Here is a 57671-nt window from a genome sequence, read left to right as displayed (position 1 = left end):
TCTCTAAAACTATTCATATCCGATTTGTCACCAGAAGTCCACCCGCCACCATGAATTAAAATCATAACTTTGGTTTCTTCGGTTCTATTTGCTGGAAGGTATAAGTCGAATACTTGATCGCTATGGCTTCCGTAGGAAATATTTAATTCTTGGTAAAATTCTAAAGAAGTTGAGGTTGAATTGTTGGAATCATCACTATTTATGCAGGAAACAGAAATAATGGACATTAAAATAAGGAATATTTTCTGGTATATGTTCTGCATTTTGAATTATTTAACTAATTTGTAAACGCTTAAAAAATGAATTTATTATGGCTGAGTTTATAAAAATTTACGAGGAAAATCCTAACAGTAAGGAAATTAAGAAAGTTGTTGAGGTTTTAAAAAAAGGCGGATTAATTATTTATCCTACAGATACGGTATATGGTTTGGGCTGTGATATCACTAATACCAAAGCTTTAGAGCGTATTGCTAGAATAAAAGGAGTGAAGTTAGAAAAAGCTAATTTCTCTTTTATTTGTCATGATTTAAGTAATTTAAGTGACTATGTAAAGCAAATTGATACCACTACTTTTAAGGTGTTGAAACGTGCTTTACCAGGCCCTTATACCTTTATTCTTCCTGGAGCAAAGAGTTTACCAGTTGCTTTTAAAAAGAAAAAAACAGTTGGTATTCGTGTGCCAGAGAATAATATTGCATTAGAAATTGTAAAGGCACTTGGTAACCCAATTGTATCAACTTCTATTTATGATGAAGATGCCATATTAGAATATACTACAGATCCGGAATTAATTCTTGAGAAATGGGGTAATATAGTGGACCTTGTTATTGATGGAGGTTACGGGGATAACGAAGCATCTACTGTAATTGATTTTTCTGAAGGTGAAGCTGTAATAGTTAGAGAAGGGAAAGGAAGTTTAGATATATTTTAGAATTAGCTAGAATCCGAAATATTGTAAAGTTAAAATATGAGCAATAAAAAAGCCCAACCATCCGGTTGGGCTTTATATTTTTTATATAATCTAAAGTTTATTCTTTAGAAAGAGATTTCATTTCCGATTCAATCATTTCATAGAATTGATCGATTTTTGGAAGGATGTAAATCTTTGTTCTTCTGTTGATAGCTCTGTTTTCTGCAGTATCATTAGGTACTAATGGTAAGTGATCTCCACGTCCAGCAGCGATTAATTGTTCTGGCTTAACTCCTAAGTCTTGTAAAGCTCTTACAATAGAAGTACTACGTTTTACACTTAAATCCCAGTTGTCTAATAAAACACCACCTCTGTTGTATGGTACGTTGTCTGTATGACCTTCAACCATTGCTTCAAAGTTTGGTTTACTATTAATAACAGTAGCTACTTTTCCTAAAATTTCATTTGCTCTAGGTGAAATGTTATAGCTTCCTGTTTTAAATAATAACTTATCAGATAAGGAGATAAACACCACGCTCTTTTCTACGTTGATTTGGATGTCTTCATCATCTAAACCAATTTCTTTCTTTAAACTACTTACTAAAGCTAGTGTTACACTATCTTTTTTAGTTAAAGCATCTTGTAATCTCGTAATTCTTAAATCTTTTTCCTTTAAGCTTTCTAAAGATTTCTCTACGTTTTTAGCTCCTTGAGCAGTTAACATAGTCATGTCTTTAGTACTTTCAATTAAAGCAAGGTTATTTGCTCTCATGTCTGCTAAACGAGCTTGCATTTCTTTAAGTCTTGCTGCAGAAGCTGCTTCGTCTGCTAAACAACGGTTTAGTTTAACGGTTGCAGTATTTAATAAATCTTGTGTTTCTTTTTGTTTGGCCTCTAATGCGGTATATTCCTTTTTAGATACGCATGAACTTAAAACCAGTAGTGCCGCAGCACCAAATAATACAATTTTCTTCATAATAAATTGAATGGATTAAATATTGTTAATTTAACATAACGAATTTATGCAAAAGAATTGTAATTAATTCCATTGTTAACAGAAACTTTAACATAAATGAAAGCCCTTAGAAAGTCTTCTTACCTTCAATGAAATAAGACCAAACAATAGATTTGGTATGATAGTAATCTTGTTTTTTAGGTAAGTTTTTTCGCTTTTTTAAAAGTTCTGGTAGATGCGTGTAAAAACTAAAATGTGCCTTTAGTATGGCGAAGATATGATGGACTTTAAACTGAAACAAAAACTTCATTGCAGCAAGTCCGTCTAGAAGTAACCTAGAAAATATTAAAAAGAAGACTTTTCCGGGAGCATTTTTAGTCAGCGTAAATAAGCTATTCCTAAAGTTTAAGAAGGTTTTTTTAGGGTTTGTGTTTTGTAAGGTTGCTCCGCCAACATGATAAACTATAGCATTGTTTATGTATTTTGCTTTATAGCCAAGGTTGAAAGCTCTCCAGCAAAGATCAATTTCTTCCATATGAGCAAAGAAGCTTTCATCAAAACCATTTAAAGTTTCAAAAGTTTCTTTTCTTATAAATAAACAAGCTCCAGATGCCCAAAATATTGGGGCGTCTTGGTATTGGTTTGTGTCTTTTTCAATCGTATTAAAAATTCTTCCTCTGCAAAAAGGGTAAGCATACTTATCTATAAAACCACCTGCAGCACCAGCATATTCAAAGAATTCTTTGTTTTTATAATCTAATATTTTTGGCTGAATAATAGCTGTTTCAGTATTAGTTTCAAATTCTGAAAGAATAGGATTAATCCAGTTTTTAGTTACTTCAATATCGCTATTTAACAGGCAGAAAATAGGTTCTTTAACTTGTTGTAGCGCTTGATTATATCCTTTGGCATAACCTCCGTTTTCCGTATTCTGAATGATTTTAATTTCCGGATAGGTTTCTTTTACAAATGAAACAGAGTCATCGGTTGAAGCGTTATCGGCTACATATATCTGTGCTTCTTTAGAATATTCTATAACAGATGGTAAGAATTTTTTTAGAAGTTCTTTACCATTCCAATTCAATATAACTACTGCTATTTTCAAGTTTAATTTCTTTTAAAAGTTTTATTCGGAAGCTTTTTAATTGGAGACTAATTTTAAACCAACAATAGAAGCAATAAGTGTCGAGATAAAGAACAGTCTCCAAAAGGTTGCTGGTTCTTTAAATACAAGTATTCCCAAAACTACGGTTCCTATAGCTCCGATGCCTGTCCATACCGCATAAGCAGTACCAATAGGGAGCTCTTTGGTTGCTTTTACCAATAAAATCATGCTAATGGCTAAACTTACCAAAAAACCTATATACCAATAGGTAGATTCGCTTCCAGAAGTTTCCTTTGCTTTTCCTAAACAGGTTGCAAAAGCTACTTCAAAAAGTCCGGCAATGATTAATATTATCCAATTCATTTATTTCGCTAAGCTATTTTACTTATTATAATCAGGTATATCTCTTAGAAATTGGTAGCGTTCTGCTTCAAAATCCATTTCACAATAATAATGATTAATTCCGTTTGTGAGCATTAAATAACTTGCATTTAACGCTAAATTATATCTAGCAATTTGATCAAAGGTAGTTTGATCTATAGTAATTTTTGGTGCTTTACATTCTACAATTATATGAATGCTTCCGTCTGGGTTATAAACAACAATATCGTAGCGTTTACGTAAGTTGTTCACCTTTAATTCTTTTTCCACATTGATTAAAGATTTCGGAAAACCTTTCACCTGCATTAAATATTGTACGCAATGTTGTCTAACCCATTCTTCCGGTTGCAAAACCATAAATTTTTTGCGTATTTCATCATATATAAGCGTTTTATTTTCGCTATTTTTGAAACGAAACGAAAACTTGGGAAAATTAAGTTCTTGCATGTAATAGAATTCGGTTATTCAAAGTTAGTTTTCAAAAAACAAATAGCAAATTTCAAGTACTTTATTTGAGATTAGAATTTTTCAAAATTTGTATTTATATATTTTGGACGAAGTTAAACAACTAGTAGCAGACATAAAAAAAGGAAAACTGAAACCTATTTATTTTTTAATGGGCGAGGAGGCCTATTATATTGATAAAATCTCTGATTTTATTGAAGATAATGTACTTTCGGAAGAGGAGAAGGGTTTTAATCAAATGGTATTGTATGGTCGCGATGTAAGCATTGATGATATTGTTAGTAATGCCAAGCGTTTTCCTATGATGGCAGAACGACAAGTTGTTATTGTTAAAGAAGCTCAAGACTTGTCTAGAAGTATTGAAAGTCTTGCGTCCTATGCTGCAAATCCACAGCCAACAACGGTTTTGGTTTTCAATTATAAGTACAAGAAGTTAGATAAGCGTAAAACGCTTTATAAAGCTATTAAGAAATCTGGAGTTATTTTCGAAAGCAAAAAACTGTATGAAAACCAGGTAGCAGATTGGATTAGAAGAATACTTGCAGGACAAAACTATACTATCACACCAAAAGCATCGCAGATGTTGGTGGAGTTTTTAGGTACCGATCTAAGTAAAATAAGCAATGAATTAGATAAACTAAAAATTGTTTTACCAGACGGTGTGCAAATTACTCCTGAGCATATTGAGGAGAATATTGGTATAAGTAAAGACTATAATAATTTTGAGTTACGAAAAGCTATTGGTGAACGCAATGTTTTAAAAGCGTATCAAATAGTTAAATATTTTGGCGAAAATCCAAAGGATAATCCTATGGTTGTAACGGTTTCTTTATTATTTAATTTCTTTTCTCAGCTATTGCATTTACACGGAATGGACGATAAGAATCCTAGAACTGTAGCTGCTGCTTTAAAGGTGAATCCGTATTTTGTAAATGAATATATTACTGCGGCTAGAAACTACCCAATGCGTAAAGTAAGTGCTGTTATTGCTACTTTACGGGAATTTGATGTTAAAGGAAAAGGTGTTGGTTCTAATTCGGTTCCTGAAGGTGATTTATTAAAAGAGCTTTTGGTGAAAATTATGAGCTAGTTTTAAGCATCTAATGCTTCTAAAGTCACAGTATAATCGTATTGCAAATCTTCATGTAATCCTGAAATTATTTTTTTAATAGATGCAATCTGTCTATCGAAGATATTTGTTAGTGTTATGTTGTTTTTTATAGAAGGTCTAAAGTTTTTCAATTTCTCACAGAAATAAAGTAAAAGCTCAACTTCGGTTTCTTTTTTCAACGAATACCTGCTGTACTTTTTTATTAGTCTTAATATTTTACGAACACTCTTTTTAATATAGAAATAACTGTCTGTATTAATACTTTCAAACTGCAAATCTATTTCTTGTTTTACATTTTCAATATAGCTAGCTTCATCATGAGCTTCAAAAAGTAGATAGGTGAGTAGTTCTTTATTTTCTTTTTTAAAGCGTGATAGACGAAGGCATAGGCTCATTAATTCTTCTTGAGAATTATGTTTTAGTTCGTCTTTAATTTGTTTTACCGTGGCTGTCTTCATCTACACTTTATAATATTGTTTAATTTTTTTCTTTACATAAACTAAGCGAATAATTCCAATGACTAAAATAATTGGAGAAATTGTGATTAAGATAATTCCGAAAGTTTTTATTTCATGTAAAATGTCTAACTTTAAGATAGCTATTCCAGTTCCTAGAATTACTACAAAAGTTCTAAAGTAAGCTAAGAATGTACGCTCGTTGGCAAGTCTTGTTCTTTCTATAGCTAGCCAATCTCTTGTTGTTAAGTCTTTTTTTTCTATCATTTAAATTTCTATCCTTTTAATAAATTTACACTAACCGTTGCTAAGTCGCTATTTGGAAATCTAGAGAAATATTTTGGGTCTGGTTTTAATCCAGCCTTTGCAGCTATTCTGTTAAATACATCTACTTCAATAATATATTGATTGCTATAACCATGTGTAGCATCATAGGCTGTAGCTGCTGTTTTACCAATATTTTCAGCAGTTAGTTTTGGGTTTAAAGTGTGTAATTCTATAATTAGTAAACCGAATTGCTCTACATAGGGTTTCCATTTTTGTAAATGTTCTAATAAAGAATCTTCCACGATATTATTACACAAACGTTTACCATTATTAGCATAAGCCCCGGTAGAAGTACTAATATTTTCACTTGTTTGTTTAGGAGCTTCCCAAACCCTATTGTGATCTAGAAAAGTCCTTACGTTAAGTAAATCCTTTAATTCAATATTATAATCTTCTTTTAGGTCTTTTGCTAAAAGATCTGGTCTACCAATATCTCCCCAAATTACTTTCGCCCAAATATCTGCTTTAATTAGGTTTGCCCTAGTTACTTTAAGTGCTGCCTGATTGAAATCTGCACCAACTAATAATAAAGGGTGTTCTTCTAGCATTTTTCCTCTTAAAGTTTGGTGTTCTATCACTTCAAAAATATGCTGAATAAAAGCTCCGTTACCACAGCCCATATCTAAGATTCCTTTTGGTTGCTCGTCTATAGGTTTGTTGAATAAAGTAATAATTACCTGATCTATCACCTTAAAATAGGTAGCATGAGCACCGCCGCTTCCCCAAACATTCATTTCTCTGTGAACGTGTTTTTCTGTTTGTTTTGGAGAGTCTGTTTTTAAAATGCGTGGGTTACCAAAAAGTAATTCGTCTAGTTGAAGAAAAGTAGGTAAGTAGGAAACCGTTACCCCGTATGCAGAAGCTCGTTTTGCAAAAAATAAGCCTTTATCTGTAAACTGATAGGTGTTTTTCTTTTTTTGAAACCATCCTAAATAGGAAAAGAAATCAAGTACCTTCTTAAAACTCTCCGGGTCTTTATGGTATTCTTCTGCCGTAAATGAAGCTTCCATAAAGTATTTATGAAATAAGCCATTTACACCCAATAAAACAATAATTGGTCCGACAATACAGCCTTCTATATGTTTTAAGATTTGCTTTTCAATTGTATCATCTCCTTTTAAGCTGTATTTATTTTCGTAGTTTTTAAAGATTCGTTCTAATGCAAGAAAGGCGTCTGCTCCGATGCGTTCTTCTGGAAACTTTACAGAATAGGAGAGTAGTTTTATGGCTTCTTCATATACAGGTACTAGTTGAAAAGCTTTCTTACTTATATTATTTATTTCATAAGAAACAGCATTTGTTTTATTGTCAATATGTTGCACCAACCAGCCTTGAGAGCATAAAACGCGTAAGGCAATATTTAGATATCCCTCATTTGCATTAAATTCTTTGCTAAGTTCTTCTATAGAAGCTTTTTCGTTTTTTAAAAGAAAGTCTAATACTCCTTTTTTGTAAAGGGAATAAGCAGTTGTTGCAGTAGCAAGACCATCTAAATGTCTAAAAATATTTTCTCTTAATTTTATTTTCTCTTGCTTTGTTAACATTGCAGTTTGTTGGATTCATTATAAATATAAAAAAAAACCTTTCAACTAAGTATTGAAAGGTTTTTAAGATAATTTATATTTATGAAATCTCTATCTTAATTTCGGGAAATTTACAGGATTCACTTCATGCATTACTTCGTAAACTGCTTCAAAAATATCTTCTGCTGAAGGTTTTGAGAAGTAGTCACCATCTGTACCATAAGCAGGACGATGGTTTTGTGCTGCTAATGTTTGTGGTTTGCTATCTAAGTGTTGATAAGCGTTTTGTGTGTTTAAAATTTCGTTTAAGATATACGCAGAAGCTCCACCCGGAACGTCTTCATCTATAACCATTAAACGGTTTGTTTTAGCAACACTCTTTACAATATCGTGATTTAAATCAAATGGAAGTAGTGATTGAATATCAATAACCTCTGCATCGATACCAACTTCTAATAATTCTTTTGCTGCTTGTTCCACAACACGTAAAGTAGAACCATAAGAAACTAAAGTAATATCTGCACCTTCTTTGATGGTTTCAACAACTCCTATTGGTGTTTTAAATTCCCCAAAGTTATTAGGCATTTTTTCTTTTAATCGGTATCCGTTTAAGCATTCAATAATTAATGCTGGCTCGTCAGCTTCTAATAAAGTATTATAGAAACCTGCTGCTTTAGTCATATCTCTAGGAACTAAAACGTGCATACCACGAACTAGGTTGATAATTCCACCTAATTGCGAACCTGAATGCCAAATACCTTCTAGTCTGTGCCCTCTAGTTCTAACTATTAATGGTGCTTTTTGTCTACCTTTAGTTCTGTAGTGTAAGCTAGATAAATCGTCGCTCATAATTTGTAAAGCGTACAAGATATAGTCTAAGTACTGAATTTCTGCAATTGGTCTTAAACCACGCATTGCCATTCCGATACCTTGTCCTAAAATGGTAGCTTCACGAATTCCAGCATCTGCAACACGTAACACACCATATTTCTCTTGCATTCCTTCTAAACCTTGGTTTACATCACCAATATGTCCTGCATCCTCTCCAAATATTAGAGATTCTGGGTATTTACTAAAAATAGCATCAAAGTTGTCTCTAATTACTAAACGAGCATCAACCTCTTCTGCATTGTCATCGTAAGTTGGTTTTACCTCTTCTACGTTTAAAGCTGAATGTTTAGATTCACTATGTAAGTGTGAACTATACTTTGGTTGAATTTTATCGAAATACGAATTAATCCAGTTTACTAATTGTGTTTTTTCTGAAGTATTTTCTTTTAAGACATAACGTAAAGCTTTTCTAGCTGTAACCAATACATCTTTTCTAATTGGCTCTTTAATATCAGCCAAATCACTTTTTAATTTTCCAATAAATACTTTATTCGGACTAGTATTAGCAAGTGCATCTAAAATTGCAACTAGCTCGTCTCTTTCTGCTTTTATAGGGTTTAAGAAAGCTGTCCATGCTGCTTTTTTGCCATCACGTACTTGTTTCTTTATACCTTTTTCAAGTTCTTTTAATTCTTCATCTGTAGCAATGCTGTTGGCAATTAACCATTCGCGCATTTTTACGTTACAATCGAATGCTGCTTCCCAAGCTAGTCTTTCTTCATTTTTATAACGTTCATGAGAACCTGAAGTAGAGTGCCCTTGTGGTTGTGTTAATTCGTTTACGTGAATTAATACAGGAACATGCTCTTCGCGAGCTATCTTACCAGCTTTTTGGTAAGTTTCCACTAGAGTAGGGTAGTCCCAACCGTGAACACGTAAGATTTCATATCCGTCTCCTTTTTCATCTCTCTGGAACCCTTTTAAGATTTCAGAAATGTTTTCTTTTGTAGTTTGGTGTTTAGCGTGTACCGAAATTCCGTATTCATCATCCCAAACACTCATTACCATAGGTACTTGTAAAACACCAGCAGCATTAATGGTTTCAAAGAATAAACCTTCACTTGTACTTGCGTTACCAATAGTTCCCCAAGCAACTTCATTTCCTTTTACAGAAAAGTTAGTAGTATCAATTCCTTCTACATTTCTAAATATTTTAGAAGCTTGCGCTAAACCTAATAAACGAGGCATTTGCCCAGCAGTAGGTGAAATATCTGAACTGGAGTTCTTTTGTTTTGTAAGGTCGTTCCAGTTTCCGTTTTCATCTAAACTATGAGTAGAGAAATGACCTCCCATTTGTCTACCAGCAGACATAGGGTCGTGTTCTAAATCGGTATGTGCATATAAGCCTGCAAAAAACTGTTCGATAGTTAATTTGCCAATAGCCATCATGAAAGTTTGATCACGATAATATCCAGATCTAAAATCTCCATTCTTGAACGCTTTCGCCCAAGCTAGTTGTGGTACTTCTTTACCGTCACCAAAGATTCCAAACTTTGCTTTTCCCGTTAATACTTCACGTCTACCAAGTAAACTACATTCTCTAGAGGTAACTGCAATAGTATAATCATTTAAAACTTCTGTTTTAAAATCTTCAAAAGATATATCTTGTTTTAAGTCAGGTTTTGTTGCCATAATTTATTCTTTGAAATAGCTGCAAATTTAAGGATAATAAAGCATTTTAGCAATATTGAAAAGTCTTAAAAAATTGCAGAATTAATACTGAATTTGTTGTTTTGGTTATAATAATTTAATAAAATGATGTTATATCCGTTTTCGACGAAGAAATTTTTAAATTTAAAAACTAGTACCATCTTCTTCTGAAAAGTCCGAGAAGGGAATGTAGGTCTGCTGTAAATTTAAAACGAATATGTTGGCTGTAATTAGGTTCTGCAATTTCCCAACCTAGATTAGAGTAAACAGGGAAGAATATTTCAAAATAATCTTCGACTAAGTTGATTCGTAATCCAGAATCATAAACAAACTTAGCACCACGACTCTTGTTTTTCACAGTACCTATATCTCCATAAACATGAATATACTGCCAAATGGATGTACTTATATTTGTTGTTGCCATCCATTGGTTAGCGTAAGGTGTTGCTAGTTTTGATTTAAATCCTCCTTCTGCTATAATTAACTGCTGACTAAATATACCTGTGCTTTCCGATCTTCCTAAGTAGTCATAGTCAAATAAGTAATCTGTAGGTCTGTCTAAAGCAAAACTGAAATAATTGCTTGTTGCCGGGTTTTTGTTCTTTAAGAATGCTCCAACAAAGAATCTTACATTCAGTTGTCTATTGCTAGGGTATAGTTTTCTAAACTCATAGTTAAATGAAACTTTACTAAATGTCTGAGAAGCTTGAAAGTCTGCAAACCAACTAGTATGTTCAATCAAACCAGGGTTGTAGTTTACATACCTAATATTGAAAACATTATAGTTTGGTTCTGCTTTTTCTAAAAGAATATTATTTACGTCTTTATCTCTATGAATACTAACGTATCTAAAGTTTAAGAAGCCTCTTTTATTTGCTCTTAGATTTTCTGTGTCTCTAAAAGTAAAAGAAACAATTGGTTGAAAAGCAGTAACAAAAAGATCTGGTGCGTAGCTTGAGTAGCTTCCGGTTAGAACATATTGAATTTTATATAGATTCTTTACATCTTTAAAGTATTGATGATAAATCAAGTTTGCCGAACCTGTTAAGGACTTAGATTTTAATCCGTATTCTGGAGCTATTTTATAGGTAAAATCCTTGTGAAGCATGGTTTTGTTATATGCTTTTGTTCCTAAAACAAATCCGTCGTAAATATTATTAAATTCTACAATCGGCATGATTAATACCTGATTGTATCTAGTATCTTCAACGTCTTTTAATAATCTTATTTGTATTGGTTTATTAAGTAAAGAAGGTTTTAATGGCCTCGTATTATTCCTGTTGTTTAATTCCGGAGTAATTTTATCATGGTTAATTACAAGTTTATTAGCTTCAGATATAGCAAGTACTAAGGTATCTGTTCCTTGAATATTATCTATCCAGGTTTTAGAGAGTGTTTCTTCATTTTTTAAAGCGAAGATAGAAGAGGGCATTTTGGTTTTTGTCTTGTTTCTAATAAGGACTTTTATGGAGTCTTTTCCTTTTTTTATATGCTTAATCTTATAATCTATTTTGTTTGAGGTTTTTAAGAATTCATCAAAAAACCAATCGATGTTTTTAGATGCTTTCGGTTTTATAAAATCTTCAAAGTCTTTTGTAGAAGTAGTTTGAAGTTTTTGTTTGCTAATAAATTCTTGAAGTGATTTTTCTATATTGATACTTTCATCATAGCTGTTTAGATATTGAAAACCGATAGCAGCTTTGTTTGGGTTTGCAATGTTTTTATTAAACTTCAACAAGGAATCCTTTTGCATAGTCAATGGCTGGTCTATATGAGTTCTAGCCATATTCATATACAGTAAGTTGTATTGGTCGTTAAAATCTAATTGTGCAGCACGAAAGGATTTTATTCCCCAAAAATCAGAAAGTGTTCCAAATATTTTCATGTTTGGATAATGCTCCTCTACATATTTCATTAGATAGTAAGTCTTAATTCCGTTGACTAACCATTGGTCTTTTCTTGGGTTTATAAGCAGTACATTTTCTAAATAATTATGTAGGGAGGTTTTTAGAAGTTTTAATTCATATTGAAAATGATCTGGAAAGGGGCGAATAAAACTAGGTAGCGAATTTAGTCCGTAAATAGGGCTTTTTCGGTAATCAATAGAAGAAACTACTAATCGTTTATGCGGATATTCACCAAGGTTTCTACTAATAAAACCAGCAACTTTATCCGTGATAATTACTCGGTCAAGTTGGTGTAGATTTTCTTCGTCTATATTAGAAACAATACTAAAGTAATCTGTTTCTACGGTATTAAATTCTGGAGCTAGAAGTAAATGTAGTTTAGTGTTTACTCTATCTTTTCCAGTTAATATCGTAGTTATTTTATGTTCTTCCTTGGTGCTTTTAACCTCATCTAATTCTGAAGTTAGGATATACTCCTCAGGATAGGTGATTTCAAAGTTTTTATCTGCTAAAGGAATATAAGCATCGTCTAGATCTTTATTACTGAAGTAATTCCATTTCCCGTCATAAACAACAGGGGTGATATACCAATATTTAAGGTTGATATTATTATCACTTGTAATTCCGTAGCGAGTAAATTTAGAATTAGGAATTTGTACCAGATAGTTTAGCTGAAGCTTATATGTTTCCTTCGGAAGGAAGGCTTCCTTTAGTTCCACATGAATAATATCAATCTGGTTTTTTAGTCTTTTGTGTTTAAGCTCAGATTCATTCTGTTTTAAAGAAGTAATTACGGTAAATCCTCTGTCTTCGTTTTTAGCAAAGTGAAATTCGTTTTTATATTCTTCGGCTAGGCGTTTTGCTAGGGGAGTATTTTTAGCAGCGTAACTATTACTCCAATCTGTTAAGTAAATCTCTTGTAAAGTGTCGTTTGAAGTATTTTTATATTCAATGGTTTGAGATATTTTTATCTGCTTATCCTCTATATGGAATTCCGCTTTTAAGTCTATTTTATTTTGACTAAAGCTAGAAAAACACAGGAAAGTGAATAGTATAAAAAGTATAAAACGAAATTTCAATTTACTTTCTAGGAATTTATAGGTTGTACATTCATATTTAGGATTTGTAATATAATATATTCCTTTTGAAAAACAGAAAAAATAGCTGTTTTGTGATTTTAATTTATGGAAGTTTTTTCCGCTGAAATTTCTCCTAAAATATTAAAAAATAACTTTTCTATAAAGAGAATGAAACTTGAAATTGTAGAAGGATTAGAATAAAAAAAAAAAACTGATAAATCTAATCTTTAGAATTATCAGTTTTAAGAAGTTTTTTTCTTAGAAGTTAGGACTGAATCCGTATTCTTTATACCAAGCGTCTAGAATATCTATAACCTCATCTTCTGTATCTACAAGATGGATTAAATCCATATCCTTAGGGCTAATATTGTTGAATTTATCTAATAAGGTAGTTTTTACCCATTCAAATAAACCTTCCCAGAATTCTGTTCCTACAAGAATGATTGGGAATTTTTCAATCTTATTTGTTTGAATTAGAGTGATTGCTTCAAATAATTCGTCTAGGGTCCCGAAACCTCCTGGCATCACAACGAAACCTTGAGAGTATTTTACGAACATTACTTTACGAACGAAAAAGTAATCGAAATCTAAACTTTTATCGTGATCGATATAAGGGTTATCATGTTGCTCAAAAGGTAAGTCGATATTTAAACCAACAGAAGTACCACCTCCAAGATGTGCACCTTTGTTACCTGCTTCCATAATTCCTGGTCCACCTCCGGTGATAACTCCATAACCATGGTCTACAATTTTATTAGCAACTCTTTCTGTTAATTTATAGTATTTATCTTCTGGTTTGGTTCTTGCTGATCCAAAGATGGAAACACAAGGTCCAATTCTGCTTAATTTTTCATAACCATTAACAAATTCTCCCATGATTTTAAAAATCGCCCAAGAATCATTTGTCTTACTTTCATTCCAACCTTTGTGATGTTGTTCTTTTCTCATGTATTTTAGTATTTAATTTTCTGTTTTTTTATATTAATTTTTCGCGCAGCATAAACTGCAGTCAAATTTACTCAACTTGCTAATTTAACTCTTTTTTCAGCACTTTAACAAAAATAGCCGCTGGATTATTTTTGCTTCAGTTCTTTCTTTAAAAATTTAGCTGTGTAACTTGTTTTATGATTTGCAACTTCTTCAGGAGTACCTTCAACGATAATTTCCCCACCATTTTTTCCGCCTTCGTAACCTATATCAATAATATAATCTACGGTTTTAATAACATCTAGATTATGTTCTATAATTAAGACGGTATTTCCTTTGTCAGCTAATTTGTTTAGCACTATCATAAGCACCCTAATGTCTTCAAAATGTAGACCGGTAGTAGGTTCGTCTAGGATATAAAAAGTATTACCTGTGTCGCGTTTACTTAATTCGGTAGCAAGCTTGATACGCTGTGCTTCTCCACCAGAAAGAGTAGTACTTTGTTGTCCTAGGGTGATATAACCTAAACCAACATCTTTGATGGTTTTTAGTTTTTTATGAATCTTCGGAATATGCTCAAAAAACTCTACTGCTTCTGTAATAGTCATGTTTAATACATCACTAATATTTTTTCCTTTGTAACGAATTTCAAGTGTTTCACGATTGAAGCGTTTTCCTTGGCAGGTTTCACATTCCACATAAACATCTGGAAGGAAATTCATTTCTATCACTCGTAATCCGCCACCTTGACAAGTTTCGCAGCGTCCTCCTTTTACGTTAAAACTAAACCTTCCTGGTTTATACCCACGAATCATAGCCTCCGGAATCTTAGCAAAAAGACTTCTAATTTCGTCAAAAGTCTTAGTGTAGGTCGCAGGATTACTTCGTGGAGTTCTACCAATAGGAGATTGGTTTATATCAATTACCTTATCAATATGCTCTAAACCTTTTATGCTTTTGTAAGGCATTGGTTTTTTTACCCCATTGAAATAATAGGCATTTAAAATAGGGTAGAGGGTTTCGTTGATTAGCGTTGATTTTCCACTACCGGAAACTCCCGTGATACCAATCATTTTTCCTAAAGGAAGTTTTACCGAAATGTTTTTTAAGTTATTTCCTGTACAACCTTTAAGCTCTAAGAAGTTACCGTTGCCTTCTCTACGTTTTTTAGGAACCTCAATTTCTTTGGTGCCGTTTAGGTAATCTGCAGTAAGGGTATGTTGTTTTAAAAGTTCTTGTGGCGTTCCTTGGCTAATGATTTCTCCTCCGTATTTTCCAGCTTTCGGACCGATATCAATAACATGATCTGCGCGTTCAATCATGTCTTTATCGTGTTCTACTACAATTACAGAGTTTCCTACATCGCGTAGAGCAATTAAAGAATTTATTAGTTTTTCATTATCTCGTTGGTGCAAGCCAATACTTGGTTCATCTAGAATATAAAGCACCCCAACTAGCTGCGAACCTATTTGTGTTGCAAGTCTAATACGTTGTGCCTCACCACCGGAAAGGGATTTAGAGCTTCGGTTTAAAGAAAGGTAATTTAAACCTACATCTAATAAAAACTGTAATCTTGTTTTGATTTCCTTAATAATTTCTTCGGCAATTTTTAATTGCGTTTTAGAAAGATGATTTTCTAAATCATGAAACCACTCTGATAAATCAATAATATCTTTATTAGCAAGTTCTGCTATATTTAGATTGTTTATTTTGAAGTAAAGAGATTCTTGACGTAAACGAGCACCGTTACATTCGTTGCAGTTTACTTTATCCATATACTCTTTTGCCCAACGTTTTAACGAAGTAGAATCGGCATTTCTGTATTGGCTTTCAATAAAATTGGCAACTCCTTCAAAATCTATTTTATAATCTCTTTTAATTCCTAAGGTCTTGCTATCTACAGTGAATTTTTCATTTCCACCATATAAAATCATTTGTTTAGCTTCCGCAGGAATGGATTTAAACGGATCGCTTAATTTGAAATTATAGCGTTGTGCTATTAGTTCTAATTGCTTAAAAATCCATGAATTCTTTTCTGGACCATGTGGAGCAAGTGCACCATTTTTTATAGAAATAGCATCGTCTGGAATAATTTTATCTTCATTCACTTGGTATAAAGTACCTATTCCGTTGCATTTTGGGCAAGCACCTTTAGGGGAATTGAAAGAAAAGTTATTTGGTTCTGGATTAGGGTATGAGATTCCAGAAGACGGACACATTAGATTTCTACTGAAGAATCGCGTTTCTTGCGAATCCTGATCTAAAACCATTAGAACATCATCACCATGATACATGGCAGTATTGATGGTTTCGGTTAAACGTTTATCGTTATCAACTGTGTCATCAATTTTTAGCCTGTCAATTACAATCTCAATATCATGATTTTTGTATCTGTCTAGTTTCATGCCTTTTACAAGGTCTTTTATTTCGCCATCTGCACGAACTTTTACAAAGCCTTGCTTAGCAATTTGCTCAAATAATTCTCTATAATGTCCTTTTCTAGAACGTACTACAGGAGCAAGAATGTTTATGCGTTTTCCGTTGTAGCTTTCAATGATTAGCGATTTTATTTGCTCATCATTATAGCTCACCATTTTTTCGCCAGTATTATAACTATAAGCATCACTTGCTCTAGCAAATAGCAGACGTAAAAAATCGTAAATTTCTGTTATAGTTCCTACGGTAGATCGTGGTGACTTACTTGTAGTTTTTTGCTCAATAGCAATTACAGGTGAAAGTCCGTCAATTTTATCTACATCCGGACGTTCTAATCCGCCAAGAAACTGTCTTGCATAAGCCGAAAATGTTTCGATATAACGACGCTGCCCCTCTGCATAAATAGTATCAAATGCAAGTGAGGATTTTCCACTACCAGACAAACCAGTGATTACTACTAGTTTTTCTCTAGGAATGGTAACGTCTATGTTCTTTAAATTATGAACACGAGCACCTTGAACTTCAATATTTTCTTCGAATTTGGACATAAATTGGCAAAGTTGCAAAGATAAGGTTTTTACTTGTCTTTTAGAAGTATATTGAAATTGGATTTTTTAGGATGCCTTGCTAGGTTTATTGTGGAATTTCTTCTAAAATTTCTGATTTTGGTGACTGCGTTGTTTTTATATCATCGAGTTCTATTCCTAGAAATAACATTTTATGAAATGTTGGTAATTGCGCCCCAGTTTCTGTGGTTGTCCAATCTGACCAACTAGCTTCTATACCATCAATCGGTAAAATGGATGTCCATAATTTAAAACTAATTGGTTTTCCTTTTTCGTTTAGTTTCCATAAGTAGGAATCTCCAGGAGTAGATCCTCCAGAAGTATAAGTAACTAAAAGTGCATCTTCATGGTTTTCTGTCTTTACGATTTTTCGTTCTGTTCCTGGGTCAAAAACCTTATAGGGTGCTACGAGCCAAAAAGTATCGTTATTAAAGTAATCTAAAGCTTTTTGAATTAGTTGTTTTGCTTCTTCTGTGTTACTTATTTCTACTTCTGCTTGGTAAGCTTTGCTATTTGCGTTGTTTTCTAAATCAAGATGTACCTTGTAATTTTTCCAGTATACTTCGCAGGTGTTTTTGGCTTTATTCCATTTGTAATGATGTCTTTTCTTAAAGGTGAATTCTATATAGTCTGTAGCTTTATATTTTTCATAATCTAAAGCATCTAGCATTTTTGAAGCTAGGATTTCTGCTTGTTCTCCAGAGATTCCTGAAGGTAATTCTTCATTATATTTAAAATAAAGAAAACCAAAAAACAGGAAGCTTGGTAGGGTTAGAAAAACAATAGCTCCTATAATAATTTTTAAAACTTTTTTGATACTTGTTTTTTTCTTTTTCGCCATTTGAAATGCTTTCTATGCTAATTTATTTTTTATTGCTTTTGCTAAAACATCTGCTGCTTCTGGATGTTTTCTAAACCATAATTCAGGCTCAATAAGCTCTAGTTCTGAAAGTGCTATTTTACCATTATTATCTTCAAAAATATCCACTCTAGCGTAGATAGGAGGTTCCGGACAAGCTTGTATGCTGTTTTCTGCAAAGGTAATTTCTTCGGGTGTTGGTGTGTAATTTTGAATACTTCCGCCAAAATCATCTTGTACCCTGAAGTCACCTTCTTTGGCAGTTTTTAATATGGCATGCGTGAATTTTCCGTTAAAAACCATCATGGAAATTTCTCCTTTTTCAACAATATTATATTGAAAGGGCTGCACCATCATTGCTTCTTTTTTTATTAAATCGGCAAAAATACTTTCATGCTCCTTGATATTGTTTTTATGTAGTTTGTAGGTGTGTCTAGCAGCACCAGATACACAAGGTTTTAGTACGGTTTCTTGTAAATTCCATTTCTTATGTAATTCTTCCAAAGTTTCGGTAGCACCTTGTTCAATATAATATGTTTCGGCTATATGGATGCCTTTTTTTTGTAAATCTAAGAGGTAGTGCTTGTCTATATTCCAACGGATAATATTTTCAGAATTTAATAAGATAGTTTCTTTAGAAACTTTCTCTAGCCAAGAGGAAAACTCTTCGAATCGATGAAAATAATCCCAAGTAGCTCTAAATAACGCGTATTTGGTAGATTTAAAATCAAAGTGTGGATCGTCCCAAGCAATGCGTTTTACTTTTAAGTTTTGCTTTTGAAAAGCTTTCACCAGCAATTCATCTTCGTAAAGCACGTTTTTTGCGTAATTATCAATTTCTTCTGGTTGGATATATTCTTTTTGTGTAAGTATTACTAGGTCTAGATTCATGGTTTAGTATATTTTAAATTAAAATCCTGCCGCAGCATCATCACCACGTCTATCTGCTCCTCCTTCTAAAGTATCATTTTCTAAAACAAGAATGGCGTCTACTTGACCAATAACAGGTGAATCTTCTTCGTTAATTGTATATGATTTATCTTTTAATGCTTGAATAGTTTCAGAAGGAAAAGAATTAGGCTCCATACGAATTTCATCTGGCAGCCATTGGTGATGGAAACGAGGTGCATTTACAGCCTCTTGCATTGTCATATCATATTCATGTACATTTAAAATAGTTTGTAAAACCGAAGTGATGATAGTAGATCCTCCAGGAGTACCGACTACCATGTGTAATTTTCCGTTTTTCTCTACGATAGTAGGCGTCATAGAACTTAACATGCGTTTTTCTGGAAGAATACTATTTGCTTCAGCACCAACCAATCCGTATACATTAGGAACACCAGGTTTACTAGAAAAGTCGTCCATTTCATTGTTTAAAAAGAAACCTAATTCGCTACAAAAAAGTTTAGAACCAAAACCGGAATTTAAAGTTGTGGTTACAGCAATGGCATTTCCGAAAGGGTCTACAATAGAGTAGTGGGTAGTTTCATCACTTTCGATGATTTCTACATTTCCATGAGAAACATCTTTAGATTTGGTAGCTTTCTCAAAAGAAAAATCTAGCATTCTGCCTTGTAAATAGGCATCGCTTATTAATTGTTCCTGAGGAACAGTGACAAAATCAGGGTCTCCTAAATAGAAGCTTCTATCTGCATAAGCTCTTCGCTCAGCTTCGGTAATGACTTGTATTGCTCTTTGAGAATTGTGTCCAAGTTCTTTTAAATCATAAGGTTCTATCATTTTCATAATTTGTGCTAAACAAATTCCGCCACTTGAAGGAGGAGACATAGAAATAATATTTAAATCATCATAAGAAAAAGTAATAGGTTTTCTCCATTTAGGTTTGTAGTTAGCTAAATCTTCTTCGGTTATAATCCCGCCATTTTCTTGAATATGATTTGCAAGAATTTTAGCCGTTTTTCCTTTGTAAAATTCTTCCGGACCATTTTGCATAATACGCGTAAGGGTTTCTGCAAGTTTATGGTATTTAATGGTGTCCTTTTCTTTCCATTTTTTAGAAAATAGAAAATCGGATGTATTGGCTTTTTTGAAATCTTCTTGTTTTTCTGCAATACGTAGTTCTTGTTTTTTGGTAACAACAACTCCTTTTTTTGCAAGTTCTATAACCGGTTTCATGATGGTTTCAATAGGTAGTTTTCCAAAGCGTTTATGAGCTTCAAAAGTCCCGGCTACGGTTCCAGGAACACCAACAGCAAGTGCTCCGCGAGTACTTAAATTGGGGATTACATTTCCTAAAGAGTCAAGATACATGTCTTTACTTGCTGCCATTGGAGCTTTTTCTCTGTAGTCTAAAGCACCGATTTCGCCATCTGCTAAACGATATACCATAAATCCGCCACCACCAATATTCCCCGCATAGGGATAGGCTACAGCAAGCGCTAAATCTGTTGCAAGCATGGCATCAAAAGCGTTACCGCCTTGTTTCATGATGTCGCTTCCTATTTTAGAAGCTTCCACGCGAGCAGAAACTACCATTGCTTTTTGTGTAATTAGTCCTGTGGTTTGCTTTTTGGTATTCTCTTTACAGGATAAAAAGGCAATGCTTATTAGTAGTAAAAAAAGGTGTTTTTTCATATTGCTATTTCTATTTTTGAGATTGTAGTTCTTTTAATTTTTCATTAGAAAAAGTGATGAGCTCTTCAAAAAAACTGGTGAATTCTGCTTCAAATTCTTCGTAGTGTTCTTGTAATTCGTTTACGGCTAAATTCATTTTAGAACGACTCTTTGTTCTTCTATTCATTCCTTCTAAAACTTCGGTGATTCCTTCTATGGTAGCATAACTAACTAGCCAGTTTTGTGTAGTCAAATAAGGAAGCATTTTTTGTGTTTTACTTGGGAGTAAATCAAAATTATCTTGTAACAATTGGTAGAAGTTTTCTGCAAATACTTCTAAAGGAATATCGGAATACTTACTCCAATTTTTAGCTAAAAAGTGATCGTAAATAATATCTACTATAACACCAGCGTAATGACTGTAGTTTTTATGTAATTTTTTCGTGCTTTTTCTAAAAGTTTTATGAGCATCGGTAAAGCTATCTATTTGCCTGTGTAGCAGAACTCCGGTTTGTATTTCTTCGGGGTAGGTGTCGTATTTATTACCTCTAATAGCATCGGCAATAAAGTTGCCAATACTAAGCATTTCGTTGTTTCCAGAGAGATAAATATGTGCTAAAAAATTCATTTCGTGAATTTACGAATTACGATTTTAGTTTTACAAATTTCTAATTGTATATTTGTTAAAAATTAAAATTTATGACATTAATAAAATCAATTTCAGGAATTAGAGGAACTATTGGAGGGCAAGTTGGAGAGAACTTAACTCCTATTGACGCAGTGAAATTTGCTGCAGCATACGGTACATGGTTAAAATCGCAACTTAATAAAGAAAATTATAAAGTTGTAGTAGGTAGAGATGCTAGGATTTCTGGTGAAATGATTCAGAATTTGGTTATGAATACTTTAGTAGGATTAGGTATTCACGTTGTAGATTTAGGTTTGTCAACAACTCCAACCGTAGAGGTTGCAGTTCCTATGGAGCATGCAGATGGAGGTATTATTTTAACGGCTAGTCATAATCCTAAACAATGGAATGCATTAAAACTTTTAAATGCTAAAGGAGAATTTTTAAATGGTACTGAAGGAGAAAAGATTTTAGAGATTGCTGAAGCGGATGAAATGGAGTTTTCTGAAGTAGATTTCTTAGGAAAAATAACCAGAAACGATGCGTATATAGATTTGCATATTGACGAGGTTTTAAACTTAGGCCTAGTAAATGTAGACGCTATTAAAGATGCGAAGTTTAAAGTTGTTGTTGACGGAGTAAATTCTACTGGAGGAATTGCAATTCCAGAATTATTAGAAAGATTAGGAGTAGAGCCTGTAAAATTATATTGTGATCCTACAGGACACTTTCCACATAACCCAGAACCTTTAAAAGAGCATTTAACAGACTTGTCTGAAATGGTAGTTAAGGAACGTGCAGATTTTGGTATTGTGGTAGATCCAGATGTAGATAGATTAGCATTTATGGATGAAAATGGTGAAATGTTTGGAGAAGAATACACCTTAGTTGCTTGTGCAGATTATGTGTTAAGTAAAACTCCAGGAAACACCGTGAGTAATATGAGTTCTTCAAGAGCATTACGCGATGTTACTGAAAAGCATGGAGGAACATACGAAGCAAGTGCTGTAGGAGAAGTAAATGTTGTGGAATTAATGAAGAAAAATAAGGCTGTTATTGGTGGAGAAGGTAACGGAGGAATTATTTACCCAGAATTACACTACGGAAGAGATTCTCTTGTAGGTGTTGCATTATTTTTAAGTCTTTTAGCTGAAAAAGAAATGAAAGTAAGCGAGTTACGTAAAACATACACTAGCTACTTTATGAGTAAAAAGAAAATTCAATTAACGCCAGAAATTAATGTAGATGCTATTTTAGAAGCTATGAAATCTCGTTATGCTAATGAAAATATCACTACTATTGATGGGGTAAAAATTGATTTTCCGGAAAACTGGGTACACTTACGTAAGAGTAATACCGAACCAATTATTAGAATATATACAGAAGCAAAATCTCAAGAAGAAGCAGATACTTTAGCTGATAGATTTATTGCTGAAATAGAATCGGTTTCTAAGTAAAAGAAATAGATTCCTAATAAAAAAAAAGCTCCATAGTTTAATTTGGAGCTTTTTTTGTTTATAAGCGCTATGGCAATTAAGCTGCTTGTGCCTTATTCATAATCTTACTTTCAATTTCATTTTTCCATTTTTCTATGAGTTCTGTTTCATTGTTCATTTGGAAGTTTGTATCTACATTATAAAACTCTAAAACCTCCTTAGCTTTACTTGGGTTTTTGTAATTGATAGCTAAGTCTATTGTATCAATTTCTGTTTTATTTTTTAAACTAGTGCTAGTTATGATTACTTCGCACTTTGCAACTGTGCTTAAGTCTAGAATAGTTTCATTATGCGTATCGTCAATTATTTTAGAGTAAATAAGTTTGTTTGCTTTTTCGTCTATTGCAATTGCATAATAAGTTCCCCAGAATTCAGGTTCTGTGATTTTTAAATTATTTTTCGCAGCTAAATCAATAAAAACTTTTTTAGATTTTTTCATTTGCTTTTTTTGAGTTGCTTGTATTAAAATTATTGCTAGAGCTATAATAAGAGCTATTGCAATTCCTATGAATGTGCTTGTTGTATCCATTTTAAATGTTTTTTATTTGTTATAGAGTGTTTGTCTCTTGATGTAAAAATCAAGAAATAGAAATGTGTTTGTTTCCATTCTTTAAGAAAGGAAGCCAAATCAGTAAATAAAAAACGGTATACTATAGAAAACTATGGAAAGGGTATAGGAGTGTAGCCTTATCTAATCCAGGGTAAATATTCTTACTACTGCTTAAATATTGCTTGTCTTTATTTGTAGTATAAGATTCAGCATGTATAGTAAGCAGGAAAACATCTTTAAAGTCTTTGTTTTGAAAGCCTATAAAATTATCTGCTGTTTTACTTAATTCCGGTTCTAAATCTGGAAAAACAGATAATACTGGAGTTTTAACTTCAGAAAGATTAGCAGATACTTCTTGTTGTGTATCTTCATCTAAAACGGAAGAAATTAGATAATCTTGAATAGGAAAACCAATGCTAAAACTATAGGCTATTAGCAGGAAGAAAGTTATAATATTTCTAAACTTTTGGTTCACTTACTTTAAAGAATAATATTGTTTGAATGTATATATAAAATTACATGTATTTTGAATTGGTATTTCAAAAAATATGTTAAAACTTCATACTTAATCTAACATTAAAAACCCTTGGGGTTAAGTAGTTTGGAATTGCATATTGACGCTTGGTATAAACATCTCTAACCCATGTGTTTGTAATGGAGTTTTGTACGTCAAAAACATTATAGATTTCAAACCCTAAAGCTAATTCTTCAAAAGATTTTCTCCATCCGGAATTAAATTGCTTATTAGTATCTACTATAACGTATTGTAAACCTAAATCGGCACGTTTATAATCTGGTAATCGGTTTTGATATACATATGGGTCTGCATAACTAGGAGAGCCTCCTGGAAGTCCTGTGTTATAAACAAGGTTCAGGTACATTTTGAAATCTGGCATGTTAGGAATATAGTCCTGAAACAAAGCCGCAAATTTTAATCGTTGATCGGTTGGTCTTGCAATATATCCGCGATCATCTATATTTTCTTCTGTTTTAAGGTAGCCAAAACTAAACCAAGATTCTGTTCCTGGAACAAACTCACCGTTTAAGCGTAAGTCTAATCCGTATGCATAAGCTTCGGCATTATTATCTGCTCTGTAGCGTATTCTAACATTTTCAACAGTATATGGATTTACATCTTGTAGTTTTTTATAATAAGCTTCGGTAGTTAGCTTAAATGGTCTATCCCACATTTGGAAGCTATAATCGTTACCTAATACAAAATGAATAGATTGTTGTGCTTTTACTTCTGGTTGTACTGTTCCATTTTGGTCGCGTAATTCTCTGTAAAAAGGAGGTTGGTAATAGTATCCAGTTCCGAACCTAAAAAGCATGTCTTTTTCCCAATTTGGTTTGATAGCAAACTGTGCTCTAGGGCTAAAAACGGTTTGCGAATTACTTTCTATTCCGTCACCTTCAACCTTCCAATTATGAGCTCTTACACCTAGATTGTACCAAACATCATGTTCGCCAATATTACTTCTTTTACTCCATTGTAAATAAGCTTGAATTCTATTGATAGCTGTATTATTGGTAGCTCTTACGTTTTGATAAGCTGTTATAGGGTATTCATTTGGCTGATATGGCTGCTGATTGAATTGCTCTAGATTAGGTGGATTTATTGAAAACCCGGCAGAATCAATTACTTCCCATTCAACTAATCTGTCGCGAATATCTTCGTTAGTATATTTAACAGACCACTCAAAATTGTTATCGTTTATTTTATAATCTCCTTTATGTTCAATGGTGGTAATAAGTGCATCTAAATCGTTTCTACCGTGATTTAATTGTCCGCCAATACCTTCACTAAATTCTACTTCACCAAGGTCTTCATCACCAATATTGGTGTTCACTTCTCCTAATCTATATTGAGCTAAAATATCGAAATACTCTTCCTCTGTAGTATGGTAGGTAGAAGCTACAAGATTTAAATTTAAATTCTCATGAACTTTATAACTTCCTTGTATTGCGCCAAAAAGTGTTTGGTATGCATCTTTTTCTTGTCCTTCGTAAAAAACTAATAAAGCGATGGGATCTGATAGTGTACCAAAGTTTGTTTGTCGAGTTTTTGGCTCGTAATTATATTTATTAAGCGAAGCATTTCCTAAGAAACTCAAGCTAAACTTATCTGTGAACTTATAGGTGATGTACGATTGCACATCTAGAAATTTAGGATCGTAATTAGTTTCTGTTTCTTTAGCATTAACCAATAAACTGTTATCCCTGTAACGAACTCCAACAATACCTGTTAATTTTGAATTATCGCTAACTCCTTCGACAGAAAGACTTCCGCCTAGTAAACTCATATCTGCGGAAACTCCAAAATCGGTAGGTGTTCTATAAGTGATATCTAAAACAGAAGAAAGTTTGTCTCCGTATTTCGCTTGAAAACCTCCAGCCGAAAAATCTACATTCTGCACTAAATCGGTATTCACAAAACTAAGTCCTTCCTGTTGTCCTGAACGAATTAAGAACGGTCTATATACTTCAATTCCATTAACATAAACTAGGTTTTCATCGTAATTTCCACCACGAACAGAGTACTGCGTACTTAGTTCATTATTGCTACTTACTCCAGGAAGTGTTTTTAATAAATTTTCAACTCCAGCATTAGCACTTGGTATTTTTCTAATTGTTGCAGGGTTTAGGGTTACAATTCCTTCTACGTCCTTTCGTTTTCTACCGGAAATAACAACGGTTGCTATTTGCTCGATATTGGTTTGTAACACCGGATTGAACTCTAATTCTTCTCCGTTTTCTAAATGAAATGTTGCAGTTGTTTGTTTTAAGGAAATATGCGAAAAAGTAACTCTTACATCTTTATTTGCCGGTATTTTTAAAAGGTAAAAACCGTTTTCATTGGTAGTTGTTCCAAGATTATCGGCTATAATATTTACGTTTTCTACAGGTTTATTGAATTCGTCTAGAATGACTCCTCTTAAAGTTCCTGTTTGTGCTAACACAAAAAAGGGAAGCAGTAAAAAAAGCGGCGTTAAGAATTGCAGTTTATTATTCAAGATAGTTCTTTTTTATTTTCGGTAAAACATCGTTTCAAAAGTAGAATTATTTCCAACATTATCTGTAACAATTACTTTTAAAATATTTTTTGTTTCTATGGAAACCGCATCATTGAAGTCGTAAGTTAATGTTTTTGTTTTATAATCGTATTCGGTAAGAATCCATTTTCCGTTAATAGTTGCTCTATAATTAGAGATTCCCGACTCTTTATCTTCAATTTTTATTTTTAAGAAACGATACTTGCTCAGCCATTTTCCTTTGGTAAAGTTAATAGGCGTTATGGTTGGTGGAGTAGTGTCTACTGCCAAAGCATATTTTCCTAAAGTTCTAGTGCTTGTGGTTAAAATACTTCCTCTTCGTTTGGTGTTGGAGTAAAGTGGATAATCATTATAGCCAACCAGTCTTGCAATATAAAGTTTGTTTATATCTTCTGTTTTGTAGCCGCTTAAATTATAGCTAATATCAAAATACTTCATTGCAGGAATAATGTCTTTATGAAGTGTTAAAGTATCATTCTTCACATTAAAATCTATAAAGAAATCGTCGTAAAATGTATTCCTTGGAATATCGACACTCACACGATCTAATTTTAAACTTTGTTCTTGATTAGCGAAAATATAATATGGCGAAGTTTTCTCATCTGCAGGTTCTACAACATCGGTTTTAACTCCTTTGATGTTTATTTGAAGCCAAGCCTCATTGTTTTTTAAATCGCTTACACGTACTTTATAAACGGAAGAAGTGCTGTCTTCTACAACTACATATCCGTCATCTACCACGTTTTTATACATACTTAACGGATTGTTAGGTTGAACAAATAACTTTTGAAGTCTTTGCTTTTTGGTTTGATAATGTTCGTAATCAATTAATCTATTGAGATGTCTGGTTTCACTAAAAGAGAAGCGCTTGAAATCCAATTCGAATAATAAATTACCATTAAATCGGGTCTGAATATTATATACGCCATTTTTATTGGCAGCCAAATCTTGTCTATCTATGGATGCTATTGCAAAACCTATTTTTCCGTAAGCTTCAATATTTTCAACGGTATAGCCTCCGTTTCTATCATCAATCAATCGTAGTTTCTGTTTGTTTCTAGATTTATTTACGTGAGCATCTTTTCCAATAGGATAAGCATAAACCTCAGTAATAATTGGTTTTGTAGTATCCTTAATGTCCAGACCAAAAAGTAATGGATTCATTGGTCTTTCTTGGTTATCTCTAATTTCAAAATGTAAATGCGGACCTCCAGAACCTCCAGTATTTCCGGAATAAGCAATTACCTCCTCTTTATTTACTGTGATTTCATCTGAGTTCGGGAATAATTCAATTTCAAAAGATTCTTCTTCATATTGTCGCTTTTTTACATAAGCTTCAATCTCATCGGAAAACTTTTGTAAGTGACCATAAACAGTAGTGTAACCGTTGGGATGAGTTATATATAAAGCTTTTCCATAGCCAAAATGAGAAATTTTAATTCTACTTACATAGCCTTCAGCAGAAGCATAAACTTTTAAGCCTTGGCGTTGTTGCGTTTTAATATCTAATCCAGAGTGGAAATGATTAGAACGTAGTTCTCCAAAAGTTCCAGATGCAATAAGTGTGATGTCTAGAGGAGGAGCAAAATAATCTGTTGGGTATTTCTCCTGAGCAAAACTTAAAGAAGTAGAATAAAACAGTAAAATAAATAGAATTCTCATAATATTATGTTCTCCTGCGAATGTATTAATTTGCTATAAATCTACAAACTTTATAGCAATTTCTGAGCCATTGTATTGATAGCTAATGTTTTTACTTTTTTTTTGATTTTAATAGAAAAAATTATTGCTATTTAACTTTAGGTATGTTAACTTTGTGATATAAGTACTGAATTTGTAAATGAGTCATATTGAAGATATTGTAGATGCTTTAGAGAAAAAAATTAGCAAAGTATTGCAAAAACAAAGAGATTTGGAGCAAGCTAATAGAAAACTACAAGAGGCTTTACATTCATCTAATCAGGAGCTTCAAGAAAAAGAACAGCTTTTAGTTGTTTGGCAAGATAAATACGAAGCGCTCAAATTAGCAAATTCTATGCTTGGCAGTGATGATAATAAAAGAGAAACAAAGCTTAAAATAAATGCATTAATAAGAGAAATAGATCATTGTATCGCACAACTCTCTGATTAATACCAAACAATTATCATGGCAGAACAGCTTAAAATAAAGCTATCTATAGCAAATAGGGTTTACCCATTAAACATTCATCCGAAGCAGGAGGAAGGTTTGCGTAAAGCAGCTAAGAAGATTGATGCTATGATTACACAATTTGAGCAAAGTTATTCCGTTAAAGATAAACAAGATGTATTAGCCATGTGTGCTTTGCAATTTGCGTCTCAAACAGAACAACAAATTATAGATAAGGAAAATTTGAATGAACAAGTAGAGGAGAAGCTTCGCGCTTTGAATGAAGTTTTAGATGTACATTTAGATTCTTAATACGTTCTTTAAATAAAATAAAGGTTACTGCCTGCATTGGTTATTTTTTTTGATAAACTCAACGTTAATTCTTTAAAAAGGGTGAGTTTAAGTTGTAAAAGCGAGCTGTCTTAGAACAGATACTTGATCAGCTTGTTAGCCCTAAACTTGTTTTTAAGGAGTTTATACAAAACTTTATACTGGTGTAGGCTTTTTTATATAATAAAACTAAATAACTAACATGGATAACCCAATTATACTAACTATACTAGGAATAGTAATAGGACTTATTATAGGATACATAATTTCTAAAATACTAGAAAAAAAGAATGCATCTAAAATAATTAAAAATGCTAAAAAATCTGCAGCTTCCATCCTTAAAGAAGCTAAAAGTGAAGGAGAGTCAATTAAAAAAGACAAAATTCTTCAAGCAAAAGAAAAATTTATTGAATTAAAATCAGAGCACGAAAAAGTTATTTTCTCTAGAGACAAAAAAATGTCTGATGCAGAGAAACGTATTCGTGATAAAGAATCTCAAGTATCTAGTGAACTTTCAAAAGCTAAGAAAAACAACGCTGAAATTGAAGCTAAGATCAAAGACTACGATTATAGATTAGATATCATAGAGAAAAAGCAAGAAGAAGTAGATAGATTACATAGAAGCCAAATAGAGCAGCTAGAAGTTATCTCTAGTCTTTCAGCAGAAGAAGCTAAGCAACAGTTAGTAGAATCTTTAAGAGGCGAAGCAAAGAATGAAGCTATGGCTTTTGTACAAAGCACTCTTGAAGAGGCGAAAATGACTGCACAACAAGAAGCTAAAAAGATTATAATTAACACTATTCAACGCATTGGAACAGAAGAGGCAGTAGATAACTGTGTATCGGTTTTCAATATTGAATCAGATGATGTTAAAGGTAGAATTATTGGTAGAGAAGGAAGAAATATTCGTGCCATTGAAGCTGCTACAGGAGTAGAGATTATTGTAGATGATACACCAGAAGCAATTATTCTTTCTTGTTTTGACTCTGTAAGAAGAGAGGTAGCTAGATTATCTTTACATAAATTAGTTACAGATGGTAGAATTCACCCTGCAAGAATTGAAGAAGTAGTTAGAAAAACACAAAAGCAAATTGAGCAGGAGATTATTGAAGTAGGTAAACGTACTGTTATAGACTTAGGTATTCACAACTTACACCCAGAGTTAATTAAAATGGTAGGTAGAATGAAATATCGTTCTTCTTACGGACAAAACCTTTTACAACACTCAAGAGAAGTTGCAAAGCTTTGTGGTGTAATGGCAGCAGAATTAGGTTTAAACCCTAAGTTAGCAAAAAGAGCTGGGCTATTACATGATATAGGAAAAGTGCCAGATGCAGAAGCAGATATGGAAACACCACACGCAATACTTGGTATGCAATGGGCAGAGAAGTTTGGTGAAAAAGAAGATGTAATTAATGCTATTGGAGCCCACCATGATGAAATTGAAATGACCTCATTACTTTCTCCTATTGTTCAGGTTTGTGATGCTATTTCAGGAGCAAGACCAGGAGCAAGAAGACAGGTTTTAGATAGCTATATTCAACGTTTAAAAGATTTAGAAGATATTGCTTTTGGATTCCAAGGAGTGAAGAAAGCATACGCTATTCAAGCTGGTAGAGAATTAAGAGTAATAGTTGAAAGTGAAAAGGTTTCAGATCAGAATGCTTCTGACTTATCATTTAATATCTCACAAAAGATTCAAACGGATATGACTTATCCAGGACAAGTAAAAGTTACAGTAATTCGTGAAACAAGAGCTGTAAATATTGCGAAATAAGAATAAAACTTTAAGTACCAAAAAAGTCTAGCAATTAGCTAGACTTTTTTGTTTGGTAACTTTATAGTGAATGTAGATCCTACATTCACAGTACTATCTACTTCTATGGAACCATTAAAGGCTTCAATTTGATTTTTTGTTAAATAAAGGCCAACACCTTCGGCATCTTCATTTTGATGAAAGGTTCTATATAATTCAAATATTTCATTACCAAACTTATCTAAATCTATTCCTAGACCATTATCCTTAAAAGTTAGGATTATATGTTCTTCAGTGACTTTAGATTCAATATGTATGATTGGAGATCTACTTGGATGTTTATATTTAATGGCATTTGAAAGTAGATTCTGAATGATACTTCCCATATAATCTGCGTTAAAATCTAAAAATATTTCACTATCTACTTCATTATGTATGATGCTATTTGTCTTTTTAATTTTTATAGTTAGAAGACCAATGGCATTGTCAATAAAACTTTTAAGGTGAATACATTCAATATTATCGTTTTTAGATGTACTTACCGTAACAATACCCCTTAAACTAGTAATAGTTTTTGTTAATGATTTATTTACCGTTTTTAATATGGCAATAAGTTCATCTTTTTCAAGTTCATCTTTGGCATCATCATAAAAGTCTAAAAGGCTGTCAAAGTTTGCAGTATGCGATTTTAAGTTATGAATTACCATAAGTGAAAAGTTTTTAAGCTTTTCATTCTGATTTTCTATAATTAACTGTTTACTTTCTATATTCGCTTCTTGTTTTTTCTGTTCATTTATATCTATAAGAGTACCAATAACGCGTATGTGATTTCCATCTTTATCACGTTCAACTACTTTTCCAGTATCTTTTACCCACTTGTAGCTTCCGTCTTTAGATAAAATTCTATGCTCACTTGTGTAGGTTTGCGTCTCGCCATTAAAGTGTTGCACTACCTTTTCAGTTACTTTATTTACATCTTCAGGGTGTATTTTTTCGTGCCAATTATAGGTTACTTTATCGTCTTCTACTTCCTCTATACCTAATATTCTTTTAGCTTCAACGGAGTGTACTACAGTATTGTCTATTGCGTTATAATCCCATACACCTATGTTAGAGTTTTCTAAAGCAAATTTTGAAATGAAATCGTCAATTTTAAATTTCGTTTTAAAGTTTAATACTTTAGAGTAAAACTTCTTCTTTTTAGTCATAAAATTACTTCGTTGATTTAGGGTGCGGAAAATTAAAATATTTTTATTTTAAAAATCAATATAGATAAATTTATTTGTTTTAACAGATGAAAGGCAGAAATATACGATAAAATGAGTTTTTGGTAAGAATTTTATGTAATAGTTACTAGGTGTAAATAAGCTATTAGAAATTTACATTTTTGTGTTTTTAATTTTAATATGGAACGTCGTGCCTTCACCTACAACGCTTGAAACAGTAATTTCACCTCCAAAAGTTTCAATTTGATTTTTGATGAGATAGAGTCCAACACCTTCAGAGTCTTCGTTGTAATGAAAGGTTTTATATAGTCCAAAGACATCCTTTCCAAATTTATCAAGATCTATTCCACGTCCATTATCTGATACAGATAAGTTTATGAAATTCTTTTCAAAAGTATTGTTTATAGTAATTATAGGATCTCTGTCGGGATGTCTGTATTTAATTGCATTAGTCAAAAGGTTTTGAATAATACTTTCAAAATAGGAGCAATTATAATAAATATATAGTCGTGGATCTAGGTTGTTGTGTATGGTTGCTTTGTTTTCAGAAATAACAAAATCTAAAGAGTTTAAAATATCATCTACCTCTTTAGCAATATATATTTTACCTGTTTTTTTGTTTTTTTCGGATTGAACAGACACTACTTGGTTTAAGTTTGTAATAGTTTTGGTTAGAGATTCGGATACTGTTTTTAGATGGGTTATTAGTTCGTTTTTTTCTTCTTCTGTTTCGGCTTCTTTATAGAAGTTTAATAAGCTTTCAAAGTTCCCTGCATGTTGTTTTAGGTTATGTGTAACAATATGAGCAAAGTTTCGAAGTTTATTGTTTTGTTCCGTAGCAAGGTTTAAAGCTTTTATTGTTTTGTCTTTTGCTATATGTGAGTTGGATATATCTGTTACGGTTCCAATAATTTTTTTTGGTTTTCCACATTCAAACCATGTAATTACTATTCCTCTATCTAGTATCCATTTGTAAGTATCGTTCTTACACTTTATTCTATATTCACACTGGAATATAGGTGTGATTCCGTCTAAGTGTTTTTTAAGTGTTTTTAGGTAATTTTGTTTGTCATTAGGATGTACTCGAATGTTCCAATCTTCAAGCTTATTACCAAAATCTTCATCGGTTTCAAAACCAATTATTTTTTTTGTGATGCTGGAAAGAAATATTTCGTTATCAGATGTGTTTAATTCCCATACGCCTATATCACTATAATCTAACCCAGCCTTCCACTTTGTTTCATCTAAGAACTTAAGAGCATTGTTATGTAATCCCTGATTGTTGTCAGTCATAGAATTCTTCATATTTTCGTTCTAGGGATTAAGGGGCAATATATAAGTCAGTTATGACTTACACAATATGTAGTAAATATAGTAAAATATCGATAAGAAATGAAATTTATCGATGAAACACTTTAATTTCTAGGGTGATAGGTGTTCATAACATCCTTTAAGTGACTTTTATCTACATGCATATAAATTTCTGTTGTAGTTATACTTTCGTGACCTAGCATGAGTTGTATAGCTCTTAAGTCGGCGCCATTTTCTAGTAAATGTGTAGCAAAGGAATGTCTAAAAGTATGCGGAGAAATATTCTTATTTAAATTTACTTTTTCTGCCAATTGCTTGATAATGGTGAAAATCATGGCTCTAGTAAGTTGTTTTCCTCTTCGGTTTAAAAAAAGTATATCTTGAAAATCTTCTTTTATTGGGTCATGAACTCTTACTTGGTTTTTATAAAGGTTGATTATTTTTTGTGTTTCAGGAACTATAGGAACAAAACGCTGTTTATCTCCTTTTCCAGTAACTTTTATAAAGCCTTCCTCAAAAAATAAATCGGAAATTTTTAAGTTAATTAATTCGCTTACGCGTAAACCACAGCTATAAAGAGTTTCTAGTATGGCTCGATTTCTTTCTCCTAGTGGTTTGCTAAGATCTATAGCGTTTATAATTGTATTTATATCTTCTTCGCTTAAGGTATCAGGAAGCTTTCTACCTATTTTAGGTGATTCAATTAATTCTAAAGGGTTTGTTTTAATATAATCTTCAAAGACTAAATAATTGAAAAAACTACGTAAGCCAGAAATGATTCTAGATTGAGATCTTGCATTTACTTTTTTTGCAATTTCATAAATGAATTGTTGTACAATTTCTGAAGAAATACTTAAAGGAGATTCCTGTATGTTGTTATCTTCTAAGTGTTTAATTAATTTGTTAATATCTAAAGCATAGTTATTAATTGTGTTTTGTGATAACCCACGCTCTATCTTTAAATACATTTTATAATCTGCAAGTGCTTGTTGCCATTTCATAGCAGTAAAAATAAGATATATAACTATATTTTATATGTAATAAAAATTAATTTTTCAATACTTTGAATATGAGTGGTTTATTTGTGTTGGTAATTTGTAAACTAATTTTATAATTAATCAATATTAAATTTTAAACTAATTATTATGAAAAAATTATTATTTACTGCTGCAATTGCATTTTTAGGGTTTACAAGTGTTAATGCACAAGAGTTCAGTTTTGGACCAAAAGCAGGTTTAAACTTAGCAACTTTAACAGGAGATGTTGAAGATGCAGAAATGAAAGTTGGTATACACATTGGTGGAGCAGCTGAAATAATGTTTAATGACAAAATGGGGCTACAAGCAGAATTGTTATTTTCTATGCAAGGAGCTCAAAACAAATACACAGAAACCTCTAGTTTTGGGGGTGTAACCGAGACATATAAGTCTGATGAAAAAGTTAAATTGAGTTACATTAATATTCCAGTGATGTTTAAATATTATATTGTTGATGGTTTCAATGTAGAAGCAGGACCACAAGTTGGGTTCTTAATATCGGCTAAAGCCGAGGAGGAATATGAGGTTTCTTATGTTGGAGGTGGATCTGATTATAATGAGTCAGGATCTGAAGAATATGATGTTGATGATGAATTGTTACCAATTGATTTTGGATTTAACCTTGGGTTAGGTTATAAAATGGATTCAGGTTTAAATTTTGGTCTTCGTTATAATATTTTGGTTTGATGAATATTAATGATCAAGAAAATTCAAACGAATACAAAATGTCTAACGGTGTATTACAAGCATCTATAGGGTTTATGTTTTAGGTTATTAAAATTAAATATATGCCGAAGCAATTGCTTCGGCTTTTTTTATGCTATAACTTTTGTATTTTTACCTTATGAAGAAAATAATTATTATAAATGGACCTAATCTTAATTTGTTAGGAACTCGTGAACCTGAGATTTACGGAAATTTATCTTTTACCGAGTTTTTAGAAAAACTTCAAGAAAAATATCCCAAGGTAGAAATTGATTATTATCAATCTAATGTTGAAGGTGAGCTTATTAATAAGCTACAAGAGGTTGGTTTTAGTTATGATGGAATTATTTTAAATGCGGCTGCATATACACATACCTCTGTAGGAATTGCAGATGCTGTTAAAGCCATTAAAACTCCAGTAGTTGAAGTGCATATATCTAATACTTTTGGAAGAGAGGCTTTTAGGCATACTTCCTATATTTCACCAAATGCAAAAGGTGTAATTCTAGGTTTTGGTTTACAGAGTTATGAGTTGGCTGTTCAAAGTTTTGTTCACTAGTTATTATTTGAAATAAAGACATAAAAAAAGGTTTCGAATTTTCGAAACCTTTTTTTTATGATAAATATATTACTTTTTATAAGTGAATTACTTCATCGTAAGCAGCAGCAACCGCTTCCATAACCGCTTCACTCATAGTAGGGTGTGGGTGAACTGCTTTTAATACTTCATGACCTGTAGTTTCTAGTTTTCTACCTAAAACAGCTTCAGCAATCATATCTGTAACTCCGGCACCAATCATATGGCATCCTAACCATTCACCATATTTAGCATCGAAAATAACTTTTACGAAACCGTCTTTTGCTCCAGAAGCACTTGCTTTACCGGAAGCAGAGAATGGGAATTTACCAACTTTGATATCGTATCCTTTTTCTTTTGCTTGTTTTTCTGTTAAACCAACAGAAGCAATTTCAGGAGAACAATAAGTACAACCTGGAATGTTTCCGTAGTCTAAAGCTTCAACATGTTGTCCAGCAATTTTCTCTACACAAAGAATTCCTTCCGCGGAAGCGACATGGGCTAATGCTTGACCTGGAGTAACATCTCCAATTGCATAATAACCAGGAATATTTGTTTGGTAGTAATCGTTTACTAAAATCTTGTCTCTATCTACAGCGATACCAACATCTTCAAGTCCGATACCTTCAATATTTGTTTTAATACCTACTGCAGAAAGAATGATATCTGCTTCAAGAACTTCTTCTCCTTTGCTAGTTTTTACTGTAGCTTTTACTCCGTTTCCAGATGTATCAACAGAAGTAACTTCGGCAGAAGTCATGATTTTTATACCGCTTTTCTTAAAACTTTTTTCTAATTGTTTAGAAACATCTACGTCTTCAACAGGAACTACGTTTGGTAAATACTCTACAATAGTTACATCTGCACCCATAGAGTTGTAGAAGTAAGCGAACTCTACACCAATAGCACCAGATCCAACAACAATCATCTTTTTAGGAACTTCTGGTAAGTTTAAAGCTTCTCTATAACCAATAACTTTTTTACCGTCTTGTGGTAAGCTAGGTAATTCGCGAGAACGAGCACCAGTAGCTATAATTATATGGTCTGCGCTATATTCTTTTCCATCAACGTCAATTTTCTTTCCGGTTTTTAGTTTCCCGTAACCTTCAATAACATCAATTTTGTTTTTCTTCATTAGGAACTGAACTCCTTTGCTCATTCCGTCTGCAACATTACGACTACGTTTTACAACAGCGTCAAAATCTTTATCTACATCTTTAACTGTAAGTCCGTAATCTTCTGCATGTTTTAAATATTCAAAAACTTGCGCAGATTTCAGTAATGCTTTTGTAGGAATACAACCCCAATTTAGGCAAACGCCACCAAGATTTTCTTTTTCTACAATAGCAGTTTTAAATCCTAATTGTGAAGCTCTAATAGCTGCAACGTAGCCTCCAGGGCCACTACCAAGTACAATTATATCGTATTTACTCATTATGTATTTTTTAATCGATTTTTCAAGTCACGAAGTTACAAAACCTAAGCTTAAAATTCCAATAACCAATTCACAAATTCTCTAAACCCGAATTTATGTAGTGTTTATAAGAGAAGAAGGAGATAAATCTCTACCAAATTATTGAGAAATTGAAGAAGTTAAAATAGTTTTCATAGTTATTTTGAACATTACTCAGTAGGAATAAATTTTAGGGCATTACCATTTACACAGTGTCTTTTTCCGGTAGTATTTTTTGGACCATCGTTAAAAACGTGACCAAGATGTCCGCCACAGTTAGCACAATGTTCTTCTTCTCTATAAAAACCAAGACTGCTATCTTTTTCAAAAGCTACATTTCCTTTAATCTCTCTGTCAAAACTTGGCCATCCAGATTTAGAATCATATTTATGTTCGCTTTTAAATAAAGGAGTATTACAAGCAGCACAATGATAAGTGCCTTTTTCGTAGTTTTTATTTAATGGGCTAGAGAAGGGGCGTTCTGTTCCTGCTTCTCTTAACACATGGTATTGATCTTTGCTAAGAATTTGTTTCCACTCTGCATCTGTTTTAGAAATAGGAAATTTCGTTTTAGAGCTTGAAGATGTTTCTTTTATCTGTGCATTAGAATTACAGCTGATAAAAAAACTAATAGATAATAAGAAGATTATTTTTTTCATGTTAATATTGTCGTTAGTTTATTGGTTTATTTACAGCATTCCATAAAGATTAACTTTTACAGAATATTATGGACTTTAATCATTTTTCTTAAACATATAATGTTAATAGTGTAACAATAATATGGAACAGTTTTTGTAAATTTATACAAACTAAAATTATACCTAATTAAAATACATAATAAATGAAATTAAAAAATGTAATAATTGCTAGTTGTACAGTCTTGATATTCTTGTCTTGTGCAACAAACCCTTTTACAGGAAAGCAAACTATGGCATTGGTTTCTAATGCGCAGTTATTTCCAACAGCATTTGCTCAATATAACCAAGTACTATCAGAAAGTATTGTAGAAACAGGAACAGCAAGAGCAGAAATGATTACTCGTGTGGGGCAGCGTATTGCTGTTGCAGCAGAACGTTGGTTAAACGCTAACGGACATCAGGGATATCTTGCAGATTACGAATGGGAATATAAATTGATTGATGAGCCTACAGTAAACGCATGGTGTATGCCAGGGGGAAAGATTGTTTTTTATACGGGAATATTACCTGTAGCCCAAAACGAAACAGGAATTGCAGCTATTATGGGGCATGAGGTTGCCCACGCTTTGGCTAATCACGGACAGCAACGTATGAGTGCTGCTTATATTCAACAAGGGGTTGCGCTAGCAGGAAATATTGCTATTAATAATGAAGAAGATAGAAATACATTTAACCAATATTATGGTATAGGTTCACAAGTAGGAGTTATGTTACCTTTTAGTAGAAGTCATGAAACGGAAGCAGATAAAATAGGTTTATACTTAATGGCAATTGCTGGTTATAATCCAACGGAAGCTGCAGAACTTTGGAAACGCATGAAAGCAAATAGTGGAGGAGGAGCTCCACCAGAAATTTTAAGTACACACCCTTCTAACGATAGTAGAATTGCTAATTTACAAGCATTAGCACCACAAGCTGTCGCTGAAGCAAAGAAGTTTGGAATACAATCTTTTAAACCAATTACAAGTTACTCATACTAATTAAAAATATTTTTTTACTTTAGAAGCTGCTCAAAAAAGAGCAGCTTTTTTTATATGAATAAACTACCAAAAGGAAGTAAAAAACTTCTAAACGCCTGGGCTTTTTACGATTGGGCAAATTCTGTATACACACTTACTATAGCATCTTCTATATTTCCTATATTTTATTCTGCATTATTTCTTAGCGAAATAAAAAATGTAGAAGCTTTTGGCTTCGTTTTTAAAAGTACCGCACTAATTACTTATGTGACGGCTTTTACTTTTTTGGTTGTAAGTTTTACATCGCCTATACTTTCTGGAATTGCAGATTATGTAGGAAATAAAAAGAATTTCATGAAATTCTTCTGCTATGTAGGAGGTTTAGGGTGTATCGGACTTTATTGGTTTAGCTTAGAAAACATACACATAAGTTTACTTTTCTATTTTATGGGATTGATAGGTTATTGGGGGAGTTTGGTTTTTTACAATTCCTATTTACCAGATATTGCATTTCCAGAACAGCAAGATAATATTAGTGCCAAAGGATTTTCATTAGGTTATATAGGTAGTGTTTTACTGTTGATTGTAAACTTAGGGATGGTAATGAGTCAAGAAACAGGACCAGAAAAAATGCAAATGATGCGTTATTCATTTGTTACCGTAGGTTTATGGTGGATTTTATTTAGTCAATACACCTTTTATATTTTACCAAAGGGTGTTTCTTCTGGAGAAAAAGTTACCAAAGCTATTGTATTTAATGGTTTAAAAGAATTAAGGGTGGTTTGGAGTCAGTTGAAAGAAAATCTTAGATTAAAACGCTATTTAATAGCCTTTTTTGTTTTTAGCATGGCAGTACAAACCATCATGTTAGTGGCTGTATATTTTGGAGAAGAAGAAATAGCATGGGGAAGCGATGCCGATAAAACAAGCGGATTAATTGTAAGTATTTTAATGATACAATTAGTTGCCATTTTAGGAGCTTTTCTAACATCAAAAGCATCTTCAAAGTTTGGAAACATAAAAACTTTGATTTTTGTTAATTGTGTTTGGATGGGCTTATGTTTTTATGCTTATTTCATGAAAACACCAATGCAGTTTTATATAGCAGCTTCCGTAGTAGGAATGGTAATGGGCGGTATTCAAAGTTTAGCTCGTTCTACTTATTCTAAGTTTTTACCAGAAACAGAAGATACTACGTCTTATTTCAGCTTTTATGATGTTGCAGAGAAAATAGGAATTGTTATAGGAATGGTCATTTTCGCAACGATAGATCAAGTAACAGGAAGTATGCGAAACTCTATTTTATTCTTATTTGTTTTCTTTTTAATTGGAATTGTATTGCTATTTAGAGTGCCAGAAAAAGAAACCATTTAATTTATTTTATTAAGTTTGTTAAAATTAACTATCAATTAAAAATTAATGAAAAATATCAAGCTAATTGCCATCTTTGTTTTAACCCTATTCTTTACGGTTACATCCTGCGATAACGAACCAATTGAAGGAGATTTTGGTCAAAATGGAAATGACAACGAAGTAAGTTGTGCAGAAGCAACTCAGAACCTTTCACAAATTTCTACCATCTACGGAACAACTACTCCAGATGATGTAAATTATACAGTTATTTGCAACGATTATGCTGTTGCCTTACAAAATATGATTGACTCTTGTGGAGATGCTACAGGAGCAATTCAAGACTTATTAGACAATTTAGATTGTCCGGCACTTCCAGATGATTGTTCTATAGCAATAACGGTAGTAGCCTCTGCACAAGCAGCCTATGAATCAGATCCTACAAATGATACATTTTGTTTAGCTTATAAAGCAGCATTACAAAATCAAATTACAGAATGTGGTGACCCTACAGGAAGTTTACAAACTACTATTAACGGATTATCTTGTAATGAAACTGCTGAAGTTAGCATAGTAGGTACTTGGGAGTTAGTAGCCTTTACGGTGAATGGTGAAACAACAGATGTTTGTTTAGGTGAAATTGAAATATTCACAGAAACAATGTATCAATACCAAGAAGCATTTGGTGATAACTGTGAAAACCTTTCTGAAGTTAGTGCCTTAGAACCATATACTTTAATAGGAAATGAGTTAACAATTACAGAAGATGGTATTTCTTATGTATATGAAGTTTTAGAATTAACCGAAACAACTCTAGTTTACCAAGAAGAATACACCGATACCGGAGAAGAATTTGTAGAAGTTCATACATTTGAAAGACAGTAATCGAGTTTCAAATTAATAATACAAACAAAAATCCGAAGTTATTGCTTCGGATTTTTTGTTTATTGAAAGCGCCTAACCACCAATAAGGTTTTTTAAATATTGAAATAGGAATGTGGCATATTTATTGAATTTATACTACACATGGATGTGGTGTGTAATTGTGTAATCTGCTAACATTCATGCTGATAATAGAAAAATAATTACTAATTTTAAAATATAAACATTTTGTTATCTGCTTGTTAGGTGACAATTTGGCTTAATTACATATATGAAAAAATCAGGTTTACTAGGTCTTGACAGTTTGTCATTACAGGATTTTGATGAAAATTCAGAGTTAATCCCTTTAATGACTCCAGAAGATGAAGAAGAAATAAACAATGAGAAATTACCAGAAACACTACCAATTCTTTCTTTAAGAAACACGGTATTGTTTCCAGGAGTTGTTATTCCTATTACGGCAGGAAGAGACAAGTCTATCAAATTAATTAACGATGCTAATAACGGATCTAAAGTTATTGGTGTAGTTGCTCAAAAGGACGAATCCGTTGAAGATCCTAAGGCGGGAGATATTCATGAAACAGGTACAGTTGCAAGAATTTTACGTGTTTTAAAAATGCCAGATGGTAATACAACTGTTATTATTCAAGGGAAAAAACGTTTTAAGGTTGCTGAAGTTATTACTGAAGAACCTTATATGAACGCCACTATTCGCGAAGTTCCTGAAGCAAAACCAGAAAAAAACAATAAAGAATTTGATGCGATTATAGAATCCATTAAAGATCTTGCTTTACGTATCATAAAGGATAGCCCGAACATACCAAGTGAAGCTTCTTTTGCTATTAAAAATATTGAAAGCAATTCGTTTTTAGTGAATTTCGTTTCTTCTAATATGAATCTTTCTGTAAAAGAAAAACAACTTTTATTAGAAAATGACGATTTAAAAGAACGCGCTCTTGCGACTTTAAAATACATGAATTTAGAGTTTCAGAAATTGGAACTTAAAAATGATATTCAGCTAAAGGTTCAAAGTGATATGAGCCAGCAGCAACGTGAGTATTTCTTACACCAGCAAATGAAAACCATACAAGAAGAACTTGGTGGCGGTGTTTCTGCAGGTGAAGAGATTGAAGAAATGCGTCAGCGTGCAAAGAAGAAAAAGTGGGACGAAAAAACTTCGAATCACTTTGAAAAAGAATTGGCTAAGATGCAGCGTATGAACCCGCAAGTAGCGGAATATTCTATACAACGTAATTATCTTGACTTGTTTTTAGATTTACCATGGAATGAGTTTAGTGAGGATCAATTCGATTTAAAACGTGCTCAGAAAATTTTAGACAGAGACCATTACGGATTAGATGATGTTAAAAAGAGAATTTTAGAATATCTAGCGGTTATTAAATTGCGTAACGATATGAAATCGCCAATCCTTTGTCTTTACGGACCTCCAGGAGTTGGTAAAACATCTCTAGGGAAATCTGTAGCAGAAGCTTTAGGAAGAGAATATGTGCGTATTTCTTTAGGTGGTTTACGTGATGAAGCAGAAATTCGCGGTCATAGAAAAACCTATATAGGTGCAATGCCAGGTAGAATTATAAAAAGCTTGAAAAAAGCAGGAACATCTAACCCTGTATTTGTACTAGACGAAATTGATAAGTTATCTAACTCACATCAAGGAGATCCTTCTTCTGCAATGTTAGAGGTTTTAGATCCAGAACAAAACAGTGAGTTTTATGATAATTTCTTAGAAATGGGTTACGATTTATCTAAGGTGATGTTTATTGCAACCTCTAATAGTCTATCTACCATTCAGCCTGCATTATTAGATAGAATGGAAATCATTAATGTTACAGGTTATACTATTGAAGAAAAAGTTGAAATAGCTAAGCGTCATTTATTGCCTAAGCAATTAAAAGAGCATGGCTTAACAGATAAACATCTTAAAATAGGGAAACCACAACTAGAAAAAATAGTAGAAGGTTATACTCGTGAATCTGGTGTTAGAGGATTAGAAAAACAAATTGCTAAAATGGTACGTTATGCTGCCAAAAACATTGCAATGGAAGAAGAGTATAATATAAAAATTTCTAATCAAGATGTTATTGATGTTCTTGGCGGGCCAAAACTAGAAAGAGATAAGTACGAAAACAATGATGTAGCTGGTGTGGTTACAGGATTAGCTTGGACAAGAGTAGGAGGAGATATTTTGTTTATTGAATCTATACTTTCTAAAGGAAAAGGAGCCATGACTATTACCGGTAACCTAGGAAAAGTAATGAAAGAATCTGCAACAATTGCCATGGAATATATCAAGGCAAATGCTACAGATTTAGGGGTAGATCCTGCTGTTTTCGAAAAATATAATGTACATATTCACGTTCCAGAGGGTGCAACTCCAAAAGATGGTCCTAGTGCAGGGGTAACTATGTTGACTTCCTTAGTGTCCTTATTTACCCAACGTAAAGTAAAAAAGAACCTAGCAATGACAGGTGAGATTACTTTAAGGGGTAAAGTTTTACCTGTTGGCGGAATTAAAGAAAAAATCCTTGCTGCAAAGCGCGCAAGAATAAAAGAAATATTACTTTGTGAAGATAATAGACGTGATATTGAAGAAATTAAACCAGAATATTTAAAAGGCTTAACTTTTCACTATGTTGCAGATATGAAGGATGTTATAGACATTGCTGTAACTAAGAGCAAAGTCAAGAACTATAAAAAGCTATAATTATGAAAACGCCACTATTTGTATTAATCTGTATGATTTCGTTTTCTGTTTTTTCACAAGAAACAGAAGTAACAGAAGAATTTCTTCCTATAAATTTAGAGGGTAAAGAAGCATTTCTTTCTACTAAAACAGGAGAATATATATTTCTAGATCATGCTGATACAGATGCAAGAAAATTAAAAACTACAGATAGTGGCGTTATTTATACAGATATTAAAATTCATACCGTAGCTAAAAGGGAAACCATATCTAGAATCGCAAAAAAATACGATTTAAGTGAAGACGAACTAATTCAGCAAAACGATTTAAAAAACACCAAACTAAGTATTGGTCAAGAATTAAAAGTCATTAAAAATTTAGTAATAAAGTCTAGTAGTCCTGTTTTAAGTCAAGGAGAATCTAGAATTATTGCACAGCTACAACCAGGGCAAAGTCCAACATCATTAGAAGTTGCTCCTCCGCAGAAAGTAGTATCAACTCCTAACAAGCCAAGTGTTACAGAAACAAAGGAAGTAGTACAAAGGGAAGTAGTACAAAAGGAAGAGGAAAAAACTTCCACAACTGATTCCGGAAATTATTATATAGTAAAAAAAGGAGAATCTTTATATAGCATCGCAAAAGAGCACAATACTACTATTGAAGCGATAATGGAATTAAACAAACTAACTTCAAGTAATATTGGTATAGGACAAAAGTTATTGCTTAAGTAAAAATATATTTCTTATTTCTTCGTTTTAATATAGATTTACTTATTTTGCGTCGTTTATGATAAAGAAATATCTTACTTGTTTATGTCTATTATGCTTTGTCACTTCTTATTCGCAATTAGGAGGAGAAACTACATACCAATTTCTTAATTTAGTATCCTCGCCACGTCAAGCAGCTCTTGGTGGAAAAGTACTTACCAACGTTGATTATGACGTTACACAAGCCATTTACAATCCGTCTACTATTAATTTAGATATGCATAACCAATTAGCGGTTAATTATTCTAATTATTTAGGAGATGTTAGTTATGGTACAGCCGCATACGCTTATACTATAGATAGAAGAAATTTAACCTATCATATTGGTGTAACTTATGTTAATTACGGACAGTTTGATGGTTATGACGAACAAGGAGTAGCAACAGGATCTTTTTCAGGAAACGAAGCAGCTATTTCATTTGGTCATGCGAGACAAATAGGATATTCAGATTTTTATTTAGGTGGAAATGTAAAGATTATCACCTCAAAATTAGAACAATACAACAGTATCGGAATCGCATTAGATGCCGGTTTAATGTATATAAATGAAGATTTAGAATTTCAAGCAACCTTAGTTCTTAGAAATGCCGGAACACAAATTACTACCTATGCTGGTCAAAATGAACCTCTTCCTTTTGAAGTTGATTTCGGAATGTCTCAAACACTAGAAAATGTACCAATCCGATGGCATCTAACTTTCGAAAACCTACAAAAATGGCCTATAGGAAGTTCTAACCCTGCAAGAGCTACAACAGATTTAGAAGGAAATCAGACACAAGAAAAAGTTGGTTTTTTTAATCAAGTCTTACGTCATACTATAATAGGAGCTGAGTTGTTTCCAGAAGGAGGTTTTCAACTTCGTTTAGGTTATAATTTTAGAAGAGCAGAAGAACTTCGTATTGTAGATCAACGAAACTTCTCAGGATTATCTGCAGGTATTTCTATTAAATTAAACAAAATGCGCTTCAGTTATACACATGCAAAATATACAAGCGCAGCAAATGCAAATTTCTTCGGTCTTCAAATAGATTTAGAATAAACACTACATTTCTTTACCACTTTACTTATTTCAAGTATTTTTGTGAACTCTTACAGATAATATGAATAAAATTACCATTGCCATAGACGGATTTTCTTCCACAGGAAAAAGTACAGTTGCAAAACAACTTGCAAAACATTTGGGTTATATATATGTAGATACAGGTGCTATGTACCGAGCAGTAACCTATTATGCAATGCAGCATAATTTCATAAGTGCATCCCATTTTGACATTGAAGGTTTGGTTTCTGAACTGCATAAAATCGAAATCAGTTTTGTGTTTAATGAAGAAGTAGGTTTTGCCGAAGTCTATTTAAATGCTGAAAATGTAGAGAAACAAATACGAACGCTAGAAGTTTCAGGTTTTGTTAGTCAGATTGCAACAATTCCAGAAGTGCGTTACCAATTGGTAAAACAGCAACAAAAAATGGGAGAGAACAAAGGTGTTGTTATGGACGGAAGAGATATAGGTACGGTAGTTTTTCCGTATGCTGAATTAAAAATATTCATGACCGCTTCTGCTGAAACAAGAGCACAACGTAGGTATGATGAGTTAATAAAAAGGGGAGATGAAGTTTCGTTTAAAGATGTGCTTCATAACGTGCAAGAAAGAGATTATATAGATTCCAACAGAAAAGATTCGCCTCTAGTAAAAGCATCAGATGCTATTGAGATTGATAATTCTAATTTATCCTTAGAAGAACAGTTTGATAAAATTCTTCAATTAGTAAATAATGCCCTAGAAAATAACAGCTAATTTTTTGTTGTAAAATTTTCAGCACCAAACATTTGAGATTCAAAAAAATAATTGTAGTTTTGCACTCCTTTTAGCGAGTAGTGAAAGATAAAGGGAATATAAATAAATTATTTTTAACACTTCTGTGTGTTATCGCTTAACCAATCTTTCTAAAACACAACAGAATACAAAACATAATGTACATAGGTTTAAACTAAAAAGAACCATTACATTATTACATTATCTAAATGGCTGAAAAAGCAAAACAAGCTGAAGTTGAAGCAACGGAAGCAAAAGTAAATGAAACTCCTCAAGTTTCTGAAGCGCAAGCAAACCCTGAAAAATTCTTAAAAGAGTTCAACTGGCACAACTACCAAGAAGGTATTGATGAAGTTGAAGATTCTCAATTAAAAGAATTTGAAAAATTAGTATCAGAAAACTTCGTAGATACATTAGATGACGAAGTAGTAGAAGGTGAAGTAATTCACATTTCTGATCGTGATGCTATCATTGACATTAACGCAAAGTCTGAAGGTGTAATTTCATTAAATGAATTCCGTTACAACCCTAACTTAAAAGTTGGTGACAAAGTAGAAGTATTAATTGACGTTCGTGAAGACGCAACAGGACAATTAGTATTATCTCACAGAAAAGCACGTGTAATTAAAGCTTGGGATAGAGTGAATAATGCACATGATACTGGAGAAATCGTTAACGGTTTTGTTAAATGCAGAACTAAAGGTGGTATGATTGTAGATGTTTTCGGAATTGAAGCATTCTTACCAGGTTCACAAATTGACGTAAAACCAATTAGAGATTACGATCAGTATGTAAACAAAACTATGGAATTTAAAGTTGTTAAAATCAACCACGAATTCAAAAACGTAGTAGTATCTCATAAAGCTTTAATTGAAGCTGATATTGAAATTCAAAAGAAAGAAATTATTGGTCAATTAGAAAAAGGTCAAGTACTAGAAGGTGTTGTTAAAAACATTACTTCTTACGGTGTATTTATTGATCTTGGTGGAGTTGACGGATTAATTCATATTACAGATCTTTCTTGGTCAAGAATCAACCATCCAAACGAGATTGTTGAGTTAGACCAGAAATTAAACGTTGTAATCCTTGATTTTGATGAAAACAAATCAAGAATTCAATTAGGTCTTAAACAATTATCTAAACATCCTTGGGATGCATTAGGAGAAGATATCAAAGTTGGTGATAAAGTAAAAGGTAAAGTAGTTGTAATTGCAGATTACGGTGCATTTATCGAAGTTGCTGAAGGTGTTGAAGGATTAGTTCACGTAAGTGAAATGTCATGGTCTACACACTTACGCTCTGCTCAAGATTTCGTATCTGTAGGAGATGTAGTAGAAGCACAAATCTTAACTCTTGATAGAGAAGATAGAAAAATGTCACTTGGTATTAAGCAATTAACTGCTGATCCATGGACAGATATCACTACTAAATACCCAGTAGGTTCTAAACACACAGGAACTGTTCGTAACTTTACAAACTTTGGTGTATTTGTTGAATTAGAAGAAGGTATTGATGGATTAATTTACATCTCTGATTTATCTTGGACTAAGAAAATCAAACACCCATCTGAGTTCTGTGCAGTAGGAGATAAGTTAGATGTTGTTGTATTAGAGTTAGACGTTGAAGGACGTAAACTATCTTTAGGACACAAACAAACAACTGAAAACCCTTGGGATAAATACGAAACTGAATTTGCTTTAGGTACAACGCATACAGCTGCAATTGCTGATGTTGTAGATAAAGGAGCGACTATCGAGTTTAACGAAGATATCGTTGCTTTTGTTCCTTCTCGTCACCTTGAAAAAGAAGATGGAAAGAAACTAGGTAAAGGAGATACAGCAGAATTCAAGATTATCGAATTCAATAAAGAATTTAAAAGAGTAGTTGCTTCGCATACTGCTATCTTTAGAGAAGAAGAAATCAAGAATGTAAAAGAAGCTGTTAAGAAAGCAGAAAGTCAAGCTGCAGAAGCAAAACCAACTTTAGGTGATGCTAACGAAGCTTTACAAGCTCTTAAAGACAAAATGGACGGAAAGAAATAATTTTCCAAACATTATAAATATAAAAGCCTCTCAGAAATGAGAGGCTTTTTTTGTGTCTGTAAATAAGACTTTTAAAGATAAGTGTATAAAAGCATTAAACTCTAGCTAATAAATAGCTTTCAACTTCTAATTTTTTGCATTACCTTTGTTAACCAATTATTTTTGGATATTCTATGAGTCAAAAAGTGTTACTTAACGCAAAAGAGGTAAACATCATTCTTCATCGATTGGCTTGTCAATTAATTGAAAACCATAAAGATTTTAGTAATACAGTATTAATCGGTATACAACCAAGAGGTAAATACTTGGCTAATCGTTTGGTAGCTTTACTAAGAGACGATTATAAAATCAAAGACCTTCCTATAAATCATTTAGATATTACCTTTTATAGAGATGATTTTAGAAGAGGTGATAAAACTCTGGAAGCAAGTACTACAGAGATAAATTGCCAAATTGAAGGTAAAAACGTGGTTTTTATTGATGATGTTTTATATACAGGACGAAGTATTCGTGCTGCACTAACAGCAATTCAATCTTTTGGAAGACCTAAAGAAATTGAATTATTAACTTTAATAGATAGAAGGTTTAGTAGACATTTACCAATTCAGCCTAATTATAGAGGTAGACAAGTAGATGCTATTAATGAAGAAAAAGTAATAGTCAATTGGGTTGAAAACCATGGAGAAGACGCTGTTTATTTAGTGAATCATTAGCAAACACCTCCAATTATAAAATAGTTAATAATACAGATTAATACTGAAAACTAAAATTATGAGCGAGTTAAGTGTAAATCACTTATTAGGAATAAAATATCTTAACAAACAAGATATACAACTCATTTTTGAAACGGCAGATCACTTTAAAGAAGTAATTAATAGGCCGATAAAAAAAGTGCCTTCGCTACGAGATATTACCATTGCTAATTTATTTTTTGAAAATTCTACTCGTACAAAACTTTCTTTTGAACTTGCAGAAAAAAGATTATCGGCAGATGTAATTAACTTCTCAGCCTCTCAATCTTCTGTAAAAAAAGGAGAAACCTTAATTGATACGGTAAACAACATCCTTTCTATGAAAGTAGATATGGTTGTTATGCGTCACCCAAATCCAGGTGCTGGAATATTCTTATCTAAACATGTAAATGCTAGTATTATAAATGCTGGAGACGGAGCACATGAGCATCCAACACAGGCATTATTAGATTCTTATTCTATTCGTGAAAAGTTTGGAGAAGTAAAAGGGAAGAAAGTTGTTATAGTTGGAGATATCCTACATAGTAGAGTAGCCTTGTCTAATATTTTTGCACTACAATTATTAGGAGCAAAAGTGATGGTTTGCGGACCAAAGACTTTAATTCCAAAATACATTACAGATTTAGGTGTACAAGTAGAAACAGATTTACGAAAAGCCTTAAATTGGTGTGATGTAGCTAATATGTTACGTGTACAAAATGAGCGTATGGATATTAGTTATTTCCCTACAACTAGAGAATATACACAACAGTTTGGTGTAGATAAAGCTTTATTAGATTCTTTAGATAAAGAAATAACTATCATGCATCCCGGACCTATAAATCGTGGTGTAGAAATTACAAGTGATGTAGCAGATTCTAAACAAGCTATTATTTTAGACCAAGTACAAAATGGTGTTGCAATTAGGATGGCCGTAATTTATTTATTAGCTTCTAAAATAAAACAGTAATTATGATATTTGATAAAAACGAAAACATAAGTATTATAACGCAGGATAAAGCTTCCGTTATAGAATTAGTTAAGAAATTAGATGTTTTATATAATAAGTTTAAAAACGATAATGTAATTGTAAATATCACTAGTTTAAAGCCTGTTTCTGTTGAAGAGATTGTAGAGTTTCTTCAGATATCAAACAAGCATAGAGAAGCAAAGCATTCTTTTGTAATTGTTTCCAATAAAACAGATATAGATGCTACGCCAGATGAATTAGTTGTTGTTCCAACATTGCAAGAAGCATATGACATCATTGAGATGGAAGAAATGGAACGCGATTTAGGTTTCTAAAAAATATTTAAGCTTAATCGTTATGCAACAAACAGCCTAACAAGTTCACAATACAAATGAAATTACATATTTTAGGTTGTTATAGTGCAACACCAAAAGCAAATACTAATCCAACAGCGCAAGTTTTAGAGATTAGTAATCATCAATTTCTAATTGATTGTGGCGAAGGCACCCAGGTACAATTACGCAGGCAAAAGATTAAGTTTAACAGGGTTAAACACATATTCATCTCCCATCTTCACGGAGACCATTATTTTGGTCTTATAGGCCTTATTTCAACATTTAGATTGCTTACTCGTGAAACCGAATTGCATATTTATGCTCCTAAAGGTTTAAAAGAACTTATTACGCTTCAAATGAAATTAGCCAGCTCTTGGACTAATTATCAACTAATCATTCACGAATTAAATTCTAAAGAATCTGAATTAATTTTTGAAGATGAGAACGTTGAAGTACATACTATTCCTTTAGATCATAGAGTTTATACTAATGGTTTTCTATTTAAAGAAAAAGAAGGAGAGAGAAAGTTGGATATAGAAAAGGTGGAAGAGGCAAATATAAATGTTGCCTATTACAGAAAATTAAAACAAGGTTATGATGTTGTTAATGAAGATGGCGTTTTAATAGATAATAAGAAGGTTACTTTAGAAGCTAATAAGCCTAAAAGCTATGCTTTTTGCAGCGATACAGCTTATTCAGAAAAGATATTACCAATTATTAAAGATGTTGATGTTTTATACCATGAATCTACATTTTTAGATAAACATGAAAAATTAACCGTACCTACAAAACATAGCACTGCTAAACAAGCTGCTACTATAGCAAAAAAAGCCAATGTAGGAACTTTAATACTTGGACATTATTCTACTAGATATGGAAATTTACATGATTTTAAAACAGAGGCACAAACGGTTTTTGAAAATGTTTTACTTGCAGATGATGGTAAGGAATTTCAATTTTAATTAAACTCTTTTAAGCCTAAAATCCACTCTATTGCTTGGTCTAATGTCTCACAAATCTTAATAGGATTTTTAGCAATTTTCTTTTCCATAGAAGAATTCTGGAAGCTTAATTCCGAATAAGGAACTAATGCACTTGCAAAAATAAAATCATATTGATTGTAAAAGTGTATCCAATGTTGTGGCTCGATAGAATAGGAGTTTATTTTGTTGGAAAGAAAAGCTATTTTAAAATCATTACCATAATGATCTGCAATAGCAGATATAACTCTCTCTATATTCTCCCAACTAAAATGTACTCCTTCATGAACTTCGGAAATAACAAATTTATCTAAAAAGAAAAAGTTGCCAAAAGAAAACTCTATTTTTGAGTTTCTAAGGAGTTTGAAATATTTACTTTCTTCAAATTTCATAGGTGAAAAACAAAATCTAAATTTAGATATAAATACCATTTAAAAAAAGTTTTTAAGTATAAAAAGTTAATATATAAATGCTATGAATAGAGACTTAGGAGATTACAGAAGATCCTACGAAAAGGGCGAACTTTTATTAAAAGACACACCCGAAAACCCTATGGAGTTGTTTCAAAAGTGGTTTTATGAAGTAGATAATCATTTTCCTGAAGATGAAACAAATGCTATGACTATTTCTACCATTGGGTTAGATGGATTTCCAAGAAATAGGGTAGTGCTACTTAAAAAATATACCTATGAAGGTTTTGTTTTTTATACCAACTATCAAAGTGAAAAAGGTCAAGCTATAGAAAACAATCCTAATGTATGCTTATCTTTTTTTTGGCACGGAGCAGAGAGACAAATTATTATAAAAGGTAAAGCTGAAAAGATTGCTAAAAACCTAAGTGATGGTTATTTTGAATCGAGACCAAGAGGAAGTCAATTAGGAGCGATAGTTTCTAATCAAAGTGCTATTGTTGAAAGCAGAGAAACTCTAGAGGATAACTTAAGAAAACTAGAAAAGGAATTTGAAGGGAAAGAAATTACACGTCCAGAACATTGGGGAGGTTATATTGTAAAGCCTATTGAAATGGAATTTTGGCAAGGAAGAGCCAATAGACTCCATGATAGGATTCGATATACTTTACAAGAAAATTATAGCTGGACAAAAAACCGATTATCTCCTTAATTATTCGATTAAGCGTGGTATAATAGCTTTTTTAAGTCTTTTTTAACGATTAAAAGTAGTTTAATCACGATGAAATACGTGTATTTCATCGATATTAACATTTATTTAATGATTTGTATGGTTTGTCTTACTACTTTTGCAAGACCTAAACTAAAATAAATCTATTTTGAATAAAATTAACCTATTGTTTATTTCTTGTCCTTTTATTATCTTTTTCTTGTTCTTCAGATAGTGAAGAAACAAATACAGAATCGCTTACTACCGATTATGTAATTCCAGAAGCAAAACAAATTGAAATAGATATCCTAAAATTAATTAATGATTATAGAATTATAGAAGGTTTACAAACTTTAGATACTTTAGCAATCATAAAGTCTCAAACATATTCCCATACAGAATATATGATTAAAACCAATGATGTATCTCATACCAACTTTCCAGAAAGAAAAAACTTTTTAAATGAAAGAGCTGGTGCTAAAAAAGTTTCAGAAAACCTTGCCTTTGGTTATAGTAGTGCAGAGTCTGTTGTTAATGGATGGATAAATAGCGATAGTCATAGAGGAGCAATAGAAGGAGATTATACACATTTTGAGGTTTCTGCAGAACAAGATGCAAACGGCTATTGGTATTTTACCAATATATTTGTAAAAAAATAATAAGTTTTAAATAGATATAAAAAAATCACTCAGAAATGAGTGATTTTTTTATTTGTATTTGTTTTTAATTTCATTGAATACCTTTATTCTATCAGCATTAGTCTTCTGGTTCATAATATTTTAGATTGCTTTGTTACATAATTTCATTTACGGTATTAAATTTTCCACAGTTACGTTCCGATTTGTAAGTATTTTGTTTTAAAGTATTTGAAAGATATTACCATTATAAATTTTAAGAAATATTACTTAATAGATTATAGGTTTTTTTATGCTTTCAATAATACGATAATACGCAAATAAACACGACTAAGTGCGTTAATTGACTATTTTAAACTTTGTAAATAGGATAAAAGACATAAAATATCGACGAAATGCATGTATTTTATCGATTTTAACATTTTATTAACTCTTTCTTTTAAATAGGTTTCTACTTTTACTGAACCAAATCTAAAACCTATAAAATTATGAAAAAGCTTAACCTACTTTTCGTTACCCTAATGGTCTTATTATCTGTTTCATCTTGTTCACCAGATAATGATGAAACAACTGTAGAACCACTTACTACTGATTTAATAATTCCAGAAGCAAAACAAATTGAAATTGATATTCTGAAATTAATAAATGATCACAGAATTTTAGAAGGTTTACCTACATTAGATATTTTAGAAATAATTAAATCTCAAACTTATTCTCATACAGATTACATGGTCCAAACGCATAATGTATCTCATGCTAATTTTTCTCAAAGAAGCAGCTTTTTAAAACAAAGAGCAGGAGCAAATAGAGTTTCAGAAAATGTTGCTTTTGGGTATAATACAGCAGAGTCTGTTGTAAATGCATGGCTAAATAGTGAAAGTCATAGAGGAGCAATAGAAGGTGATTATACACATTTTGAGGTTTCAGCTGAGCAAGGAGAAAATGGGTATTGGTACTATACCAATATATTTGTTAAGAAATAAATTGTAATATATAATACAAAAAAATCACTCATTTCTGAGTGATTTTTTTGTTTGTACTAATATGACTTTCCTTAATCATAGGTGTTTGTTATAAGGAATTTAGATCTTCTATTTTCTTGGTGTTTTTCTTCGGAACATTTTACACCATTAGAACATTCATTTAGAAGTTGAGATTCGCCGTACCCAATGGCACTTTCAATTCTACTAGCATCAATCCCTCGAGAAATGATATAATCTCTGGTAGCTTTAGCTCTTCTGTCTGAAAGCATCATATTATATTCGTCCTTACCACGGCTGTCTGTATGCGCTTCAATTTTTATATGCATTTTAGGATGATTATTCATAACTGTAACAATGTTTTCTAATTCATAAGCAGCATCTGGTCTGATATTATGTTTATCAAAATCAAAGTAAATAGGGTTTATTACAATTTCATTTCTAATAATAAGTGGTGTAATGTATAAATCCTGTACTATTTCGTCTTCATGAATTTTGCTTGTTGCAACTTGTTGAATATCTTCTCTAAAATCTAACTTACTAGCAATAAGTGTATATTTCTTTTCACAATCTACTTCAAAAGAATACTCCCCCTTTTCATTAGAAGTTATGGTATCTATTTCTTTTCCTGCCTCATTCAGTATTTTAACAGTTGCTTCTGCTTCAGGTATTGCATCTAATTTATTATAAACAATTCCTTTGATTGTTTGTTTACATTGAATTGTTTCAAATTGATACATTACATCAATATTACTTTCTTCATCTCTATTAGAAGAAAAGAAGCCTTTTTCTTTTTCTGAATCTATATAAAATGAAAAATCATCGAATCTACTATTGAAAGGTGCTCCTAAATTTTCTGGTTCTGCGTTTTCGTCTTTAAGGATATCAGACTTAAAAATATCTAATAAACCTAAACTAATATGACCATCTGAAGAAAAGTATAAGGTACTGTCTTTTGCTACAAACGGAAACATTTCTCTACCTGAAGTATTAACTTTTGGTCCGAGGTTTTTAGGTTCTCCATATGTTCCAGAGGCTTTTCGCTCTACACTATAAATATCCGTTCCACCGTAACCTCCTTCACGATCAGAAACAAAATATAACACTTTATCATCTGCACTTAAAGCTGGGTGCCCGGTTGAAAATACTTTATCATTAAAAGGAAGGTCTACCACATTACCCCAGGTATTTCCTACTTTAGTAGCTTTATAAATTTTTAAATAGGAGGTACCTTCTTTGTCGTAGGATATTTTATTTCTATCATCTACATTATCTCTTGTAAAATACATGGTTTTACCATCCTTTGTAATCGCAATATTTGCTTCATGATAATCTGAATTTATTGCCTTTGGAAGCGGCTTTATATCTGTGATATTAACCTTATCATCTTGATATGATAATGTAGCAGAAAACAGATCTAAAAAAGGCTCTTCATTCCATTTATACACTTTTTTCTTCTTGCTTAAATCTGATTTTCTTGGCGATGCAAAGTAAAAAGTACTATCATGAACATAAGCACCAAATTCTGAAAATTCAGAATTAATTTCTAAAGGATCATATTTAATATATACTCCTTCTGTAGATGAAAGTTCTTGGTATTTTGAAAAATCTAAAACCTCTAATTCATTTCCTCTTTTATTGGCACCTTCTAATTCTCTCAACTTAGAAATCCATTTATTAGCTTTTTCATATTCTCCTAAACTCTTTAAAGACTGAATATATTTATAAATTACCTCTGGTTGAATATCCTTATACTTGTTTACTGCTTTACCGTACCATAAAGCTGCCTGCTGCGTGTTTGAGTTATTATAATAGCAATCACCTAATCTAGTTAATACATGCTCACTACTATCTCCCTTTTTTACAGCTTCTTCATATAATTCACTAGCTTTAATATAGGCGTAGTCTCTAAAAAACTTATCTGCAACTTGTACCTGAGAAAATATCAGAGAATTGCTTAAAACGAATATGATTAATATAATTTTTTTCATCTGATTATTATTTTAGAAATATCTAGGTGATTTGATACGTTTAATTTTAAATACTTCAAACATTAATAATACCTCATGGGTACCACCTGTATAGGAGTTTATATCTGACATTGGATACTCATAAGTATATCCTATTCTTATTTCTTTTGAAACTTGAAAATCTACTAATGCTCCTAATGCCGAAGTATAGTTATTTATTCTATATGAAGCACCTAGCCAAAGCTTTTCGTTAAACAGAAAATTAGCTGTTAAATCATACGATAGGGGAGCTCCATTGGTTGCTTTTATTAAAGCTGCAGGTTTAAACTTTGTATTATCACTTAAATTGAATACATATCCTCCAGTTACATAATAACTAATACGTTCTAAAGCTTCATATTGAATTCCGCTAGAGTTATTTTTGTCATTATAATTTGTTGTTAGAACCCTAGGAGCAGATACTCCAATATACCATTTTTGCGTATGCCAAAATACACCAACACCTATATTTGGATTCCATCTATCTTCTACACCATAAATAGATCCGTCATGAATAGTAGATTCATGCCCTCTTAGTTCATTATTTAAACTATACTGGGTAAATCCACCTTTTAAACCAAAAGCTAGTTTTGTTTTTTCACCTGTATTAATAGTATATGAAAAGTCGGCATATAAATATGAAAACTCTTCATAACCAAGTTTATCATTAATAAAGGATATACCTACACCAACCTTTTCGTTTTTTAAAGGTGTATTTATAGATAATGTTTGGGTTGTTGGCCCTCCTTTAAATCCAACCCACTGACTTCTATGTAGTCCCACAACACTAAGTGTTTCTCTACTTCCTGCATAAGCTGGGTTTATAGAAATCGTGTTATACATGTATTGGGTAAACTGTGGTAATTGTTGGGTAAACCCTATAGTACAGCTTAATAATGCTAATGCAACAATATATTTTTTTATAAGTTTCATAGGTTAGTGATTTTATTTGGTTCCTAAGTAGATGTATCCGTTAATTGGTTTTATACCACTATCTCTAACGATAACAATATAATAGTATGTACCACTAGGTAAAGTGCCTGCTCCTCCAATAGAGTTTTTATGTGAAGAACCATTCCAATCATTTTGATAATCTTTCTTTTCAAAAATTAAAGCTCCCCAACGATTGTAAATCTGAACATCAATTGTGTATCCACAAAGTTCAACACCCGTCACTTCAAAGTACTCGTTGTACTGGTCACCATTTGGTGTTACTGCTACTGAAATTTCCACGTTGTCTTCACTACAGTTTAATACAAAACATCTGTTATGTACCTCGATCGTAGCTTCTACATAAGTTGGACAAGCAGAGTTGTTTTCTGTATAACTAAAAGTGAATTCAGAACTTGCATTATCACCATTAAGTTCGATGCTTAGAGGGTCAAAGTAATGACCATCTATAATTTCTGCATCTCCAGATATTAATTCCCAAGTTCCACTATCATCATAATAGCCACTTAGTAAATCAAATAAGTTATATACTTGAGCTTCAAACTCGTCGGTAACACATAGACTGATATCGTTTCCTGCTACAGAGTTGTTTTCTAATGTTAGCATAGCATACACAACAGTTTCATTTCCACATTCATCTGTTATAGTATATTCTACATCTAACATTCCACCCATTCCAGGAACAGAAGTTAAGTTTGAGAAATTATAATCTGAAGTCACTTGGCCAGTTAAGTCTGCATCGCATCCATCAAAAGCACAAGCTTCTAGGGCTGCAATATTTGCTGCATTCCATTGGTTTGCAATTTCTTCATTATTCTCACCATCACAATTTAATGTTTGATCTGTTACATCACATGCAGTTACATCTGGCGGTGTAGTGTCTTCTAGAGTTAATGTAGCTGAAATAGTAGCTTCATTGCCACAGTCGTCTGCAACCACATAGTTAACAGTTATTGTTCCACCTTGACCACAAGTTGAAACTAAGTTTTCAAAGTTGAAGTCAGAAGTAACAGTATAAACAGCATCAGCATCGCAATCATCACCCGGACAAGCTTCTAATGCAGCTATATTCGCATTGTTCCAATCCGTAGCGATAGCTTCGTTATCTGCACCATTACATTCCATAGTTTCATCTATTACCTCTGTACAGATTGTTAAGTCTGGTGGCGTAGTGTCTTCTAGAGTTAATGTAGCTGAAATAGTAGCTTCATTGCCACAGTCGTCTGCAACCACATAGTTAACAGTTATTGTTCCACCTTGACCACAAGTTGAAACTAAGTTTTCAAAGTTGAAGTCAGAAGTAACAGTATAAACAGCATCAGCATCGCAATCATCACCCGGACAAGCTTCTAATGCAGCTATATTCGCATT

The 57671-nt window shown here is 32.4% G+C and carries 52 protein-coding genes and 1 other RNA gene (1 of these 53 running past the window's edge); 24 read left to right on the top strand and 29 right to left on the bottom strand.

All coding sequences use genetic code 11. From position 1 onward, the window contains the following. Positions 1–263, bottom strand: partial view of an alpha/beta hydrolase gene (locus tag DU428_RS11645; RefSeq protein ID WP_113966664.1) — the 5' portion only. The gene continues 598 nt to the left of window position 1, outside the view; only the first 263 of its 861 coding nucleotides appear in the window; it begins with the start codon at positions 261–263; the stop codon falls past the left edge of the window. Between the two features lie 47 nt (positions 264–310). Here DU428_RS11645 and DU428_RS11640 point away from each other — a divergent pair, with 47 nt between their 5' ends. Continuing rightward, entirely contained in the window at positions 311–931 is a 621-nt protein-coding gene (locus DU428_RS11640) for an L-threonylcarbamoyladenylate synthase (RefSeq protein WP_072352249.1), read from the top strand. A gap of 97 nt (positions 932–1028) precedes the next feature. On the opposite strand, the gene DU428_RS11635 is transcribed toward DU428_RS11640, so the two are convergent. The 4 genes from DU428_RS11635 to DU428_RS11620 all read right to left on the bottom strand — a co-directional run bounded on the left by DU428_RS11635 (position 1029) and on the right by DU428_RS11620 (position 3798). Continuing rightward, complete coding sequence (locus DU428_RS11635; RefSeq protein ID WP_072352248.1) at positions 1029–1886, bottom strand: OmpA/MotB family protein; 858 nt, start codon at positions 1884–1886, stop codon at positions 1029–1031. A 106-nt stretch (positions 1887–1992) separates the two neighbouring features. Then, positions 1993–2970 (bottom strand): glycosyltransferase family 2 protein, encoded by a 978-nt coding sequence (locus DU428_RS11630; RefSeq protein ID WP_113966663.1) that lies wholly within the window; start codon positions 2968–2970, stop codon positions 1993–1995. Positions 2971–3006: 36 nt separating this feature from the next. Continuing rightward, positions 3007–3333, bottom strand: coding sequence for a DMT family transporter (locus DU428_RS11625; protein ID WP_072352246.1), 327 nt, complete (start codon positions 3331–3333; stop codon positions 3007–3009). 18 nt (positions 3334–3351) lie between these two features. Then, positions 3352–3798 (bottom strand): type I restriction enzyme HsdR N-terminal domain-containing protein, encoded by a 447-nt coding sequence (locus DU428_RS11620; protein ID WP_072352245.1) that lies wholly within the window; start codon positions 3796–3798, stop codon positions 3352–3354. 103 nt (positions 3799–3901) lie between these two features. Here DU428_RS11620 and holA point away from each other — a divergent pair, with 103 nt between their 5' ends. Then, complete coding sequence (gene holA / locus DU428_RS11615; RefSeq protein WP_072352244.1) at positions 3902–4906, top strand: DNA polymerase III subunit delta; 1005 nt, start codon at positions 3902–3904, stop codon at positions 4904–4906. A gap of 2 nt (positions 4907–4908) precedes the next feature. Here the strand turns inward: holA and DU428_RS11610 are convergent, their stop codons facing one another. From DU428_RS11610 to DU428_RS11560, 11 genes are all read right to left on the bottom strand, one after another. Next, positions 4909–5385 carry a hypothetical protein gene (locus DU428_RS11610; protein ID WP_072352243.1) on the bottom strand — a complete coding sequence of 159 codons (477 nt, stop codon included), beginning with the start codon at positions 5383–5385 and terminating at the stop codon, positions 4909–4911. After that, positions 5386–5649, bottom strand: a complete 264-nt coding sequence (locus tag DU428_RS11605) for a DUF202 domain-containing protein (RefSeq protein ID WP_083585124.1) — start codon at positions 5647–5649, stop codon at positions 5386–5388. An 8-nt stretch (positions 5650–5657) separates the two neighbouring features. After that, positions 5658–7253 carry a class I SAM-dependent methyltransferase gene (locus DU428_RS11600; protein ID WP_113966662.1) on the bottom strand — a complete coding sequence of 532 codons (1596 nt, stop codon included), beginning with the start codon at positions 7251–7253 and terminating at the stop codon, positions 5658–5660. A gap of 90 nt (positions 7254–7343) precedes the next feature. After that, positions 7344–9755, bottom strand: coding sequence for an alpha-ketoacid dehydrogenase subunit alpha/beta (locus tag DU428_RS11595; protein ID WP_072352241.1), 2412 nt, complete (start codon positions 9753–9755; stop codon positions 7344–7346). A 169-nt stretch (positions 9756–9924) separates the two neighbouring features. Continuing rightward, a complete protein-coding gene (locus DU428_RS11590) occupies positions 9925–12759 on the bottom strand; it encodes a gluzincin family metallopeptidase (RefSeq protein WP_113966661.1) in 2835 nt (944 codons plus the stop codon). Between the two features lie 258 nt (positions 12760–13017). Continuing rightward, entirely contained in the window at positions 13018–13707 is a 690-nt protein-coding gene (locus DU428_RS11585) for an LOG family protein (protein ID WP_072352239.1), read from the bottom strand. A 125-nt stretch (positions 13708–13832) separates the two neighbouring features. Beyond that, on the bottom strand, positions 13833–16670 hold the full coding sequence (uvrA, locus tag DU428_RS11580; RefSeq protein WP_113966660.1) for an excinuclease ABC subunit UvrA: 2838 nt from the start codon (positions 16668–16670) through the stop codon (positions 13833–13835). 85 nt (positions 16671–16755) lie between these two features. Next, complete coding sequence (locus DU428_RS11575; protein WP_072352237.1) at positions 16756–17529, bottom strand: hypothetical protein; 774 nt, start codon at positions 17527–17529, stop codon at positions 16756–16758. 12 nt (positions 17530–17541) lie between these two features. Then, positions 17542–18438, bottom strand: a complete 897-nt coding sequence (locus DU428_RS11570) for an ATP-grasp domain-containing protein (RefSeq protein WP_072352236.1) — start codon at positions 18436–18438, stop codon at positions 17542–17544. 18 nt (positions 18439–18456) lie between these two features. Continuing rightward, the gene (ggt, locus tag DU428_RS11565) at positions 18457–20145 is read right to left on the bottom strand and encodes a gamma-glutamyltransferase (RefSeq protein ID WP_072352235.1); all 1689 of its coding nucleotides are present in this window, start codon (positions 20143–20145) and stop codon (positions 18457–18459) included. A 10-nt stretch (positions 20146–20155) separates the two neighbouring features. Next, positions 20156–20752, bottom strand: a complete 597-nt coding sequence (locus DU428_RS11560) for an acyl carrier protein phosphodiesterase (RefSeq protein ID WP_072352234.1) — start codon at positions 20750–20752, stop codon at positions 20156–20158. A gap of 71 nt (positions 20753–20823) precedes the next feature. Between DU428_RS11560 and glmM the strand changes: the two genes are divergently transcribed. Beyond that, complete coding sequence (gene glmM, locus DU428_RS11555) at positions 20824–22209, top strand: phosphoglucosamine mutase (protein ID WP_072352233.1); 1386 nt, start codon at positions 20824–20826, stop codon at positions 22207–22209. A gap of 76 nt (positions 22210–22285) precedes the next feature. Here the strand turns inward: glmM and DU428_RS11550 are convergent, their stop codons facing one another. The 4 genes from DU428_RS11550 to DU428_RS11535 all read right to left on the bottom strand — a co-directional run bounded on the left by DU428_RS11550 (position 22286) and on the right by DU428_RS11535 (position 27513). Then, a complete protein-coding gene (locus DU428_RS11550; RefSeq protein WP_072352232.1) occupies positions 22286–22777 on the bottom strand; it encodes a hypothetical protein in 492 nt (163 codons plus the stop codon). 121 nt (positions 22778–22898) lie between these two features. Then, positions 22899–23273, bottom strand: coding sequence for a hypothetical protein (locus tag DU428_RS11545; RefSeq protein WP_072352231.1), 375 nt, complete (start codon positions 23271–23273; stop codon positions 22899–22901). Positions 23274–23349: 76 nt separating this feature from the next. Continuing rightward, positions 23350–25812 (bottom strand): TonB-dependent receptor, encoded by a 2463-nt coding sequence (locus tag DU428_RS11540; protein ID WP_243633529.1) that lies wholly within the window; start codon positions 25810–25812, stop codon positions 23350–23352. Positions 25813–25824: 12 nt separating this feature from the next. Beyond that, positions 25825–27513 (bottom strand): M23 family metallopeptidase, encoded by a 1689-nt coding sequence (locus DU428_RS11535; RefSeq protein ID WP_072352230.1) that lies wholly within the window; start codon positions 27511–27513, stop codon positions 25825–25827. A gap of 178 nt (positions 27514–27691) precedes the next feature. Here DU428_RS11535 and DU428_RS11530 point away from each other — a divergent pair, with 178 nt between their 5' ends. The 4 genes from DU428_RS11530 to rny all read left to right on the top strand — a co-directional run bounded on the left by DU428_RS11530 (position 27692) and on the right by rny (position 30086). Further along, positions 27692–27982, top strand: coding sequence for a hypothetical protein (locus DU428_RS11530; protein WP_072352229.1), 291 nt, complete (start codon positions 27692–27694; stop codon positions 27980–27982). 15 nt (positions 27983–27997) lie between these two features. Continuing rightward, positions 27998–28291: a cell division protein ZapA gene (locus DU428_RS11525; RefSeq protein ID WP_072352228.1), complete on the top strand. Its 294-nt coding sequence runs from the start codon at positions 27998–28000 to the stop codon at positions 28289–28291. 56 nt (positions 28292–28347) lie between these two features. Next, positions 28348–28455, top strand: a non-coding RNA gene (ssrS, locus tag DU428_RS11520) — 6S RNA. Between the two features lie 56 nt (positions 28456–28511). Further along, positions 28512–30086: a ribonuclease Y gene (rny, locus tag DU428_RS11515; RefSeq protein WP_072352227.1), complete on the top strand. Its 1575-nt coding sequence runs from the start codon at positions 28512–28514 to the stop codon at positions 30084–30086. A 38-nt stretch (positions 30087–30124) separates the two neighbouring features. Here rny and DU428_RS11510 read toward each other — a convergent pair whose 3' ends face one another. From DU428_RS11510 to xerD, 3 genes are all read right to left on the bottom strand, one after another. Beyond that, the gene (locus DU428_RS11510; protein WP_072352226.1) at positions 30125–31273 is read right to left on the bottom strand and encodes a sensor histidine kinase; all 1149 of its coding nucleotides are present in this window, start codon (positions 31271–31273) and stop codon (positions 30125–30127) included. A 171-nt stretch (positions 31274–31444) separates the two neighbouring features. Then, entirely contained in the window at positions 31445–32584 is a 1140-nt protein-coding gene (locus tag DU428_RS11505) for a sensor histidine kinase (protein ID WP_072352302.1), read from the bottom strand. Positions 32585–32706: 122 nt separating this feature from the next. After that, positions 32707–33603, bottom strand: a complete 897-nt coding sequence (xerD, locus tag DU428_RS11500) for a site-specific tyrosine recombinase XerD (protein WP_113966659.1) — start codon at positions 33601–33603, stop codon at positions 32707–32709. A 144-nt stretch (positions 33604–33747) separates the two neighbouring features. Here xerD and DU428_RS11495 point away from each other — a divergent pair, with 144 nt between their 5' ends. Then, entirely contained in the window at positions 33748–34326 is a 579-nt protein-coding gene (locus DU428_RS11495) for a porin family protein (protein ID WP_113966658.1), read from the top strand. Positions 34327–34483: 157 nt separating this feature from the next. Then, on the top strand, positions 34484–34903 hold the full coding sequence (gene aroQ / locus DU428_RS11490; protein ID WP_113966657.1) for a type II 3-dehydroquinate dehydratase: 420 nt from the start codon (positions 34484–34486) through the stop codon (positions 34901–34903). A gap of 76 nt (positions 34904–34979) precedes the next feature. Here the strand turns inward: aroQ and lpdA are convergent, their stop codons facing one another. Together lpdA and msrB are read right to left on the bottom strand one after the other, a co-directional pair. Further along, positions 34980–36356 (bottom strand): dihydrolipoyl dehydrogenase, encoded by a 1377-nt coding sequence (gene lpdA, locus DU428_RS11485; RefSeq protein WP_072352222.1) that lies wholly within the window; start codon positions 36354–36356, stop codon positions 34980–34982. 188 nt (positions 36357–36544) lie between these two features. Then, the gene (msrB, locus tag DU428_RS11480) at positions 36545–37033 is read right to left on the bottom strand and encodes a peptide-methionine (R)-S-oxide reductase MsrB (RefSeq protein ID WP_072352221.1); all 489 of its coding nucleotides are present in this window, start codon (positions 37031–37033) and stop codon (positions 36545–36547) included. Positions 37034–37215: 182 nt separating this feature from the next. Between msrB and DU428_RS11475 the strand changes: the two genes are divergently transcribed. From DU428_RS11475 to DU428_RS11420, 12 genes are all read left to right on the top strand, one after another. Then, positions 37216–38052: a M48 family metallopeptidase gene (locus DU428_RS11475; protein ID WP_113966656.1), complete on the top strand. Its 837-nt coding sequence runs from the start codon at positions 37216–37218 to the stop codon at positions 38050–38052. 54 nt (positions 38053–38106) lie between these two features. Next, the gene (locus DU428_RS11470; protein WP_072352219.1) at positions 38107–39405 is read left to right on the top strand and encodes an MFS transporter; all 1299 of its coding nucleotides are present in this window, start codon (positions 38107–38109) and stop codon (positions 39403–39405) included. A gap of 45 nt (positions 39406–39450) precedes the next feature. After that, positions 39451–40266, top strand: coding sequence for a lipocalin-like domain-containing protein (locus DU428_RS11465; protein ID WP_072352218.1), 816 nt, complete (start codon positions 39451–39453; stop codon positions 40264–40266). Positions 40267–40534: 268 nt separating this feature from the next. Beyond that, entirely contained in the window at positions 40535–42988 is a 2454-nt protein-coding gene (gene lon, locus DU428_RS11460; protein ID WP_072352217.1) for an endopeptidase La, read from the top strand. A gap of 2 nt (positions 42989–42990) precedes the next feature. Then, positions 42991–43698 (top strand): LysM peptidoglycan-binding domain-containing protein, encoded by a 708-nt coding sequence (locus tag DU428_RS11455; protein WP_083585123.1) that lies wholly within the window; start codon positions 42991–42993, stop codon positions 43696–43698. Positions 43699–43753: 55 nt separating this feature from the next. Beyond that, positions 43754–44773 (top strand): type IX secretion system protein PorQ, encoded by a 1020-nt coding sequence (gene porQ, locus DU428_RS11450; protein WP_072352215.1) that lies wholly within the window; start codon positions 43754–43756, stop codon positions 44771–44773. 61 nt (positions 44774–44834) lie between these two features. Further along, positions 44835–45530: a (d)CMP kinase gene (gene cmk / locus DU428_RS11445; protein ID WP_072352214.1), complete on the top strand. Its 696-nt coding sequence runs from the start codon at positions 44835–44837 to the stop codon at positions 45528–45530. A 227-nt stretch (positions 45531–45757) separates the two neighbouring features. Next, positions 45758–47590, top strand: a complete 1833-nt coding sequence (rpsA, locus tag DU428_RS11440) for a 30S ribosomal protein S1 (RefSeq protein ID WP_113966655.1) — start codon at positions 45758–45760, stop codon at positions 47588–47590. Positions 47591–47763: 173 nt separating this feature from the next. Beyond that, positions 47764–48303: a bifunctional pyr operon transcriptional regulator/uracil phosphoribosyltransferase PyrR gene (gene pyrR / locus DU428_RS11435; RefSeq protein ID WP_072352212.1), complete on the top strand. Its 540-nt coding sequence runs from the start codon at positions 47764–47766 to the stop codon at positions 48301–48303. A gap of 58 nt (positions 48304–48361) precedes the next feature. Next, complete coding sequence (locus tag DU428_RS11430; RefSeq protein ID WP_113966654.1) at positions 48362–49291, top strand: aspartate carbamoyltransferase catalytic subunit; 930 nt, start codon at positions 48362–48364, stop codon at positions 49289–49291. A gap of 2 nt (positions 49292–49293) precedes the next feature. Beyond that, the gene (locus tag DU428_RS11425; RefSeq protein ID WP_072352210.1) at positions 49294–49626 is read left to right on the top strand and encodes a ribonuclease Z; all 333 of its coding nucleotides are present in this window, start codon (positions 49294–49296) and stop codon (positions 49624–49626) included. 56 nt (positions 49627–49682) lie between these two features. Beyond that, on the top strand, positions 49683–50588 hold the full coding sequence (locus tag DU428_RS11420) for a ribonuclease Z (protein WP_072352209.1): 906 nt from the start codon (positions 49683–49685) through the stop codon (positions 50586–50588). On the opposite strand, the gene DU428_RS11415 is transcribed toward DU428_RS11420, so the two are convergent. Beyond that, a complete protein-coding gene (locus DU428_RS11415) occupies positions 50585–50998 on the bottom strand; it encodes a hypothetical protein (protein ID WP_113966653.1) in 414 nt (137 codons plus the stop codon). The genes DU428_RS11420 and DU428_RS11415 overlap by 4 nt on opposite strands. An 82-nt stretch (positions 50999–51080) precedes the next feature. Between DU428_RS11415 and pdxH the strand changes: the two genes are divergently transcribed. The 3 genes from pdxH to DU428_RS11400 all read left to right on the top strand — a co-directional run bounded on the left by pdxH (position 51081) and on the right by DU428_RS11400 (position 53343). Next, positions 51081–51728, top strand: coding sequence for a pyridoxamine 5'-phosphate oxidase (gene pdxH / locus DU428_RS11410; RefSeq protein WP_072352207.1), 648 nt, complete (start codon positions 51081–51083; stop codon positions 51726–51728). Between the two features lie 170 nt (positions 51729–51898). Beyond that, positions 51899–52384 (top strand): CAP domain-containing protein, encoded by a 486-nt coding sequence (locus DU428_RS13550; RefSeq protein ID WP_072352206.1) that lies wholly within the window; start codon positions 51899–51901, stop codon positions 52382–52384. A 464-nt stretch (positions 52385–52848) separates the two neighbouring features. Continuing rightward, on the top strand, positions 52849–53343 hold the full coding sequence (locus DU428_RS11400; protein WP_113966652.1) for a CAP domain-containing protein: 495 nt from the start codon (positions 52849–52851) through the stop codon (positions 53341–53343). A gap of 71 nt (positions 53344–53414) precedes the next feature. Here DU428_RS11400 and DU428_RS11395 read toward each other — a convergent pair whose 3' ends face one another. The 3 genes from DU428_RS11395 to DU428_RS11385 form a co-directional block, all read right to left on the bottom strand. Next, the gene (locus DU428_RS11395) at positions 53415–55331 is read right to left on the bottom strand and encodes an OmpA family protein (RefSeq protein WP_113966651.1); all 1917 of its coding nucleotides are present in this window, start codon (positions 55329–55331) and stop codon (positions 53415–53417) included. A 12-nt stretch (positions 55332–55343) separates the two neighbouring features. Continuing rightward, a complete protein-coding gene (locus DU428_RS11390; protein ID WP_072352203.1) occupies positions 55344–56282 on the bottom strand; it encodes a PorP/SprF family type IX secretion system membrane protein in 939 nt (312 codons plus the stop codon). A 12-nt stretch (positions 56283–56294) separates the two neighbouring features. Continuing rightward, positions 56295–57671: gliding motility-associated C-terminal domain-containing protein (locus DU428_RS11385; protein ID WP_133296321.1), on the bottom strand; the 1377-nt coding region annotated here is incomplete at its 5' end.

The organism is Oceanihabitans sediminis (assembly GCF_003337215.1).
GTDB lineage: Bacteria > Bacteroidota > Bacteroidia > Flavobacteriales > Flavobacteriaceae > Oceanihabitans > Oceanihabitans sediminis.
This window is presented reverse-complemented; position numbering and strand designations above follow the sequence as displayed.

Coding starts and splice junctions, on each gene's coding strand:
- DU428_RS11495 (WP_113966658.1), top strand. CDS start 33,748: ATGAAAAAATTATTATTTACTGCTGCAATTGCATTTTTAGGGTTTACA.
- DU428_RS11620 (WP_072352245.1), bottom strand. CDS start 3,798: ATGCAAGAACTTAATTTTCCCAAGTTTTCGTTTCGTTTCAAAAATAGC.
- DU428_RS11600 (WP_113966662.1), bottom strand. CDS start 7,253: ATGTTAACAAAGCAAGAGAAAATAAAATTAAGAGAAAATATTTTTAGA.
- pyrR (WP_072352212.1), top strand. CDS start 47,764: ATGAGTCAAAAAGTGTTACTTAACGCAAAAGAGGTAAACATCATTCTT.
- lon (WP_072352217.1), top strand. CDS start 40,535: ATGAAAAAATCAGGTTTACTAGGTCTTGACAGTTTGTCATTACAGGAT.
- DU428_RS11475 (WP_113966656.1), top strand. CDS start 37,216: ATGAAATTAAAAAATGTAATAATTGCTAGTTGTACAGTCTTGATATTC.
- porQ (WP_072352215.1), top strand. CDS start 43,754: ATGATAAAGAAATATCTTACTTGTTTATGTCTATTATGCTTTGTCACT.
- DU428_RS11610 (WP_072352243.1), bottom strand. CDS start 5,385: ATGAAGACAGCCACGGTAAAACAAATTAAAGACGAACTAAAACATAAT.
- ggt (WP_072352235.1), bottom strand. CDS start 20,145: ATGAAAAAACACCTTTTTTTACTACTAATAAGCATTGCCTTTTTATCC.
- DU428_RS11470 (WP_072352219.1), top strand. CDS start 38,107: ATGAATAAACTACCAAAAGGAAGTAAAAAACTTCTAAACGCCTGGGCT.
- rpsA (WP_113966655.1), top strand. CDS start 45,758: ATGGCTGAAAAAGCAAAACAAGCTGAAGTTGAAGCAACGGAAGCAAAA.
- DU428_RS11635 (WP_072352248.1), bottom strand. CDS start 1,886: ATGAAGAAAATTGTATTATTTGGTGCTGCGGCACTACTGGTTTTAAGT.
- DU428_RS11505 (WP_072352302.1), bottom strand. CDS start 32,584: ATGACTGACAACAATCAGGGATTACATAACAATGCTCTTAAGTTCTTA.
- DU428_RS11390 (WP_072352203.1), bottom strand. CDS start 56,282: ATGAAACTTATAAAAAAATATATTGTTGCATTAGCATTATTAAGCTGT.
- DU428_RS11425 (WP_072352210.1), top strand. CDS start 49,294: ATGATATTTGATAAAAACGAAAACATAAGTATTATAACGCAGGATAAA.
- DU428_RS11640 (WP_072352249.1), top strand. CDS start 311: ATGGCTGAGTTTATAAAAATTTACGAGGAAAATCCTAACAGTAAGGAA.
- DU428_RS11575 (WP_072352237.1), bottom strand. CDS start 17,529: ATGGCGAAAAAGAAAAAAACAAGTATCAAAAAAGTTTTAAAAATTATT.
- cmk (WP_072352214.1), top strand. CDS start 44,835: ATGAATAAAATTACCATTGCCATAGACGGATTTTCTTCCACAGGAAAA.
- DU428_RS11560 (WP_072352234.1), bottom strand. CDS start 20,752: ATGAATTTTTTAGCACATATTTATCTCTCTGGAAACAACGAAATGCTT.
- lpdA (WP_072352222.1), bottom strand. CDS start 36,356: ATGAGTAAATACGATATAATTGTACTTGGTAGTGGCCCTGGAGGCTAC.
- pdxH (WP_072352207.1), top strand. CDS start 51,081: ATGAATAGAGACTTAGGAGATTACAGAAGATCCTACGAAAAGGGCGAA.
- DU428_RS11525 (WP_072352228.1), top strand. CDS start 27,998: ATGGCAGAACAGCTTAAAATAAAGCTATCTATAGCAAATAGGGTTTAC.
- DU428_RS11395 (WP_113966651.1), bottom strand. CDS start 55,331: ATGAAAAAAATTATATTAATCATATTCGTTTTAAGCAATTCTCTGATA.
- DU428_RS11595 (WP_072352241.1), bottom strand. CDS start 9,755: ATGGCAACAAAACCTGACTTAAAACAAGATATATCTTTTGAAGATTTT.
- DU428_RS11570 (WP_072352236.1), bottom strand. CDS start 18,438: ATGAATCTAGACCTAGTAATACTTACACAAAAAGAATATATCCAACCA.
- DU428_RS11535 (WP_072352230.1), bottom strand. CDS start 27,513: ATGAGAATTCTATTTATTTTACTGTTTTATTCTACTTCTTTAAGTTTT.
- rny (WP_072352227.1), top strand. CDS start 28,512: ATGGATAACCCAATTATACTAACTATACTAGGAATAGTAATAGGACTT.
- DU428_RS11550 (WP_072352232.1), bottom strand. CDS start 22,777: ATGGATACAACAAGCACATTCATAGGAATTGCAATAGCTCTTATTATA.
- xerD (WP_113966659.1), bottom strand. CDS start 33,603: ATGAAATGGCAACAAGCACTTGCAGATTATAAAATGTATTTAAAGATA.
- msrB (WP_072352221.1), bottom strand. CDS start 37,033: ATGAAAAAAATAATCTTCTTATTATCTATTAGTTTTTTTATCAGCTGT.
- DU428_RS11400 (WP_113966652.1), top strand. CDS start 52,849: ATGAAAAAGCTTAACCTACTTTTCGTTACCCTAATGGTCTTATTATCT.
- glmM (WP_072352233.1), top strand. CDS start 20,824: ATGACATTAATAAAATCAATTTCAGGAATTAGAGGAACTATTGGAGGG.
- DU428_RS11510 (WP_072352226.1), bottom strand. CDS start 31,273: ATGACTAAAAAGAAGAAGTTTTACTCTAAAGTATTAAACTTTAAAACG.
- aroQ (WP_113966657.1), top strand. CDS start 34,484: ATGAAGAAAATAATTATTATAAATGGACCTAATCTTAATTTGTTAGGA.
- DU428_RS11625 (WP_072352246.1), bottom strand. CDS start 3,333: ATGAATTGGATAATATTAATCATTGCCGGACTTTTTGAAGTAGCTTTT.
- uvrA (WP_113966660.1), bottom strand. CDS start 16,670: ATGTCCAAATTCGAAGAAAATATTGAAGTTCAAGGTGCTCGTGTTCAT.
- DU428_RS11415 (WP_113966653.1), bottom strand. CDS start 50,998: ATGAAATTTGAAGAAAGTAAATATTTCAAACTCCTTAGAAACTCAAAA.
- DU428_RS11465 (WP_072352218.1), top strand. CDS start 39,451: ATGAAAAATATCAAGCTAATTGCCATCTTTGTTTTAACCCTATTCTTT.
- DU428_RS11605 (WP_083585124.1), bottom strand. CDS start 5,649: ATGATAGAAAAAAAAGACTTAACAACAAGAGATTGGCTAGCTATAGAA.
- DU428_RS11430 (WP_113966654.1), top strand. CDS start 48,362: ATGAGCGAGTTAAGTGTAAATCACTTATTAGGAATAAAATATCTTAAC.
- DU428_RS11585 (WP_072352239.1), bottom strand. CDS start 13,707: ATGAGAAAAGAACAACATCACAAAGGTTGGAATGAAAGTAAGACAAAT.
- DU428_RS11530 (WP_072352229.1), top strand. CDS start 27,692: ATGAGTCATATTGAAGATATTGTAGATGCTTTAGAGAAAAAAATTAGC.
- DU428_RS11420 (WP_072352209.1), top strand. CDS start 49,683: ATGAAATTACATATTTTAGGTTGTTATAGTGCAACACCAAAAGCAAAT.
- DU428_RS11455 (WP_083585123.1), top strand. CDS start 42,991: ATGAAAACGCCACTATTTGTATTAATCTGTATGATTTCGTTTTCTGTT.